Here is a 57,671-nt window from a genome sequence, read left to right on the forward strand (position 1 = left end):
GGCAATGAGCCAGTGGGCGTTTCCAAGTCGGTCACCTATACCATATCCAATACCGGCGGCGGTGGCCTGACGCTGATGACGGCTTCCGCTTCTGCCGCCAGCAACGTCACCATCGACTCCGTTTCGTCAATGGGCTCGGCCTCGGTTATTCCAGGGGGCACAACCAACTTCATTGTCCAATACACGCCGAGTGCACCCGGGGCCTTCTCGTTCGACCTGAGTTTTGTCAACAACGACGGGAATGAGAACCCATACAACTTCACGGTCAGCGGCACCGCGCCAGGGCCCGAGATAGAAGTGTCGTCTTCAGAGGGCGGAGCCTTGCCCGACAGTGGCACCGACGCACAGGGCATTGAACTGGCGGGCACTGCCAAGACGGTCACCTATACCATTGCCAATACCGGCGGCGGTGACCTGACGCTGGCGACAGCCATAGTTTCCTCCGCAAGTAATGTTGCCATCAGCTCCATCTCGGCACCGGGCTCGACCTTGGTGACTCCGGGGGGCACTACCAACTTTAATGTCACCTACACGCCGACTGCAGCCGGGGCCTTCTCGTTCGACCTGAGTTTTGTCAACAACGATGGGGATGAGAACCCATATAACTTCACGGTCAGCGGCACCGCCAACACGCTAGCACCCGAGATAGAGGTATCATCTTCGGAAGGTGGGACTGTAGCCAGTGGTGAAGCCGACGCGCAGGGTAATGAGCCAGCGGGCACTGCCAAGACGGTCACCTACACCGTGTCCAATACCGGCACCGATGATCTGACCATCGCGACGGCCACCACATCCGCTGCCAGCAACGTCACCATCGACTCCGTCTCGGCACCGGGCTCGACCACGGTTTCTGCCGGGGACAGTACTACTTTCACAGTCAGCTATACGCCTGATCTGGCGGGGCCTTTCTCATTTGAACTGAGTTTTGTCAACAACGACGCGGATGAGAGCCCTTACGCCTTCACTGTCAACGGGATCGCTACGGGTGCGACGGCTGCAAGCTTGCGAATTGTTTCAGGATCAGACCAGTCAACCGAAATCAACACACAATTCGACGATCCCCTGGTGGTGCAAGTGGTGGATGCCGCAGATAACGGGGTTGAGGGTGTGGCAGTCGCGTTTACCGCTCCAGCCAGCGGAGCATCGATAATTTTTGCGGCGAGCGGTACGAGGACTGAAATCGTAACGACAGGGCCTGATGGTACGGCGACCAGCTCGACGATGACTGCAAATGGAACCGCCTCTCAGTACAGTGGCGGAGGTCTGTTATCCTATTCTATTGAAGCAAGTGTCAACGACCTGGAAAGTATTTCCTTTTCCCTGACGAATGAAAGGAACGCAGCGGCGGACATCCGTAAAACACAAGAAGTCATCGCCTCCTTTGTGACCAATCGCGCCGATGTGATTGTTTCCAATCAACCTAAATTTGTGTCGCGTTTAAAACACAGATTCTCGGGTAACCAGGCCGGGGGAAATAGATTGAATTTGGGCGCGACGCCCAATGCTCAATCCGGCAGTTTCCAGTTCAGCCTGAGTGGATTTAAGGATTCCAGCAGCCGACCAATAAATTTACCTAAGTCCCGGGCCTCGGTTCAGCGTAACAGCGGCTCTGCGAAGGGTGTTCCATTGCCTCACCTTACGGGCGTTGCCAGTGGCACAACCTTGCCCGATGGCAAAGATATATCCGCGTCAATCGATGCGGATGAACAGGCAGGCATGTGGCAGAGCTCGCAGTCCGATTGGGATGTTTGGGCATCGGGCACATTCGCACTTAGTCAGAGCGACGATTTTGATTTAAGCTCTGGTCTATTCTTTTTGGGGGTAGATCATAGCTACAACGAAAATACGGTTTTTGGCTTGGTGGCCCAGCTGGATACTGCCGAGGAAGATAATAGCCGGGAAAACACCAGCGCGGATGGCATTGGCTGGATGGCTGGACCCTACGCTGTACTTCGCCTTGAAGAAAACTTCTATTTTGACGGGTCGGCTACCTATGGCAGATCGTATAATTCGGTCAACGCTCTAGGTCTGTTCGAGGACGATTTCCGTACCGAGCGCTACCTAGTGCAAGGTGGACCGACCGGCGATATCAAAATCGGTGATTTAACTACAATTAGCCCATTTGCGCGCTTCACTTATTATTTTGAGGAACAGGAAAGCTATACGGATTCGCTGGGGAGGGTCATTCCCTCTCAGGATTTTGATCTTGGGCGACTGGAGTTTGGCCCAAGGATATCCTGGAATCTCGCATCAAGCGGGGGCATGCTGTTTACGCCCTATCTATCCGCATCTGGAATTTATGATTTTGACAAGCTTCAGGATGCTGTACCGACGAATGCAATTTTGATATCCGCTGACGAAGATTTCCGCGCACGTCTGGAAATGGGTGGATTACTGATAATTCCGGACGGCAATACCCATATCTCGTTCAATGGCTTTTATGACGGTATTGGAGCTTCCGGTTTCGAATCGTACGGAGCTACGATCATACTAGACATTGCATTTTAAGGGTTTCGCCCGACATTCCCCCTATGACTGTCCGGTTCGACATCTGCTGTCCCGAATAGGGGGATTCGGGCTATATTTCAGGCGTGTAACAAGCTCGATTTTTTGAAGGAGGTTTGCGCAGAGGCAGCGCAAACCCGAGCTGACAAAAGCCACGGAGAAATTTTAAGCAGCCCACTTTTTTTAATTGTTCGTTCTGGTTTACCACATAAGATCGTCGGGAATCTTGAAGTCTGCGTAAGGGTCGTCTTTGTCGTCCGGAGCAGTGGCTTCCGCAGGCATCACCACGATATCACTATTGCGCTCGGCGATTTTATCGGCAATTACCCTGGGGACCAGGTCAAAGCGTTCTTCCATCGCGATAATTACCAGTCGACCGGCTATCAGGTGGTCGCGCAGGGCTTCTGTCACGTAAATCGTCTTAACTTTCTTGTCGAAGGTAAAATTGTAGGCAATTTCACCATTGCCCTGTGGTTGGCGGTTATTTTCCACCAATTGTTTGATTTGTGCGGCGATGGCTTTCTGCCGGGCTGCAGCATCGCGTTGAGCGTTTAGCGCGCGATCCCGTGCCACTTTATCGGCGCGGCTTTGCTGCACGGCCAACTTGGTTTCATCAATTGGTGTTTCTGCAGACTTTTTGGCAACTTTTTGCTGCTTGCGCTTTTCCTTGTTGATTTGCTTGCTTTTCTTTTTGTCCACAAGTCCGGCCTGGAGCAGTTGGTCTTGAAGTGAAGCCATGGTGCATTCCCTAAAATAACGTGTTGAAACAACTTGCCGCTGCCAAGCTCGACGGGACAGCAATCTGATCAAATTTTAACCAGGTTGTTGTTGGAAATCTAGCGCAGTGATTTTACCTGAATTCGGCCCGGGCTGCCCCATTGATTGCCTGTTCAGGGGGCGCCTGGGTTGGAGATGCGTAACCTGACGGACGAATGTACCGTTTGCCAACAGAGTAGAATAAACGAATTGCGCCAGAATGAAATCCTGACATTGTGTTCCTTATTAACCCGGCAATCTACTAAATACCCTCTCATTTATGGGGTTGCCGCCCTTGAATACTCACGCCTCGCGCAACGCCTTGCCAAGGGGCACTACAGGCCCCGCTGAGGTAATACTGAATGAAACAGGAGTTCCTTAACGCGTGGTCGGAAAAGCCGTACAATCCGTGCCGGGTATAAGAATTATCAAAAAGAACAGCAAATTTCTTTACGCATCTCCTCTAGAAGCTTCGCGAAATCACTGCTCTGAGCGGTGAGCTGGTTTGCCCAATAGTCATGTCAATATGGATTACCTATGGAAAGTGAACTGATTTCACTGCGCGCAGAACTGACTTTGCTGGAGCGTGACCACCGGCGCCGCCTGGAGACCTTTGAGCAGCGGTTGTCGGCCCTTGAAGCGCAACTAAAGGGGAAAGGGCAGGAAGGAACCATTCCCGGGGGGAGTGCCGATGAATTGCCCCTGGCTACAGGAGCGGATACTGGGGCTGGCGAGGGGGCTGGGCACACCCGGCCCGCAGCCACATCCGCAGTATCGGCATCGCCGGAACAGGAACCCCCGCAACCCGCAACTCCGCAAACAAAAGCGAGTGGAGCATCAGTAGCCTCACCGTGGTTACAGGAGGGTTTGTCTGGCTTTTTGGCGCCGACCCTGGAGCCGCTCAGTCGGCTATGGGAACCCCTTGCGGGTTTTTACCGTCACTACCAGCGGCAGGGCAGGGCGCCGGTATTCTTTATGACCGCAGTGGGCATACTGGCACTGATGTTTGGTTTTACGTATCTGCTGCAATTCTCATTCAATAACTATTTGGGGCCGGTGGGCAAAGTCACCCTGGGTTTCCTCGTCGCGGCGGCGACGACTTTTGGCGGTGTTACTTTCAGCCGGCGCATGCCCCATATGGCGGACTATGGTTCTGGCCTGATTGCGCTGGGAGTGATTCTTCTCTACCTGTGTGGTTACTTTGCCGGGTCCTACTATCAGCTGGTGCCAACGCCGGTGGCCCTGAGTCTGCTAGTGGCGATAACCGGGCTATCCTATGTGCTCGCCCTATTGTTTGAAACCCGGGTCGTGTCCATGGTGACGCTGCTTGGCGGCTCCACCATGCCTCTGGTAGCGGATCACTTGGACCCATCGGCAGTTATCTATCTCAGTTACTTACTGGCACTGTCACTCGCTATGCTGCATTTGTCCAGGCAGATACGCTGGCCACAACTCGCGATGGTGACCATGGCGCTGAGCGCCGGTATGTTTGAGTTCTCACTTTCAAACCTGGATGAAACAACACCAGTCTGGTGGCCGCTGCTGATAGTACACGGTTTCTTTTACGGCTTTGCCCACTATGCCTTGCGGGGGCTGAGTACTGAGGAACTGGAGGCCGGGCAGCTGGACCGAAGGCGCCTGGCCATTATCGCGGCGAATCTGCTGCTATTTATCCATATCAGCTGGTCCCTGGTGCCAAGTACCCATGCGCTGGGGATTGTATGGCTGCTGAATCTCCTGCCCTGGGTGGCGCTGGCCATTTTCTCCCGCAGGCTGTTTGGCTACGGAGCCGCCAGCAATTCCGCCCGCGTGGTGCACTATATGGCTTTGCTGCACGGTGGCTTGCTGGCGGGTCTGGCCATTTTGGCGTTGAGCAGCCCCGCTTTGCTGGGTATTGTATGGTGCCTTGAAGGTCTGCTGCTGGTTTTTCTGGGTGCCCGCTTTGGTTTTCTCAGCGTGCGCAGTGAGGGTTATATTGCCCTTGCAGCCGCGAGCCTGACCATGTTGTGGCAGGCTGTTACCTGGGTGGCCGGTGGAGTGGTTCCCGCTCCAATACTGCTGTCACTCAATGCAGATGCCGGCTGGGGAAACTGGCTGGCACTCTGCGGGGCAGCCTTCGCGCTCACCCGACTGTTGCAGCATTGGGCCCACCGAATCAACCCCGCAGAGCAATATATAGCTAGTCTGGTGGACAATGCCTTTGGCGTTTTTCTCTCGGCCAGTTTTCTTTTATCTGTGGCTATCCTCTGGCCTCAGGGCACCTGGTTGCTGGCCCTGTTGCCAATGGGCTTTTTGATCTGGCGAGGCCAGCGCAACGGCTCAGCATTTAGCGAATGGCTGGGGTTGGCCCACTACCCACTGCTGTTTATCCCGCTGTTGGCGAGCGCATGGATTGTGGGCAGCTTCCATTTCTATGACCAGGTACTTTATGGAAAAATCGCCAGTGTGGAAGCCTTCCTCAGCTTGTGGTTAATTGCAGCGCTTTATCAACGGCTGGAGGTGCGGTCCAGCGGTTTTTCCCTGGCGATGAATTTGCGCAAACTTTTTTATACCTTGCTACCGTTGTGCTTCCTGCCGACAGTCTTCTATAGGGCCAGTGATTATCTCCCGCTGGCTTTGTGGCTGTCCTGTGCTATTACCCTGCTGCTGTATAGCCGCCTGAGGCTGGAGTTGCTGCAGCGGGAGCTGCGGATTCTGATTGCAGGAGCGAGCCTAGTGGCAATTCTCGGTTGTGCCCTGCGGGAATTTGCCGACTGGCAGGGCATGGCCATGACCGGGCTGCTGTTGGGACTGGCCTCGCTGGTGGGGCTCCTGTGGCTTGGCCAGGGATTGCAGAGAAAACCCACAGGCCGGGATTGGCAGCGGGCGCTGCACAAGGCGCTCAACCCTGTTTTTCCATTGACCTTCTACTACATGGCGGCTGCGCTGTTTATTAGCAGCTACGCCCTCAGCCGGGATTTTGGCCTGGCCCTATTGTTGAGCCAGCTGTACTTCGCCGGCCTTTATATATTCAAACCCAGGCTTGCACCGTTGCGCAACCAACTAACGGCATTTTATATGCTGAGCCTGCGCCTGTTTGAGCTGCTCACCTTAACGCAGATTATCGCGGTGATTGCCGGCTCCAGCAAAGCGCCCCTGCTTGGAATCTATAATTTGGCGGCCCTGGGTATCGCCACTCTGCTGGTATATCAGCGATTCTTTGCCAATCGTGCTATATGGCGCGGGCGTCGCCTGTTTAACCTCTGGGCATTGCACCTGGCGGCCATTCCGGTTTACATCACCCTGCTGGCACAGGTACTGGAAACCATGTGGCTGCCGGCGGTATCTTTTGCCCTGGTGGTGCACGCAACGCTGTTGCTATTCCAGACCCTAAAACCTGCGACCAAGGAATTGCTGAAGCTATCATTGCTTTTGTATGCTGTAGCTGCATTAAAAATCCTGCTGTGGGATATGCAGGATTTTTCCTTATTGCAAAAGATCGTGGTCTGCATGTTAGTGGGTTTGTGTATGCTGGGAGCTGCATTTCAGTATCAGAAATTTCTGACGGCGAGAAAATAGCAAATGATTTCAGCCGGAAATAACCATTCAGGCATGAGTTACATAAGCAGTTCTCTTGCTCAGCCGTTAAACGTCGGTGTTCACCAAGGGATACACCACGTTTTCTGGCCGTCAAGGCTGACAGGCCCTCGGTCTCGAATCGTTTCACCCATCCGCTCATAGTCGCGGTGTGGTACCCGCTATCTCTGCAACCTTTTTCTGGGACATTCCCTGCTTCCAGAGCTTGATAGCGAGTTTTCGTTTTTCCTCTTGAGCCGAGGGAGACAGTTTGCGGGAAGCTTCATTATTCATATCCGCATTATGCTTCATTTACTTGATTGCCGGGTTAATAGAATGCAGTAGTCTCAATACCATGCGGTGTAAAAGGTTCAAGCCATTCAGTTTCTATTAGGTTGGTTCTGTAGTAGCGTGCTCCCCGCTTTCTACAGGGCACCTGGTACTCTTCTATCACTATGACTCTCCAACAAAACTTTGACCAAACTCGGACGCACCTGCTCGATCGACTGATGTTGGTCATGGCTGTCTGCTACATTCCGGGGATGGTGATTATGAGCGTCCGCGCCTATGAGATCGGGTGGGCCCCCAACAACACCGTCAGGCTCGTCTTATATTGCTTCTTTTTGCTGTTGATTTTCTATCGAAAACGTATTCCTTACCTTGCCCGGGCGATCCTCTTCGTGGGCCTGTGGTGGTTAGCTGCAGCTATCGGCTTCTTTCTCTCAGGCCCGCAAACTGACGCCAAGAGTGTACTCATTCTGATCACCATGATAGCCATGTTGTTGTTGCCGGTGCAGGTAGGGCTTTTTCTCATTGTGCTAACAGCACTGACCATTGGGGCAGTCGGTGTCGCTGTGGTTGGCTGGGGGTGGAGCTTCCCTATCGATTTTGAGACTTTTATCCGGCAACCGAGCACCTGGGTGCTGAGCGCCTATAACCTGAGCATACTCGCTGGCATCTCCGCCTACACCGTATGGAAGATGATCGACACTCTGCGCCGTACCCTGGAGCAAAGCCAGCAGCGGGCAGAACAGCTGCAAACTGCACGGGAGACGGCTGAAGCGGCAAACCAGGCTAAGAGTGTCTTCCTGGCGAACCTGAGTCACGAACTGCGTACTCCACTGAATGCCATTCTCGGTTTTTCGCAATTATTGACCGCCGCCCCCGATCTGCAACCGTGTTACCAACGCCATGCCAGGGCGATTCAAGAGGGGGGAGAACATCTGTTGGTACTGATCAATGACCTTCTCGACCTGGTGCGCATCGAAAACGGCCGCGTGGAGCTGGAATTGACGGCATGGAAACCCAGGCAGCTGTTTCCGGATTTAATCCGCCTGTTTCAGTTGCGCGCTGATAACAAGAAACTCTCCCTCAATCTGGTGATACCAACCACCCTGCCTGCAGCGCTCGTTTGTGATATTCGTCTGCTGCGCCAGGTGCTGATCAATCTGCTGGGAAATGCGATAAAGTTCACCGACCACGGCAGCGTGTCGCTGGAGGTAACTTATAGCGATGGCCTGCTTACCCTTTCGGTTACCGATACAGGGCCGGGGGTTGCCGCCAATGAATCTGAGAGAATCTTCGAGCGATTCCATCAGGTACACACTAAAGGCGGGGTGGAAAAGGGTCTGGGATTGGGCTTGAGTATCAGTCATCGACTGGTAGAGATAATGGGGGGAACACTCGGTGTGAAGAGCCGGGTCGGCGAGGGGAGTACCTTCCGGTTCAGTATTCCCGTCCAGCCGGAAGCACAGCACCAGAATATTAACCGCTCTGCCCCGGTTACCCCCGCTACTGGCAAGGTCCCCAGAATCCTGGTGGTGGACGACGTCAAACCCAATCGCACCTTATTGGCAGAGTTGCTCAGCCCCTTGGGGATTCTGGTGGATCAGGCTGAGAGCAGCGAGCGATGCCTGGAGCGGGTGGACAATCATCCGCCAGATCTGATCATCATGGATCAGCGCATGCCCGGGTTGGATGGTCTGGAGACGGTAGCCATTTTGAGAGGTAGAGGACTCCGGACACCCGTTGTTATGATCAGTGCCTCCAGCTTTGCAACCGACCGGGAGGCGAGTTTACAGGCTGGTTGCCAGGCTTTCCTACCCAAACCTTTCGAGCTGACTCAACTCTTGGAGATCCTGGTGGAGCTAGGTATCATGGTGGCCGAAGCTGAACCTTGTGTTGCTGTTACACAGAGCGAACAACTGCCCAACGTGGCGGATGCCGTCCCCCTGGTCGATCAGGCCCAACTTGACGGCCACTGTCACGCCCTGCCACCGTCAATCTTCAGAGCGGTACTGGAAGAATTTGAGCAACACAGTGCCACCTGTCATGTTGCTTTGGTCGAAGCCTTGAACCAAAACAGAGCAGAGGCGATAACGCACAGCGCTCATCGTCTCGCTGGCGTGGCGGCCATGCTGGGGCTGAAAGCCCTGTATCTTGCCTGCGACCGAATTGAGGCTTCAGCCACCACCATAAGCGAATCGCAAGCGCGACAGGCTGCGGTTGAGGTTTCTGAGCTGTACCAGACTACCATCCAGAGTTTGCGGGATTATGTGATCGATATCCCCGACGACATTGAGAAGCGTGATCATGCGGATACTATTGGTTGAGGATGAGCCGGTGTCCCGCTCGTTGATTGTTAAGTATCTCAACAGCCAGGAATATCAGGTCGATGCTGTGGGCACAGGTAAAGAAGCTCGGCAAATCTTTTTCTCGCGCAAGCCCGGCATCGTATTGTTGGATATTCTGCTACCGGATTGCGACGGACTCGCACTGATCGATACGTTCCGGCGGTCCAATCCCAGGATTGGTATCATCATGATCTCGAAAAAGTCTGCCCCCGTGGACCGCGTGGTTGGCCTGGAAATGGGGGCAGACGATTATCTGCCGAAACCCTTTGAGCTGCCGGAACTTTCAGCACGGATCAAGGCTTTAAAACGCAGAGATCGTCTGCTTTTGACTGAAGACAGCAGATACTACCAATTCAATCATGCCAGTCTGGATTTTGGGGCACGATCTATCCGCTACGCGGATGGAGCCAGTGTAGCCTTGAGTGACGGCGAGTATCGTGTGTTGGCGGCCTTAACCCGGGTATCCGGTAAAGTCGTACAGCGCGATCGTCTGCTCAACATCCTGCGGGCCGATGGTGAATCTGGCTCGACCCGCAGTCTGGATGTCATCATCAGCCGCCTGAGGACCAAGCTGAAGCATAAACAAGAGCAGCAGGTAATTATCACAGTGCACGGAGTTGGTTACCGCATTGTCGAAACAAACAGCGAGCCTTTGTTGGAAAATAGCTGATAGCGAAACGTCCTCTCTTGCAAGATCACTATTCAAAAAATATCGATTAGCTGGTCCACATCCGGCTAATCCATCCGCCGTCTTAATCAATCTCTAATCACCCTCTAATTACTCCCCGCAAAAAAGCACCCTGCAGAGAAAAAGCCGCTGAAAACCTTATAACACTGCGTAAGAAACCCGCTTATGCAACCAGTCATACACATTAACAATTCATTAAGAACTGAACGTAAGACTCGTTTAGGAGGAAACGTTAAAGTTCTGAACCATCGAATTTGAACCAGAAGCCAGACTCCAACTTTCCGGGCGTGTGCCTATGCCAACTTTGACGAAATCCGGATTTGGCAAGACGATGTCAGCGACCCGTTGAACGACATCGGCAGGGAGGCCTCCGATCCCGCACAGCTAATAATTCCGGTGTTTAACCTGGGGCGTTACATGAATGAATAAAAGTATAAAAGCATATACGGACATTTTTGATTTTGAGAAACAAACGGAAATACCCGCACAATGTGTCAGCAGGGAAGATAGTTGAGGTGCCTGGTTATCTTCATCCTGAAGTATTCAGAAAAGCCATTTTGGATTCGGGTGCAAATAAATTTTATGTCACCGATAGTGATGGAATGATAAACGACGAGGATGCCTGCGACGACAGTATCAATTTTCTGGCTGCACCTGATTTCATTCCTGTTTCCGCACAGCCTGAAAAAATACTCTGTGATATTACCGGGGATAAGAAGCGGCTCTGCGACACAAGAAAAATGTGGTTGATGGCCGGGGAACGGTTTGTCATCTGCGTCAGCGATTCCGATATCAGTGTGGCGCGAGCCCTGATCCGCTTCGTCGATAGCAACGTCATCAAAGGCGCTATCATTTTGCGCACGATCATGGCGGAAAATCTACAGTCGGGAATAAATAAAACCTCTTCGGAGAAAGCAGTTTCCTGCCTTCCCTATCGAGACATGCTCCATCTTCGTTTACTGCTTGAGGCGGTTCATCCGATCAATGCAGTTAAATTAACCAGTAGCTTGGGTTGCAGGAACATCGGCCAGGCAATAGCAATTGCCCCCGACACCTGTGTTACCACCTCGCTAGGCAGCTGATGCACCCGCACAGTTGCATTCTCAACATGACTAAAAAAGGAAAACAGAATGTCATATCAGGAATCATCTATATATCATCTCCCGGATACACCAAATGCAAATAACACAGGTGCAACTGCGGTATTTGACGGTAGCCTCTACTATCTGGGCAACATGAACGGTAATCATGCCATCTCTGAATCGAAGGGTACTTTGGCAGACCTGAAGTCCGGCGATTTCGACTCATTAACTCAATCGAGTGAATGGCAAATCAAGACAATAAAAACCGCAAAGGGCACCTCTTTTTACACGAGACATGCGATCTCAGCAGTTGTGTCAGAACTTTATCTGTATATGCTTTGGATTGACAATGCAGACAATCAGACTCTCAAGATTTCGCGAAAGTCGAGAGTGGAGGATGTCAAAGGGATTCAAAGCACAGGAGGCTGGTGCGAGCCGATACCATTTACCTATGAGGGAGACACACCAAATATGCTTCGGGCTTGCTGTATTACCAGGCTCCCGAACCAATCTTTACTGATTGGTTGGCAAGAGCAGGATGGAAAGACTATGCGGTTTTCCGAGGTGGACATCGAACAGCAATTGAAGGATGATGCTCAAGGGCTAACTTTGAGCAACCCTTATACGATGAAGGGCGGAGAAAATGAACAGAAATCAACGCTTGGGAGTCAAGTCACCGCATGTAGTTTCATTTGTCTCGGGAAAATCTATGTCGCTACCGGGCAGCATGAAGACAACGAAGCTTGGATCACTATTTTTGAGCACAAGGGTGAAGAGCTCTCTGATGGTGACTCTGCCGTTATCAATCTTGACGGAGGCTTGCGAGGCGTTTATGCAGCGTTAGACCCTATAGGAAACCCCAGATTCTATTATTGTCGCAGCAATGATAAAGATGTGGTATTTCGCAAGTTAATTCTGAATGATCCCGAAACTAATAGTGATCTAAGTAACATTGTCGGTACCTTGACACCTGAGACATTGGTGTGGAATAGCCCTCATTCCTCTGAAAAGATGCCTTTGGCTTCATTCATCGTCGGCAGTCCCTACAAAGAAGTTGATGGTAAGAGACAGAGTGTACCGGAAAATAGTCCGGCATTAGAAAGTTCAGATAAAAACGAATATTATTATGACATCTACGAGAACATCTTCTTGGTCGATGATCACATTAAGGGTAAGTACTCAAACTATGGATCGCTTCGCCGCACGGACGCTGCTGAAATCTATAATATCTCAGATACGACAGGAACCTATGGAAAAAGCCAATACAATACTTCTTCTTTAGTCGTTCGTGCACTCTTTGATTCCCCGATGCCATTTCCAGAGTCCAACACTACGGAAGCCCCTGGCTCCGACTATGCCCGTCGCTCTCACGGTTCCATTCATTACCTCAGTGAAAAAACCAGCTCTCGGGAAGTTCAACACGCGGTGATGGGAGAGTTTGGATACAATTATCTCGTTAAAGGGACGAAAGGCATCGCGCCATATTTTAACTTTCAGGCAGGCTTTGGGTTATCAGGTAAATGGTCAGAGGCGGTGAGCAATCAAGTGCTGGATGAAATCATCCACACGACCCAAACAGATGATGAAGGCGAAGTAGTTCCGGATGGCACGGTATTTTGCTATGGCACAGTGATGGTCCGAAACGACGTCCACATGCTTGATAATAATGGCAAGCTGGATACAAACTCGCCTTCGATTGTATCCCTTGTGCCGCGCTATACAGAGGCGGTCGATCTCGACTTTACGAGTTATTATGTGACACCTGGTGATCTAACCTCGTATACCGAGAGCGCGATCAATGAAACAATGAAACAGTTGGAAGATCAATTGAATGAGCGCATAGACGCGCGAAATCAGGCGATCGCAAATGGTGACTATGATCCCAACCAAAAAGGGGGGCCAATGGCTGGAATTCTACCTCCGGGTATGGATGAATGGCCATATGCACCATGGGGAAGTGACTATGTCGGAAAAGTTCTCCGACCTAACCAGGTGGCTCCGAAAGATGCCAACATCGCATGGACAGAAGCGTCTGAACAGGTGAAAACTTACACCGGCAAAACGACCAAGGGAACCGAATTTGGCTGGGATGTCTATGCCAAAATTACAGCTGGCGCGTCTGGAGGAGAAGGCATCGAGTTTTTTGGATTCGGCGAAGGTATCTATGGCGAGGAAACCCTGACGATCGGCGCCAAATATGAGGGCAGTATCAACACGGTCGATGTCAGAGGTCAGATTCTTCAGGTGGATCCACTTGACGTGCCAGCGCCGATAGAAGATGACGGTGTTAGTGAATACGGCTTTCAAGTCATGATGCTCAAGCCCAGCAAACAGTGGGTGGATGAATTGTGGGTTTTCTGCGATGACCCCGAACTCCAGGCGAAAATCAACACAAACTCTAAACCGTTTCGTGTCGCCTACCTGCTCTCCTATGGTAAGTGTAAAAATGGAATAAGCATCACTTAGTAAGGTAAATAGAGACCCTTCTCTCGGTTTCGCAGATCGGAGACGATGCGAAGGGTCTTAGGTTCCATTTAACAACCATATCAACTCAACTGAACTGTTCGCAAGAACAAAGGATATAACCCCATTTCTACAATATCAGCCAGGTAAGTTCTACCAGTACTGACCTGGCTCCAATCATTGTCAACCAACACAGGGTAAATTAGAACAGCAACCCCCTGTAATCTCCAATGCTGTACCGGTCACTTGCATAGCTTTGTGAGAGCTATACAAGCTTTTACTCTAAATGTGATCAGTGTCACAAAACTCCATATCGATTGTGCAAAAAGGTTAAAGTTTAAGGATTGGCTGGAAGGGGAGGCTTAGGTTAAAACCGAACAATAATGCAAATTTGTAATGGACTGTAATAACAGGCTTATTGAATGGTTACAAAGAGAAGGATTAAAATTCCGCCACGAATAATCCATAAATACAGAGGAAATTTATGACGCATCCAGTAGTTCCAAACCTACCCATCCTGGGTGGGGCGATGAATATTTTCGAAGGTGGTTTTTTAACCGATCCAGTCTGGTTGTCAAGTAATGTTACCGAGTCGTTATTTGAACCCTGGGATACCAGTGACAGCAACTGTAATATCGTTATTGACGATAAATACAAGTGCCCAAAACAAATCCAGGTTATTAACCTCCACTCCGCCAATAATACGGAAATCATATCGCGATCCCTGGAGGAGGTTTATACGGAAGTGACAGCTGGCCTGGGTATTGATGTAAAATACAAGGCTTTTCAGGGGGAAATGGAAGCGGCTTTTTCCACAAGCCACGGTTCAACCAGCAGCCGCTGGTTTTGTATTTTTCGTTATCAAAGAAGCTACTTTAGCCTGCGCCTGAGTGCCAATCTGGATGATCTTAAGTCACGCCTTACAGACCACGCCAGGCATGCGATTAATTCGGGTGACCCCTACGAACTATTCCGAAATCATGGTACGCACTTTATCCATGAATTAATTTATGGTGGCGCTCTGGCGATCGATATGTCCATCGACGATACATATACCGAAGATGTGACCGTTGCCACGGCGACAGTATACGGTGAGTTCGATGCAAAACTGGGACATGTGGCGATGAGTTCCAACATCGATGTTGAATCTTCAGAGGTAACCGAACACTTTGAATCGGTTTCCAATATAAAACAGTTTGGTGCAGCACCACCTTCGGTGAATGATGACAACAGTATCAATGCCTTTTCCAAGGGTTATTTTGATGCCGTTAAAGAGAACCCCGTGCCCATTCAACCTTCAAAAGACGGGCTAATGGGGATATGGGAGCTTGCCGACAGTGATGCACGGAAAGTTGAATTAAAAAACGCCTTTGAAAATTACGCGGAAAATAAAGATGCCGTGCTGGATTCTCCCGTTATTTATGGATTTTATACCATTTGTTATAAGGATCAAGCCGCGAAAAAACCGACAAATAAGACCTTTATAGTCCCCGAGGGTCTGGACTTTGGTGATCATAGAACTAAAACAAAGCTCGCCTATGGGCAGAGTAAAAACCCCATGAGCCACCCCAATCCACCCTGGGAATGGCCGGCTGCATCCTTGATGTTGTGCAGTAATAATATCACTGATTGGAATCGTGGCGTTTCAATTTTTGAATTTGAAGGCCAAAATTATCGATTGGTGGGAGGTCGGTGCGTTTCGGCAGGTGAAAATTATTATGAGTGGGGAAGCTCCAAAAACACATATGCACCGGCGATTACAATGTTCCGCTCAGCTAACCCCAAGGACTATTCGCATACCGTAGGGATGGCGGTGCATCTACATTTCCGTAAGTATGAGGATATGAATGAAGGGGATGAATATTTTGAGTTTCTGGGTGCGCTCGATGTCTCAGAAAATCACACTAGCCGAGTAGGCTCGGACAATGGACATCACCAATTGATATGTCACAACCACCTGACCTATTCCTCGTCCAAACATAAATTCGAGTATGGCGATCTGTATCTGACTTTAAGGAAAAAGAAATTCAAGTAATAGGCAGCCAGGTAGAGGAAGGCCCCCACTTATCAACGCGGTAACTAGGGCCTGTTCACACTAACTGAGATAGCCCTGCTGCTTCAGGTTTTGTGGCCTGCAAGGCAGGAATTGCGGAGTGTGGTGGGTCCACATAAGCAATTTCTAACGCCGCAGGGCGCGAAACCAGAGGCAGCCCCTCTGCTCAGAGCAGCAGATCGATGGCTGATATTTAAAAAATGCTTGTTAGTGTCAACAGGCCTTAAATAAACCGGTCTACTTCCGAGAAGGGGATATGATCCGAGATGTCTTTTGCCGTATAGATTTTGAGGACTTTGGCTTTTCCATCCAGCAGAATATCCGCTGGCAACTGGTTGCTGGTTACCAGGCCCCTTGTGCCGGTCAGTGACAGCCCCTGCAGTAATCGCGGCATTTGTAGCAATATAGCTTTTAGCTTGGCGCTAAAGGAGGATCGAAGGCTTAATCCGCGATAGATCGACGCATCCGGATCGGCTACGATCTGGAATGGCCTTGGTTGCTGTGCAATAAATTTTTTTGTATCGGAGCTGGAAGACTTGAAAATCGCAACTATGCGAATATCGCTTTTAAGAAAATATTCCGCTTTTTGGGTCATTTCATACACGCGTATATTACAAAATGGACAAGTTGCTTCGCGAAATATGGATAGCCAGATCTTGTTGCCATTTCCAATAGGAATTTTATTTCCCTCTATATCGGTTAGTTCCAGTTGGGATACATAATTTTCTATTGCGCTAATATTCATCATTTCCTCCTGCTTTTGCAGAGCGAGTAATGCCAAACAGCGGGCGAGGGATGCTGTATTGATTCCAAAAGGATCAATGAAACTCTCAATTTTTTTAAAAGTTGAACCGGCCTATGACACAATTCTGGTATGGCTGCGGCGGAATTCACCGGGCCTGATGCCATACTGTCGTTTAAAAACCTGGCTGAATGCCGCTTCCGAGCGGTAGCCAATATTCTCTGCGATATTGATCAATGGTTTGGAGGTTTCAATCAATAAGCGGCTTGCCAGTTGCAGGCGAACAAAGATAATGTATTGCAAAGGGCTCATTCCCACCAATTCCGCAAAGTGATTGGAAAAGGAGGAGCGGGACATATTGGCCATCTGACCCAGGCGTTCGACAGTCCAGTCCTCTGCCGGTTCCGCGTGGATCGCAGACAGTACCTTGCCAATACGGGAGCTGGTAAAGGCGGATAAAAAGGGCACAATTTCTTTGCTGGTGGCCAAATAGGTGCGTATCACCTGGATCAGGATAATCTCAGATAGCCTGCAAATAATGGCGTGAGCGCCCGGGTCCAGCTTGGCGGCCTCGTGTCCTATAAACCCTATAGCGCTATCCAGCCATTTGGCGTTGTAGCTGGTGTCGCCGGAGACGTACAGCTTGCCGGGTAAATTCTCCAGGAGGGGGTGCACACCCAGAGCGTCGAACGCCAATTCGCCACAGACCAGGGTGCAGCCAGCGCCGCCACCGCCATAGACCAGAGGTCCGGAGCCGGTAAAGCCGACCTCCTGCAAAACATCATCCAGGGGGCGTGCCTCCGTGGTCTTTTCGTTCACCAGTCGATGCGAAGTCCCGTGAGGCACAATGACCAGGTCGCCGTTTGCCATAGGTGTCCATTCCGTTTCGTCTCCAACCTGCAACCAGCAGTTTCCCCTTATCACGATATGGAAGCGTGCAACGGCCCCTTTTGCGGGCACCTCCACCCCCCAGGGGGCTGTAAGATTGGTACGAAAGTACAAGCTGCTGGACATGCGCAGTGTATTCAGTATATCGGTCAGTGCATCCATAGAATTTCAATCAGTTGCCGGTTAGTTACAAGTTGTAGAGACAGTGCACCGGAGAATATCAAATCCTCCACCTGGGATCATCGAAATGCCTGAAGATATGGAGGATTCAGTATGATTTTCTGTCGAATAAGTATGGGGGGTTAATTTCTATCCAATTATTTAATAAGTGTTATCAATTCGCTCAAGGTCGATCTAGCTGGCCACATAGTCTCTATAGCTTTAATGGTAGGTTGTTGAAACAATCCCCCTGGCTTTTCCCAGCCCCGATTTGGGGTGCCTATTTGCAATCCGAACTCCCCGGTTTGCAACAGCAGTCTGGTAATTGATGATGGTGCATTTGCCCCCGGACGGAGTGAATTTTATGACGTGAAGTTGAAAATCACTTTTGCTATTATAGATTTCCTGGGATTGGATTTGAACAATTCCGAATTGTTGAGAGGCGGGCTTGGTGGAGTCCCGCCTTCTCTTGTTTAATTCCAGAAGCCGTCTTCCAGATCCCTATCCTCATAGGACAGATTTTTGTCACGTCCTATTTCACATAGTTTGCAAAAGGTTCTGATCATTCCCTCATACTGCTGTAAAAAATACCAGTATCTACCTTTGGAATATCGGTAGATATTGCAGTTATTAATATTTCTTTCCTTCTCATTATCCTCCTTTTGCCAGAAGAATACTTCGTGGCCGACATCGTTGTCTCCCATGCAAAATGCTCTTTGGTTATCGTCTGCATTTCTTCCGGATATTTTGAATTGGAAGGAAAATTCTTCTTTCGGAATTGTTTTATATAGCGGATTAATTTCGTACTTCTTATCCTTATCTCTCTGCAGGGTATATATTTGCGCTATGCTCCCATATTCCCCTTCGAGATCTCTAGACTTATTGCCCACGTAATTTGTTCCCGCTGGTGTATAGGGTATAAAGCAGCGCTTGTGTATAAGGTAGTGCAATTTCCTTTCCAGTGTATCCAGATATGCTTCCTTGTTGGCGAGATCGTTGAATATCTGCTGTGTATATATGGAATACATGGGATCCGAGTTGTTGTTTCTTATAGAGTCAACTCTGGCAAGTACTTTTTTCAGCGCTATTATACAAAGCACGCCCATGGTATAGAACATGATCGCTGAATCATTCCCGTCATAGTCTGGCGCACTTATTTTATTGAGAAGATCCTCTACACCTTGCAGTCTGTCGATTAACATCTTCTGTAGAGTGTTGTACTTGTCATCCTGTAATATTTCAGGCATATAAGTGGCGACATCCCGGGTTAACAATCCCTTGGCACTGAGTATATTCCCATAGAGAGTATTTAGGGTATCCTCCTGTATTTCGTGCTTTACGATATCTTCCATATAATTCATTAGGAAGGTTAGTTGTGTGCCTCCACTGTCCGCAGGTCCTAAAAAGGTTTCCACCAGTTGAAAGGCTGTAGCTGCGCCGGCACCACCGGCCCAGGAGGCAGTTGCAGCCAGTTTCCACAGGGTTTTTTGAAAATCTATTCCATTACTGTTTCCGGAATCAACTCCAAGCGGACTGGCAAATTTATCCGGAGATACATAAAATTTCCACTGATTTTGGTTGTCGTAATAATTGTATTCCCTGGCGTTCGCGTCCGGTAAGGTAAAAGGATGCTTTAGGTGTTTTTCTGTATCTTTGTATATTTTCTCTATTAATTTGGTTTTCTCTGCCCACTGCTTTTTGTCTAAACTGTTCTGGGGTAGTTTGATACTCGACATGTTTCTTACTCCACATATTTTATTAACAGCATCATTCTGATGTGTCTTAAGCTAAGCCGTTCGCCGGATTCCGCTCTGAAGTCAAGCAGTTCAGGCAGGATAACTCGATAATTGGCGATGGGCTGATCTTTTATAATCGAAGCGATGTCACTGTAGTCTGATTCCGACAGGGTGTTGGTATAGGCATGGTCCAAAACAGCCAGCTGGCCCAACTGATAGTAGAGCTGCATGAATGGATTGCCAGTGTCACTGCAGGCGTCTTTCAGATGCTCGACAATCAAAGTGTATCTATCCATCGATATTGCTAATTTGGCATCCTTCTCATCTGCGTAGTTGTGTTTTAGATTTCGTTTGGAAGATTCAAAGGACTTGAGAATATCATCTAACAGCAAAAAGGCTAAAAGCCCCAGAACTATCTTGCCAGTTTTCACCAGTGGCTTAAAGGCTTCCTGCAACTTCTTTGTTGCATCTACTTTCACATTTTTAAAAAGTGATGCAGCCTCTTTCGGTGCTTTATCCAGAAATAGCACCAGTTTCTGTATTTGTTTTTTGGTCGATTCAGACGTTACAACCTTTTTCAGATAAAGCAAAGTATCTCTGGCGGCAAGCGTTGAGATGACTTCTGGTCGTATATTTTCCATTGCCTCTGCAAATTCCGGTGAAAGCTTCTCCATGGATTTTACAATAGCATCCATTTCTTTGTTTCTTTCCGCTTCGCTGAGACTTGAATCTGTCAATAATTTTTTAAATCTTTCGCCCAAACTCCTTACATTTTTAATATCTTCAACAAATTCACTTTTTAGCTTGCTCACCTCTGCAATGGCTTTCTGTGAAGATTCTTCCAGAGTTTCTAATTTTTCGTTTAGTGATTTCTGTAGCTCAGCTTTATGTGGGGAAGCTATTGCTTCTATGGCCTGCTCCGCCTGTTCCCTGTCGCGCTCTATCCTCTCGTGTATATTTTCTTGCAGGGAGGATTCTGCATCCTCTCGAGCTGTATCTGCATCCCTGGCATCCCTCTCCGCGTCCCCCTCATGCGCGGGTCCGCCGCCGACCTGGCTGACCTTGTTCAGTTTCTTTTCATCATCTGCAATGGTTGACTCCATAGGGTATCTACTCCTTTTGACGGGTATTGACTGTTGAATAAATAATAATGCTATTGACCTGATCAGTTATTTTCTTTGCATGGTCAATGTTAAATGAAAACCTGGTTTCCTGCGGGATTGTAGATCTATTTTATTGTAATTTTTGGGTGCGCAGGGCTGCCGCATATTGAATACATACTTTATGTTTTGCACTCCCGGTGCAGGATTTTTCTATTGGGGTAGAGTCTGCTTCCGCTCCTCATGTAATTATTCAGCTTGAAACTGGTGCCGGTTAACTTTCTTTATTGTGGGTCTTTGTGGGGAACTTAGTTTATGAGTAACAAGACGTCAAGATCAAGGGCTAATTAGTCCGCTGGTCCGATATTGCATATTGTGCCAGGGCACCAACTGTAAATTGCTTTGCCCGGGGGTCTCAACGGGGAACACGGTCGCATAAAGCCGGATTGAGGAAAGCCAGGGAAGGCTTTTTCAACAACCTGTTGGGTGTGCCGCAAAGCTGAGTGTGAAGAAGCTCCCCAGGCGTTGACCAGTAACCATTGAGGTTTTTTGTCGGGTCCACTCTGCTATGATAGTTCGGTCGAGTGGCGGTACGACCTTGGGGATTGGTGCTTGATGAGGGCGCTTTGTTTTAGTTTGGTTGGGAGTAATGGCACTACTGGCAGCTGTGGATTCGCAAAGCCTGAGGTTGCACCGAATTATTCAGAGGTTCCCTAGCCGCCAAATTACCCGGCGATACTGGAGTGGAGGAATTTTCACAGCTGTAATTCAGTTTAATGACTTGTAATGGCGCGTAAGGATATGCGATCAAAGCTTTTTATTGGGCCGGGGCCGGGGCCGGGGCCGGGGCCGGGTTGGGGCAAACCCCGCTTGAAAACTGGGTCCGCAAGCCATTTTTTTGGGGCGCTGCGGAGCTAACGGCTTGCTGACAAGCCTTCTATGGCTTTGTCTGGTACGGATTTGTGACGTATATGTGCGCGGGTTTCGCCACAGGGCAAGCGGATAGAGGCTTGATATAGGGCGCAAACAATTTTGTTCAGGGTAGCGGGTTGCTGGCCAAACCCTGTTCATCTGTCTGCGAATATTTACTTTTGAAAAACCAGAATGATAATCAAACACTGTTATGAATAAACACATCGATTATTTCTCCGATCGCCAGCATCTCAGTTTTCCCGGCAATCGCGCGCCCTACTCGGACCGCATGGCCTACCTGTTGGCACAGGTGAGCAGCCTCGCCTACAAACCCATAGAAGTGCCACAACTGGTGGCGGATTCGATCCGGGCCGGCGCGGAGGAGGCGTCAGTGAATTCGCTGCTGCAACTGCTGGCGAAGATTCAGGCCTGCTATGGCGCGGCGGACCCGGCTCAGCGGGAGGCATTGATAGGGGAGCTGGACAGGGGCGGCCTCTACCTGGTGGATAACCTGAAACACACTGACGGCAATTACACGGATACACAGGGTTTGGTTTTGACCACCAGGCCGCTGGACAATCCGGGTTACAAGAGTCCACTGCCACCGCTGGTGATAGTGGCTTTCCGCGGTACCGAGAAAAGCTGGGCGGATGTAAAGACAGACTTGCGGTTTAATATGGTTCCACCGGGGGAGTATCTGCGCGGGGTAACCTGGCCGCGGGGCGCTGTGGCACATGCGGGTTTTACCGAGGGGCTGGCCAGTGTTGTGGCGGGGCTGGAGGAACACCTCAAGCCCTATGCGGCGCGGGATTACCCGATATTTTTTACCGGCCACTCTCTCGGCGGCGCCCTGGCGAACCTGGCCTGTCTCCATTTTGAGCAGCTCTTTCGCAGCGAGATCGGCTGCAATCCCATTGCGGCCTGCTACACCTTTGGTGCCCCCCGACTGGGCAATGCGGCGCTCATGGGCCTGTGCAAAACCCCGGTTTACCGCTATGTGAACGCCGCGGACCCGGTTCCCAAACTGCCGCCGGAGGCCTATTGGATCAAGTTCGGGATGAGCCTGCTCAAGGGAATGGGCGTGCTGTTCAGTTTCCCCCGGTGGGTTCACTGGATCCAGCGCAAGGTACTGGGGTTGAGAAGCTACTGCCACCAGGGCAGTGTGCGTTTCCTGCTACCGGTACCCGACACCAGTTCGGTGGAGGAGATGAGTGCACACCTGAAAACGGCGCCGTCGCTGGTGGCGAACCCGAGTACGGGATTTCAGGTGACCTCACTGTGGAGCTATGTGTTGCGGCGCAGGAAAATGCGTTTTGTCAAAGATCACAGTATCGAGAACTATATTATCAAGCTGCACTGGTGGACCAAGAGGCAAAACGCGGACCAGGGGGATACTGTGAAGCAGGCGGACACGCGCAAGAACTGGAGGGAGTTGAACCCTGTGGCGGCGGCGGAAGCAGTGGAAGGGGCTCCGGTCGAGCCCTAACCCGGCAGCTTATTCAGTTGCCGGGTTAGGGCGCGTTGAAAAGGACCGGGAATGCCTTTTTCAACGCGGGTCAGTGGTCACACAGTGTGTCAGGCGTTGACTGCGGCCGGCAGGTCCGCTGTCTCCTCTACCCCGGTTTCCTCCGGGCCCTGCACCGACTGGCGGATCAGGTAATCGAAGGCACCCAGTGCGGCGGTGGCGCCGGCTCCCATGGAGATCACTATCTGCTTGTAGGGCACGGTGGTGGCATCGCCGGCGGCGTAGATACCGGGGGCTGAGGTGGCACCGCGCTCGTCGATAAGAATTTCCCCGCTGGGGCTCAGGGCCATATCGCTGTCCTGCAGCCATTCGGTGTTGGGAATCAGCCCTATCTGCACAAATACACCGGCCAGTGGGAGATCGATACTGTCGCCGCTGACGCGGTTGGTGTAGCGCAGGCCGGTGACCTTGTTGCCGTCGCCGAGAATCTCGGTGGTCTGGGCGCTGGTGATTATTTCCAAGTTTTCCAGGGAGCGGGCCTTGCGCTGCAGCACCTGGTCGGCTCTCAGGGTGTCGGCGAATTCGAGTACGGTGACCCGCTCGACGATACCGGCGAGATCGATGGCCGCTTCGATGCCGGAGTTGCCACCGCCGATCACGGCGACGTGTCTGCCTTTGAAAAAGGGACCGTCACAGTGGGGGCAATAGGCAACACCCCGGGTGCGGTACTCGGCCTCGCCGGGCACGCCCAGCGCTCTCCACCGCGCACCGGGGGCCAGCACCAGGGCGCGGCTTGCGAGGCTGGCACCGCTCTGCAGGTCCAATTGCAACTGTGCCTCGCGCCGGATAGCCGTGGCTCTCTGTCCGCTGATAATGTCAACGCCATATTCCCTGACGTGTTGTTCCAGGCTGGCGGCGAGTTTGGGACCCTCGGTATAGGGTACGGAAATAAAGTTCTCTATGCCGACGGTATCCATCACCTGGCCGCCGAAGCGCTCCGCAACCAGTCCGGTGCGAATGCCTTTGCGCGCGGCGTAGATGGCGGCGGCGGCGCCGGCCGGGCCGCCGCCCACTACCAGCAGGTCGTAGGGGGCGCGCTGGTTCAACTGCACTACGTTGCGCTGAGCCGCGCCCTGGTCCAGCTTGGCGACGATTTCCGCCAGGGACAGGCGCCCCTGGGCGAAATGCTCTCCGTTCAGGTAAACCGCGGGTACCGCCATGATATTGCGCTGTGTCACTTCGTCCTGAAACAGGGCGCCATCCACCATCTCGTGGGTGATGCGGGGGTTGAGGGTGGCCATGAGGTTCAGGGCTTGTACCACATCCGGGCAATTCTGGCAGGAGAGGGAGATATAGGTCGTAAAATGGTAGTCGCCGTCCAACTGGCGGATTTGCTCCAGCAAATCCGGGTCCTCTTTGGGGGGGTGGCCGCCGGCCTGCAGTATGGCCAATACCAGAGAGGTGAATTCATGGCCCAGGGGAATGCCGGCAAAGCTGACCCGGGGCTGCTCTGCGCGCGGGGCTATAGCCATACTCGGCGTGCGCTCGCCAACCCCCGGCGCGATGCCGATCTTGGGGGAGAGGGCGGCGATTTCCCCGGCCAGCTGTTCCAGTTCCCGTGACTTGGGGCTCTTGTCACCGGACACACGAATTTCGATCGGATTGACAAGTTTTTGCAGATAGGTTTCCAGCTGCTGCTTCAGGGTTGCATCCAACATCTGTGTATCCTGTGTAAAATCGATGTTGTAAAAAAGCCCGCCCGAAGGCGGGCCAACAGGGTGTTAGGCTCAGATCTTGCCAACCAGATCGAGGGACGGCGCCAGGGTTTCCTCGCCCTCTTTCCATTTTGCGGGGCAGACTTCACCCGGGTGCGCAGCTACGTATTGAGCGGCCTTGATCTTGCGCAGCAGGTCCTGGGCATCGCGGCCGATACCCCCAGCGGTGATTTCTACTATCTGGATGCGGCCGTCGGGATCGATGACGAAGGTGCCGCGGTCCGCAATGCCTTCCTCTTCAATCATCACGCCAAAGTTGCGGGTGATGGTGCCGGTGGGGTCACCGATCATCGGGAACTGCAGTTTGCCGATGGTTTCCGAGCTGTCGTGCCACGCTTTGTGGGTGAAGTGGGTATCGGTGGATACCGCGTAAATCTCCACACCCAGTTGCTGAAACTCTGCGTAGTTGTCCGCCAGGTCGCCGAGTTCGGTGGGGCAGACAAAAGTAAAGTCAGCGGGATAGAAGAAGACTACAGACCATTTGCCTTTCAGGTCGGCGTCGCTGACGTCGATGAAGTCTCCGGTCTGGTAGGCTTTGGCCCGAAAGGGTTTGATTTCGGACTGGATATAGCGGGACATGATTGCTCCTTCAGGTTGTTGGCTTGCCATCGCAAGTATTCATTTCGAGATTGATTCTATTGACTGCCCTGTATTAATAGAAATGATCAATATTTATAAGTTTGATAGTTTTTTATGATTAGTGCTCTTGAGCCAATAGCTCTTATCCGCTGCCCGGAACCCCCGGAGCCCGGGTCGCAAAAGGGGCCAGGCCGGTGACGCGGGAAGAGGGAGGGGCGATAGCCGGGCCTCCACAGGCGCCGCAGCGGTTGTTCGTTTTGCTGATGGGGTCACAACTGGCATTGCTGCTGCTGGCAGCGGCGGGCTTTTACCTGACTTCTCTACCGCTTCCCGAGACGGGCTCGTCGGTGCTCCGGGAGCTTGCGGTGGGGCTTGTGGGCGGGGGGCTGAGCTATCTGGCGGCGATGGCACTGACGCGCTCGGATACGGCGGTGGGGGCCACCCTGAGGCACCACTGCCGGCAGCTGAGCCGGCTGTTTTGTGGCTTTTCCTGGCCGCAGATTGTGTGCCTGGCCCTGGCGGCGGGTATCTGCGAGGAGCTGTTGTTTCGCGGCTTTTTACAGGGGTGGCTGGCAAGCCTCGGCGGGCCTGTTACGGGTATTGCGCTGGCGTCGCTGGTATTTGCACTGCTGCACGCGGTGTCGCCGATTTACTTTGCGGTAACGCTGGTTATGGGGCTTGTACTGGGGCTGGCCTATTGGCTCAGCGGCGACCTTCTGGGCGTTATGTTGTGGCACTCTGTATACGATCTTGTGGCGATCGGACTGTTGGTGAAATACCCCCACTGGCTGGGAGTACCGATGGGCCCAGGGCCTGTTGACACTAACTGAGTTGGCCCTGGCAGGCCGTAGAAAAAGTGTTTTTCAGCAGCCTGCTGTCCCGAACAGGGAGGTTCGGGCCACAAATCAAGCATGTAACTGCTTGATTTGTCGTGGAGGGTTTGAGGAAAGCCAGGGAGGACTTTCTCAACAACCTGCTAGGGCCTGTTCACACTAACGGAGTTGGCCCTGTTGTGACAGAAAAGGTGCCAATCGAGGCAAGAGGAGCGCGGTTTGGTTGTTCCAAATGAGCGACGAGCAACGAAGAGTGGCGCCTTTTCCGGCACAACCCGAAGGGCTGCCCCTGGTTTCGCGCCCTGCGGCGTTAGAAGTTGCTTATGTGGACCCACCACACTGCGCAATTCCTGCCTTGCAGGCCACAAAACCTGAAGCAGCAGGGCTATCTCAGTTAGTGTGAACAGGCCCTAGGTAAGGCTGAGCACTATGCTGGCCAGGGCCAGGACTGTGAGGGCAATGGCGATGGCCGCAACCAGGCCGTCGTGGGCGACCAGCGCCAGGCCGAAGGTTGTCAGGGCGATGCCGGCGATGGTGGCGGAGAGCGGCACCAACTCCATCACCGGCAGGGTCAGCGCTATGATCATGCAGATGAGTGCGATGAGGTTGGTACCGGCGCGCCCGGTTAAAAATTGCAGCCGCGGTCGCAGCCAGCGATCGATAAATCCCGCCGGTTTTTGCAGCCAGCCCAGGGCGCGCAGCATTTTTTGTTTGGACAGGGAGCGCCGCAACAGCCACTGTGGAAGCCAGAAGTGGTCGCGGCCCAGCAGCATCTGTACGGCGACCAGCGTGACCAGTACCGCCATGAGGGTGGGGATGCCGGGGATGCCGCTGAGGGGTGAAAACAGGATGATGCCAACCAGCAGCAACAGCGGCGCGAAGGAGCGGCGGCCGACCGCGCGCACAACCAGCGCCAGGGATACGCGCTTGCGGTGCTCGGCGGTATGCGAAATATGTTGCAGCAGCTGTTGCAGGCTGGTGAATTCAAACGGCATTTTTCGTTACTCGTCGCTCATTTGGAACAACCAAGCCTCGCTCCTCTTGCCTCGATTGGCGCTTTTTCTGTCACAACAGCCCCTACTCAGTTAGTGTAAACAGGCCCAGGGTTGTGCGGGAGAGAGTTTGCGCAGGATTAATCGGGCAATTGAATAAGCTGCCGGGTCAATGGGGTAAAAGGATGTGCCACCGCCGGGCGGAGGCCGGCGCAAGCTGTTGAAAAGCCAGCGATTCCGCGTGATTGCGCAGATCTTTAAAGGCAGCAGCCCAATAGATGGGGGATCAGCTGTCGAATTGCCGGCTAGCCAAATACGGATGGAGAGGCTGTGGCTGCTGGAGCCGCAGTGCAGGGATAGCGGTTGATTGTGAGATCGCTGCCGCGGCCAGCCTGTTGCTGTGCCAGCGGCGACAGCAAGTTTGTCACCAGGTCTGCATTTGATAACCCAGCTGCACTATCCGGTCTCCCTCCCGGTCGAAGGGCAGGCTGCCCTTGCCGAAGGTCAGTGCCAGGTTGTTGGGCAGATACAGCGCGATGGTGGAATAGGTGTACTGGTCCAGGTCCGCATCGCGGATCTGCATCGGTGCGTCCATTTCCCGGTATTCGTTGTAGGTCAGTTCAACCTTTTTTACTGTGCTGGTGGGGGCCAACCGCACTGAATATTCGATACGCATATGGACGCGGTCGAAGTCTTCCAGGGCATCGCCCAACAGCTGCTTGCGCTGTTCATCCCCGGACGGGTCCACGGAACCATAGGACAGCCTGAACACCAGGTCGTCTTTGGCAAGCAGGGTATTGGTATCCGCAAAGGCCATGGTGGCACCGTACACCGACTGGTTGTTGTCGAAACCCTCGTCCCCCTCTTCGCTGTAAAATGCGCCCACTTCATAGATGGCGGTTTCGCTCAGAAAGGACTGGACCTCTGCACCCAGATCCAGGGTGACATTGCTGAAATCCTGCGGGTTTTCGTCCACCAGCGCGACGCTGCCATTGGCCTCGAGTTTTGCCCGCGGCAACCACAACTGGGCCACGTCGTCTCCCCACTGGCGGTAATCACCGTTGATGCTGCGCTTGTAGGTGTACTCCAGGGCGAGGCCGCTGATATTTTCCGGTGACGAATTTGTGACGTTCAGATCCAGGGTCAGTCCTTTCAGCGGACTGAAGCGGGTTTCAGTTTCGGCTTCGGGGAGTACGGCGGTGTCAGTCTCGGTTTGGGCAAGAGCGAGGGCGCCCGGCTGCGCGGATAAAAGAAGACCGCTGATCAATAGAAATCTTTTATCCATTATTCTGAGTCCCCGTTATAAAACGCAGCGTGCACCACGCCGGCGATCGCCAGGAGCGTGGAGTCTTTGTTGGTAAATACTTCAGACAAACCCACAAAGGCTTGAGTATATTGCTGTCTGCTCAGCTTGCTGTCACTGAGGTACAGTTTGCGGAAGGCGTTCAGAAATGTCTTGGCATAGCTTTTGGCACGCAGCTCGGTTTCATGTCCACTGCCAAAAAACAGCAGTAAATGGCCGATGGTGGCCTCCCCGGCATCGGCGAAGGGCAATCCGTCCTCGTCAAAAGCGTCAAACAGTTTGTCGTTTTCGAGAATGCGATAGGTGGCGATACAGGCCGGACTTTCCTGCCATGCTGTTAAGCTCATTGTCTCTCTCCCCATTTCCATGAGATCTTTTGTTGGCATCCATAAACCGCAATGGACGCGGAATTAAAACATCAAACCATTGCGCCTGCAAAATCGTGTTTAAACAATGGATATCGATAAAATTTTTATTTTTTGCACGATGTACCGGCGCTACTAAGCTGTCTAACAGGCTGCTAAAAAGGTTTTGCAGGTGTTCGTCGCAACCCGGGCTGAAATAAAATCGGGCTAGGCTTTTGCAACCACCCGATAGTTTTGGAACGGGTGCTTCTACTGCGCCTGTGAAAATAGGGGCGCAGGTAATTGCCCCAGTTTGTTTCCCCGACAGACTGGGCATGGCGACTGAGTGCAGTGGGCGGTACTGGCGTACGAGTTGGCCAAACTGCCCTTGGCTGGCTGGAACCGGGGGGAGTAAATATGTTCCAATAAACCGGACCTTCTGGCTCTGTGACAACCCGACAAAAATAACACTATGGCAATCACTCGAAAGCACTTTATCGTTTTGGGGCCGGTACTGGCAGTAATTTTCTACGGCCTGCTGGACTATCTGGGAATGCCCTACCTGCCGGCGGTCACCGCCGCCATCACACTGCTGACGGTGATCTGGTGGGTGACGGAGGCGCTGCCCATACCGGCCACTTCGCTGGTGCCTTTTGTATTGCTGCCGCTGTTCGGGGTGGCGGACCACAAGCTGGTGGCCTCCGCGCTGGGCAGCCATGTCATTCTGTTGCTGATGGGCGCCTTTATGCTGTCGAAGGCGCTGGAGAACAGCGGTGCCCACGAGCGACTGGCGCTCTATATGCTGAAGCTGGTGGGCGTATCCAGCGGCCGGCGGCTGGTGCTGGGATTTATGCTTGCCTCGGGGCTGCTGAGCATGTGGATTTCCAATACCGCCACCACCCTGATGATGCTGCCTATCGCCCTGGCGATTCTGTCGCGGGTGGACAATCACCGCCTGACAGTGGCGCTGATTCTGGGTATCGCCTACGCGGCCAGTCTGGGGGGCGTGGGCACGCCCATCGGCACTCCCCCCAATGTGATTTTTATGGGTATTTACGAGGAGGTCACCGGGCGCGAGTTCAGCTTTGTGAACTGGCTTGGCATAGGCCTGCCGGTGGTGCTGGTGACACTGCCGCTGATGGCGCTGTGGCTGACCCGCAGTATCCGCCTGGACAAATCCATCGAGCCGCCGCAGGTGGGGGACTGGCGGCCGGAGGAGCGCCGTACCCTGGCGGTGTTTGCGCTCGCTATCCTGTGCTGGGTAACCCGCAAGGAACCCTTCGGCGGCTGGAGCGGCCTGTTCGGCGTTGAGGGCGCCGGCGACGGCACCGTGGCCCTGGGCGCGGTGGTGTTGATGTTTATGGTACCCAATGGCCGCGGTGGCCGATTGCTGGACTGGCAGAGTGCCGAGCGTGTGCCCTGGGGAATGCTGTTGTTGTTTGCCGGCGGTATCGCTATTGCCAAGGGGTTTCAGGCCTCGGGTCTGAGCGACATGATGGGCGCTGGCCTGGCGTTTCTTACCGCCATGCCCCTGTGGCTGATGCTGGTGCTGTTGTGCCTTTCGGTCACTTTTCTTACGGAGATCACCAGCAATACCGCTACCGCGACACTGCTGATGCCGATTCTCGCGGTAGCCGCCGAGTCCGCGGGCCTGGATCCGATGGTGCTGATGATTCCCGCCGCCATGTGCGCCAGCTGTGCCTTTATGCTGCCGGTGGCCACGGCACCCAACGCCATTGCCTACGGCACCGGCAAGGTGAAAATTCAGGAGATGGTCAGGGAGGGTGTGGTGCTCAGTGTGTTGGCGTCGCTGATCATCGCGGGAATGAGCGGGCTCTTGCTGGTGTAAAAATGCTCTGGCTCAACTGGCGGGATGCCCACCGGCATCAGTTGCCGGCCATTTTGTTGTCAAAGGGACAATTCCATCGGCGATCTTCGCGGATGGAATTGTTGTTCCCGGGCAGTCATATGAAACGCCGCAAGGGATTGCTGACAACCGCTTGCGGCAGCTGGGTCAGGGGGCTACGCAGACCAGACAGCGGACATAGAGAGCGCGGGGGTCGCGGTAGCTCTGCAGCTCGGCGATGGGTGCCAGAGCCGGTTCCAGGCTGCTGATCCAGGCCGCCAACGGCAGATTGGCCTCCAGGCGCGCTGCCAGCTGCGCGTCCACACCGTCTGCCAGGGCCCGCATCAGGCGTTCGCTCGGAGTGAGGGGGCGCTGTATCTCCACCAGCTGGTAGTCCTCCAGGTCCGCCAGCTTTGCCGCGGCGGCGACGGCTTCGTTGAGGTTACCCAGGTCATCCACCAGCCCCAGCTTCTGCGCCGCGCGCCCGGTCCAGACCTGGCCCTGGGCGATTTTGTTCACTTCCTCGGGGGTGCTGCCGCGGGATTCAGCCACCAGCTGCAGGAACCGGGCATAGGTATTCTCAACCCCCTGTTGCAGTACGCTGGCGGCCGCTTCCGGCAGGGCGCGGTCGATGCGCATGGCGCCCGCCAGATCGGAGGTGCCGACACCGTCGTTGTATATGCCCAGGTACTCGAGGGAGTCCTCGATGGTGGGGAAGGCGCCAAAAACACCGATGGAGCCGGTAATTGTGGAGGGCGAGGCCCAGATCTGGTCGCCCCCGGTGGCTATCCAATAGCCGCCGGACGCCGCCACACTGCCCATGGAAATTACCACCGGGATACCGGCCTGGCGGGTGGCCAGCAGTTCCTGGCGGATCGCCTCGGAGGCGAAAGCGGAGCCGCCGCCACTGTCGATGCGCAACACCAGGGCTTTTACCTTCTTCTCACGGGCAGTGGCGATCAGTTTGCCCAGAGTGGCGCTGCCGATCTGTCCCGCCGGGGCCTCGCCGTCAATGATGGTCCCGGATGCGGAGATCAGGGCGATTTTCGACGTTTTGCCGGTGGGGTTGGGGATATGGGTGAGCTTCTGGTGGCGCAGGTAGGGCAGGGCATCCACCGACAGGTAGCTCTGCTTGTCGTCGCTGAGTCCGATATCCTCCTGCAGTTTCTTGACCACCACTCGGCGGCTGGCCAGTTGGTCCACCAGCTTGTTGCCCAGGGCCGCTTCGGCCCAGCTGCCCTGGTGCTCAGCCAATTGCTGCGGCAGCTCATCGATAAAGATATCGATGGCGTCCGGCGGCAGGTCGCGCAGCCCGGTCACCTGTTCCGTATATTCCGTCCAGAGTTCGTGCAGCCAGCGCTGATTGTTCTCCCGCGAGGCGGGGGACATGTCGTCGCGGGTGTAGGGTTCTATGTAGTCCTTGTAGTCGCCCACGCGGAAAACATGGAAGTTGATCTTCAGCTTGTCCAGCGCGCTCTTGAAATAATTGCGGTAGGCGCCAAAGCCGGTCAGCAGCACCGACCCCATAGGATTGAGGTAGATTTCGTCGGCGTGGCTGGCGAGGAAGTATTGCGCCTGGGTGAAATTATCACCCACCGCATAGATGGGTTTGCCGGATGTCTTGAAGCGCTGCAGGGCTTCGCCGATTTCCTCCAGTTTGCTGAGGCTGCCGCCCACCAGATAATCCAGTTCCAGCACTACGGAAGAGATGCGTTTGTCCTTGGCGGCGTAATCGATAGCGTCGACCAGATCCTTCACGCGGGTTTCCACCGGCGCGCGCGATCCCTCCAGCAGGCCCGGCAGGCCGCCGGTGGATGAAAGCTCATCGACCAGGAACCCGGCGGGCGCCAGCCGCAGGGCCGCGCCCTGGGGAATGGTGAGCCGCTCTTCCTTGCCCACGATCAGGACGACGATAAACAGCAGTATCAACAGGAATAACACATTGGCGACCAGATGCCGCAACCAGGTAATGATGGCGCCGATGGCGCCGAAAAAGCGGCGGATAAACCCCTTGCGATGGACTGATTCTGTCAAACCTCAATACTCCTCGTTACTCTGGCAGGCGGATGCCCACCAACACTGCCCCCAGAGGGGTTGTGCCGTTGCGGTTTGCACCGCGGGGACCGGCTGTATTACTGGCTGGGCTGCCAGCGGCTGGTCATCATGGCGCTAAAAAACAGGGTAAGGCTTAGGGCCAGGAGTGCGCCATGCTGCCAGTCGCGCCCAGGCATCACTACGTCGACGGTGCTGGCGCAGATGTAGATCAACAGGATAAAACACAGCCACAGATAACTTTTCCTGCGCCGCTGGATCAGCCCCGGCAGCACCAGCAGCAGCGGCACCGTCTGCAGTATCCAAAGCCCCACCGAACCACTTGGAAGCGCCAGGTTCCACACTGTGAACAGCAGTATCATGCCCAGGTAGCAGACCCAGTTGAGGGACTGTGCAAAGCGCAGTTTTGCGCTGCTGGAACCGCTCACTTCCGCTCACCCAGCTGGCGCGCCAGTTTGCCAACCCGCGCGCCCAGGGCCCGGCACAGGGACTTCTCCTCGTCGCTCAGGTCGGCGCCGTCGGTCCCGGACCAGTGGGAGGCACCGTATGGGGTGCCGCCGGTTTTGGTGTGCATCAGCTCGGCTTCCGAGTAGGGAATCCCGGCGATCAGCATGCCGTGGTGCAGCAGGGGCAGCATCATGGAAATCAGAGTGCTCTCCTGGCCGCCGTGCAGGCTGCCGGTGGAAGTAAAGACGGCGGCGGGTTTTCCCGCCAGACTGCCGTCCAGCCACATATCTCCAGTTTGGTCGAGAAAGTGGCGCAGCGGTGCCGCCATATTGCCAAAACGGGTCGGGCTGCCCAGCAGCAGGCCGGCGCAGTGGCGCAGTTCGTCGGTATGGCAATAGGGGGCGCCGGAGTCCGGCACAGGTGGCAAACTGGCCTCGGTATCCGCGGATACCGGCGGCACGGTGCGCAGTCGCGCGGGGATGCCGGCGGACTCCACCCCCCAGGCCAGTTCGGTGGCCATTTTGGCGGTGGAACCGTTGCGGCTGTAGTAGAGGACGAGAATATAGGGGTCGGAGTCCTGGCTGGTATCCCTCACAGCAGTTCCAGCACCTTTTCCGGGGGCCGCGCCACTACCGCCTTGTCGCCATTGACGACGATGGGGCGCTGGATCAGTCGGGGATGCTGCGCCATGGCGTCGATCAGCTGCGCCTCGCTGAGGCCGGCTTCCCCCAGTTGCAGCGCCTTGTATTCCTCCTCACCGGTGCGCAACAGGTCTCGGGCGGTGATACCCAGTTGGCGCAGCAGTTCGGCCAGGGTTGTGGCGGACGGCGGCGTTTCCAGGTAGAGGACTGTGTTCGGTTCAATGCCACGATCCTGCAGCAGCTGCATGGTTTGGCGGGATTTTGAACAGCGCGGGTTATGGTAAATCGTCCACATTGGCACAGGATCCTGTTAAGGTTTGGCGTATTCTAACAGGCTGACCAGATCCGTCCTATGTTGTAACAGGACCTTTAGAGCGGCCGGACAATCTAAAGAGTGGAATTCACCATGACGGAACTGGTGCATCGCTGGCGTCGCTTTCTCACTTCCCTGTGGGTGTTGTTCAACGATAAAAACTGCCGCCAGAACGCCGCGGCGCTCACCTATATGACACTGTTCGCCATTGTGCCGCTGGTGACGGTCAGCTACGCGATGCTGTCCCTGTTTCCGGATTTCGCCGGTCTGGAAAAGCGCCTGCAGGAACAGATTTTTACCCACTTTGTGCCGGAGAGCGGCCGCGAAGTACAGGAGTACATCAGCAGCTTCTCCTCCCAGGCGCAGCGGCTCACCGGTGCCGGTATTGCGATCCTGCTGGTGACTTCCGGCTTTATGCTGCGCAATATCGAAGCTACTTTTAACGCTATCTGGGATATTCCCCGGGGCCGTAAAGGTGTCTCCAGTTTCCTGTTGTACTGGGCGGTGTTGAGCCTGGGTCCTATTTTGCTGGGCGCCGGTCTGGCGGCCACCACTTATCTGATGTCGCAGCGCTTTTTCCTGTCCGAAAGCGATACTCTGGGGGTGGTGCCGATAATTTTGAGCTGGTTGCCGGGGGTTTTCACCACTCTCGCATTTACCCTGTTGTTTATTGCGGTCCCAAATTGTCGGGTGCGGTTTCGCTACGGTCTGGTGGGGGGGGTGATCACCGCCTTTGCGTTTGAGGTGGCGAAAAATCTGTTTGGGTTGGTGGTGGCACGCAGTTCCGTGCAGGCCATCTACGGCGCCTTTGCGTTTGTGCCCCTGTTTCTGCTTTGGATTTACCTCATCTGGGTGATAGTCCTGGCGGGCTGTGTACTGGTGCGAACCCTGTCGGTCTACCACGCCGCGGCACAGGGGCGCCAATACACGGATATTGCCGCCGCGCTGGTACTCTTGTGGGAACTGTTCAAACGATACCAGCAGGGATTGTCGCTCAGGGAGCAGGATATATCCCGCGCGGGCATCAAGCCCTTCCAGTGGGCGCGCATTCGCCAAACCCTCGAAAAGCACAAGCTGCTGGCACAGACGGAACGCGGCGACTATCTGATGCAGCGGGATCTGGATTCGGTTACGGTGATGCAGTTGGTGGACTGGCTCAATCCGGCGGCGATACCCAGTTACCGGCACGGTGAACTCGGCAGCCAGCCCTGGTACCGGGAGGTGGAGCAGAAGTTTACCGATACGCAGGAGTTCGCCGCCCAGCAACTGGAGTTCAGCCTCGGCGCGCTGTTTCGCGCGACCCTGGAAAGGGAAGAGGCGGCGAAGGCAAGTGGCGGTAAGGCACAGCGGGGAAATAATGAAGCTGAAAGTAGTAAAGCCAACACTAAATCCGGCAGCGATTCTGTGGGCGGTGTTTCTGTTATCGGTCGCCGGAATAAGCGGGTGTAACCGGGGCGGCGACGGGCTGCAGACAATCGGTGGCGAGCCCGTTCCCACCAGCGGTCGGGTACTGCTGGTGAATTACTGGGCGGAGTGGTGCAAGCCCTGTCGCGAGGAGATCCCGGAACTCAACCACTTCGCCCGCGAGATGGATGGGGTGCAGGTGGTCGGGGTCAATTACGACCAGCTGCCCGCGGAGACTGTCGCGCGGCAGGCGCGGCAGTTGGGTATCGAGTTTCCCCTGCTGGCCGACGACCCGGCGTGGAGATGGGACCGCCCCCGGCCCAGTGTGCTGCCGAGCACTTTGATTATCGGTCCCGATGGCCGCTGGCGTGTAACATTGGTGGGGCCACAGACGACGGATACCCTGCGCGAGGCGGTGGCGGTGCTGCTGGGGCAGGACGCCGACGCGGTGGAATGACGACTGGAATAACCGCCCTGTGCGGATCGGGATAAACAATCATGCAAATGAGTACACTGTTGCTGCTCGGACTGTTTCTGGTGCTGCTGTGGTCTCTGAATCGCTGGCACCGCAGTCGCGAATCACTGGCCCCGGCCGTCTTCGCGGGGCTGGTACTGGGCGCTGTCTACGCCGGCTTTTTGCAGCTGGCGCGCCAGTGGGCGGCGGCACCGACACAGGAGGTACTGGCCTGGGTCGACCTGCTCGGCGACGGCTACGTGAACCTGCTGCACCTGCTGGTGATGCCGCTGGTGCTGGTGTCCATCCTCGGTGCGGTTGTCCGGATCAGCAGCACCCGCTCCCTGGGCAAGATCAGCCTGTCGGTCCTGGCGGTACTGCTGGGTACTACCGCCATAGCGGCGTTGGTGGGGGTGTTGATGGCACAGCTGTTCGGCCTCACCGCCAGCGGTCTGGTGGAAGGCGCCCGCGAGGTTGCGCGGGCAGAAGTGCTGGACCAGCGCCTTGGGCGGGTGGAGGGACTGTCCATCCCGGCGATGCTGCTGTCGTTTATCCCCAAGAATATTTTTTACGATTTGACCGGTGCCCGCGATACTTCCGTAATCGCGGTGGTTGTATTTGCCATTTTGCTGGGGCTGGCGGCACTGGCGGTGCGCCGAGACAACCCGGAGCAGGGTGCGCTGATCGAACAGTTTGTCGGTGTCGCCCAGAGCTGGATCATGAAGCTGGTGCGCCTGGTGATGGCGTTCACACCCTACGGGGTTATGGCTCTGGTGGCGGGTCTGGTGGCCAGATCCAGCTGGGCGGACATACTCAATCTGTTCAGCTTTGTGTTGGCCTCATTTGTGGCCATAGCGCTGATGTTTGTGGTCCACGGGCTCCTGCTGATGGCGAATGGCGTGTCCCCGCGGCGCTATTTCGCCAAGGTCTGGCCGGTACTGGTATTCGCGTTCAGCTCGCGCTCCAGTGCGGCGACCATTCCCCTCAATGTGGAAACGCAGATCGGCGGCCTGGGCAACGCCCCGGCGATCGCCAATTTTTCCGCGTCTTTTGGCGCGACCATCGGCCAGAACGGTTGCGCCGGTATCTACCCCGCCATGCTGGCGGTCATGGTGGCGGTGCCCATGGGCATCAATGTCCTGGATCCGCTCTGGCTGACCACCCTGGTGGCGGTGGTGGTGATCAGCTCCTTCGGTATCGCCGGTGTTGGCGGGGGCGCCACATTTGCCGCTCTGGTGGTATTGCCGGCCATGGGGCTGCCGGTGACCATTGCCGCGCTGCTGATTTCGGTGGAACCGCTGATCGATATGGCGCGCACGGCCCTCAACGTCAACGGTGCCATGACCGCCGGTACCCTCACCCAGCGCTGGTTGGGTGACGCATCGGCGGCGGCACCGGAGCTGGCGCGCCCCTGATCCCCCTGTTGCAGCGACCCCCGGCCGCCACCGGCTATCGGGTTCAGCCTCGATTCAGCGACGCGGTACTAGAGTGCTCCCATCATTGCCAGATGAGAGCTTGAGTCATGACGTCGTATAAACACATTTTGTTTGCCGCGCTGGTAGTCGGCTTGGTGGGTGTCAGTGCCGGGGTAAGGGCCGGCGGCTACCATTCCGGTGGCTATTCCGGTGGGGATTACGATTTTGCCCGGGTGGTGGACGTGGCGCCGGTGTATACGGACGTCCAGGTGCGGACCCCGCGCACCCAGTGTTGGGATGAGCAGGTGGCCTACCCGGGGCGGGCCAATCCCGCGGGCACGCTTCTCGGTGGTCTGATCGGCGCGGCGGTGGGCAATCAATTGGATCACCGCAGTCGCGGCCGCAAGGCGCGCACTGTGGCCGGTGCCGCGGTGGGTGCGGCCATAGGGCACAGCATCAGCAGTCAGCGCCACTCCCGCTATGTCACCGAGCAGCGCTGCCGGACTGTGGACGAATTCACCACCCGCCGCGAGCTGGTCGGATACGATGTGCGCTACGACTACAATGGCCGGGAGTATTTGACTCGCACGGAACGGCATCCGGGCGATAGAATCAGGGTCCGCGTCGATGTGTCTCCGGCCTGGTAGTTGGGGGCACTGTGAATAGGGGCGCGTCTAACCGGTGTTTACAGGAGCGAAACAGTGAAATTTCCCGGCGTCTGGCTGTCCCCGTACCTGGCGGCGGCTGTGCTCGCGGGCCTAATGGCCCCGCCTTTACAGGCGCGTACGGTCGACTACAGCGGTATAAAGGAGCCGCTGTTTACCCTGGTGCAGCAATCGGGAGTCTCCCGCAGTGAGGCAGCGGAGATCGTCAAGCGTCGATATGGCGGCAAGATTCTGGCCATATCGGTGGTCAAAAGAGATGGTCGCCGCATGTATCGGGTCAAGGGGCTTTCGGATCAAAGTCAGGTCTATGTGGTCTATGTGGACAAGAAGACCGGCCGGATTTCATCCTGAGCCGCGGACCAGGGTTAGCGCTGAATCAGCGGGGGAATTGCCATGCGCGCATTGCTAGTGGAAGACGAGGAGTTGTTGCGCCTGCAGCTGGCGGACTCCCTGCGCACTGCCGGCTATACGGTGGACGAAGCGCCGGACGGACGGGAGGCCCTGTACCTGGGACGCGAATACTCCTACGACGTGGGGGTGATGGATCTGGGCCTGCCGGAAATAGATGGCATCCAGGTTATTCAGACCCTGCGGGACGAAGATAAACACTTTCCCATCCTGATTCTCACCGCCCGGGGGCACTGGCAGGAGCGTGTCGCCGGACTCGAAGCGGGCGGCGATGATTACCTGGTGAAGCCCTTTCACACCGAAGAGTTGCTGGCCCGCCTGAACGCACTGGTGCGCCGCTCCGCGGGATTTTCCTCGCCCACCATCAAGGCCGGGTCCATTGCCCTGGACACCAGCGCCCAGAGGGTGACGGTGGATGGTGCAGAGCTGGAACTGACTTCGTTCGAGTACAAGGTACTCGAATACCTGATGCTGCACCCGGACCAGGTGGTTTCGAAAACCGTGTTGACGGAGCATATCTACGAGCAGGACTGCGACCGGGACAGCAATGTGATCGAGGTTTTTATCGGCCGGCTGCGCAGGAAGTTCGAAACGGTAGCGCAGCTGAAGCCGATCGAGACATTGCGCGGGCGCGGCTATCGATTTGTCGCGCCGGATGAATCCCGCTAGACGGGCCCTTGTCCGTGCGCGCTAGCTGGCTCAATTCCCTCAAGGGGCGTCTGTCTCTGGTCACCGCGGCGGTGCTGGTGATCTTCGTACTGTTTATTTCCGGTGCGCTGGAGCACGCCTATCGCATATCGCTGGCGGAGGCGAAACAGCGCGAGCTGCAACTGCATGTCTACACCCTGCTGGCGGTGGCGGAACCGGATGGGGAGCGGCTCTATTTTCCCCCGGTACTGCCGGAGCAGCGCTTCAACCAGCCGGATTCCGGCCTGATTGGTATGGTGATTGATGGGAGCGGCAAACTCATCTGGCGTTCGGCGTCGGCCATATCACCCCGCCAGATACAACTCCGCCCACTGCCCCAGGGGGACCAGGCCTTCACCCAGATTGTCATGCCCGACGCCGCCGATGGTGACGCGGAGGGACGGCGCTATTCCAGTTTTCGCCAGGGCGTCGCCTGGGGGCTGGACAACCAGCAGCAGTTTACCTTTGCGGTATTGGAGGACGCTGCACCCCTGCGCGCCCAGGTTGCACAATTCCGCTCCACGCTTTGGCGCTGGCTGGGGTTCGGTGCCGTGCTGCTGGTGCTGGTCCAGTGGCTGGTGTTGCGCTGGGGCCTGGCGCCGCTGAATACAGTCGCCCGGGCGCTGCAGAAAATGCAGCGTGGTGGCAGCGATACGCTACAGGGCAATTTTCCGCGGGAATTGCAACCCCTCACCGACAACCTCAATCTGCTGATAGAGAATGAACGCCGCCAGCGGGAGAAAACCCGCAACACCCTCGCGGATCTGGCCCACAGTATGAAAACGCCACTGGCGGTACTCAAGGGATTGAATTTCTCCGCCGACCCGCGCACTGCCTACAACAATCTCATTGAACAGGTGCAGCGCATGGACGCTATTGTCAGCTACCAGTTGCAGCGCGCCGTGGCAACTACTCCCAAGTCGATTCTGCGCGGTGTCGAAGTGGCGCCGCTGGCGCAAAAGATTGTTGCAGCGCTGGAAAAAGTCTACCGGGAGACACCTGCCGAGGTCAGTTTACACTGCCCGGAAGACACCCTGTTTTACGGTGATGAAGGTGATTTGATGGAGCTGTTGGGCAACCTGCTGGACAACGCCTATAAATACGGCGCCGGGCGCATCGAGGCCGCCATCAAAAATCACGACAGTGATCGGGGACTGCACATCAGCGTTGCGGATAACGGCCCCGGTATCAGCGAAGACCAGTGGCGCAAAGTGACCCAGCGGGGTGTGCGCGCGGACGAGCGACAGCCGGGGCAGGGCATAGGTCTCGCGATTGTGATCGATATAGTACACAGCTATGGCGGTGATATCGCCGTGGCGCCGTCGGCGATGGGAGGCGCGGAGATCTCCATCGACCTCAAATAAGCCGGCGCGTCCACAGCGCAAATCTCACAGGCCATAGTCCGCCGCCACCTGCAGCGCAGCGTTGCCCCGCTCGCTCCCACCGGGTGTCACCTGTCGCCAGAGGCTGTCCGCCAGCGCCTGCACCGGCACTTTGCGACCCTCGGCCAGCCAGAGGGCGATACTGGCGGCCACATCCGGCCACTGGATACACACGCCGGTGGGATCGGTGGCCAGCCAGCTGCCGATACTGTCGGCATCCAGGTTTTTCACCACCTGTGCCAACTGCAGCATCGAGAGCGCCCGGGCGTTGGCTTCCTGTTCGAACTGTCCCGCCAGGGGGCGGCTGAGGATGGGCTTGCCCAGTGCCAGCGTCTCCGCGATCAGCTCGAAGCCGCTGTTGCAGATGACCGCCTGCGCGGAGGCCAGGTCCCGCTGGAAGCCGCCCACCGAGGGGGGGCGCAGAAGCAGATTCTGTGCCGCGGCGAGGTCGGTGGGCACACCGTAGACGATAAACCGCTGGGGTAGTTTGGCCAGTTCCCGCAACAGGGTTTCGTGGTGCTCGAACGGCAGGTAGACGAGGATATGATCACCGTCGCTGGCGTCCCCGCTGTGGGTTTGGGCAATGGGCGGCAGAATAGGGTTGCCGAAGTGATACCAGTGGTTGCCGAGGCCGGTCTTTGTGGGTGCGAACAGCCGCAGTATGGCGCGGGCCAGCCAGTTGTGGCGCGGCGCCGGTATTGGATAGGCAAAGGCGTACTGGTGCCCCAGGCCGAGGCTGTCTCTGCCGCGATACCTGGCCGCCCAGGCGGACACAGGTTCGAAATCGCTGATCACCAGATCGTAGTCGCGCACCGGCAGCGCGCGGATGTCCCTGAACAGCCGGCCGGGGTGCAGTTGCCTGGCGGTCGCCAATTGGTCGATCCTGCCCTTGCGGTGCACAAAAGTCAGCCCTTCACGCCACCAGAAGTCCCCAAACGCGTCCATGCTGAACAGTTTGTCGCGGGGGCGGCCAGTAAACAGCCACTGCACTTCCAAGTGCGGGTGGTTTTGCAGCGCCTTGGCCATGGCCCGGGCGCGGGAAATATGTCCATTGCCCGTACCCTGTACCCCATAGAGTATTTTCACAGCACAACTCCGCCCAGTGCCAGGCCGACACCGGTGCCCAGCGCCGCGCCGGCACACACATCGGTGGGGAAGTGTACACCCAGGCCGACACGCGAGGTGCCCACGCCCGCGGCCCAGCAGTAGCCCAGGGCGCACAGGGGGCTCAATAGCTGGGACGACAGGGTGACGAACAGGAAGGCGCCGGAGGTGTGCCCGGAAGGCAGGCTGAAACGGTCACTCGCGACAATGATCGAGCGCATGCCGGGAATCGCCTGCGGCGGGCGCAGCCGCCGGGTGGTGTTTTTGATGGTCCAGTAGAGGGATCGCTCCACGGCGAAGGCGGCGCCACAGATGTATAAAAACTTGATCGCAGCGGCGGTGCCGCTGACCAGTGCCACTGCCAGGGGCGAGAGCAGATAGAGCCAACCGTCCGCGGACCTGGACAGCCACAGATAGCTTTTGCAGGACGAGGGTCTCGAAGCGCGCTGCACCATACGCAGGGCCAGTGACACGTCGAAACTTTTGATAGTGACGGCTAGGTTTCGCATGGGAGCCAACTTAGGCGGCACAGATTGCGCAGTGTTGACAGATTTATGTCAGGAAAATGAAATTTGGAGGGGTGGGCTCCGGAAACCTCTGATACATTGATTACTACCCCAGCGAAGCCTGTGGCACCGCTTGGCGAAGGTCAGGGCTGCTTGTCCTTGAGGAGCCAACACGTTCAATTGACGCCACAGGCCCTGGGTAAGGGCTTGCCGGCCGCAAATCACGCGTTACAGGCCTGATTTGCGGCCCCAACCTTCCTGCCTATATAGCAGGTGCTGGCATATCTTTTTCCGCAGCCTATTGGCTACCGGGTCGGGCGTAAAGTTTTACTCTTCATCTATAACTTCCCAATGGGTTCCATTGAATTCATAGGCCCGATCTTCCCCTGTTCTAATTACCTCTCTAAGCCCGTCATGGTAGATAGAAGACGAGTAGGTGGCCTTATGAGTAAAACTCACGATTTTACCTTTTTGGACGTTGTCACTTGGAAGATAAAACTCTCCAGCCCAGGCCCCATCTGCTGTACTGACGTAAATAATATCGTACTCGGACAGCAAGCCTGCAATATTATCATTAAATTTGCCCAGTGCTAACTTCGTGTTTATTTCAACTGTGAAATCCAGTGCGACGGTTGACATTTGCGGCGATTTGTCCGTAAAAAATGACAGGTACACGCCAGCCACTGGTGTATCTACAAATTTTAGTTTTACTTGATTGGTATTATTTTGGGTAACTTCGATGCGTAGGTCATCCGTTGATAAAAGCCTTAAACTTAATTGCTCAACATCAAATTTATCGCTGTAAAGCTCAAAAATATACTCATCGCTGGTTTTATCGTAACGTCGCATTGTAACGATGTCGGATGGAATATACTGGGTTCCGATATTAACCAGATAGTCATCGACTACTTTTTTACCAAACAAATCATCGATTCCATTTGCTGATGGCCATCCGTCCGCATGACCAAATCCATGATTATGATAATACTCATGTATTAACGCCTGCCAACCCTCTATCTGCTTGCTGTAGGTTCCCGTTGCCATATAACCCATCAGTGTGGGATGCATCCAGATTACGTGACTGTTCTCTGACATGGAGGTTGCAATAAAGCTTAACGCTGATGCAGTCGCCAAACCCCATACATCGTTATCAATCCACAAGTCAGTATTTACAGCAGATACTGACTTGGCAAAATAAGTATCTATTGCATAGTTTTCAGCGGTATCTCCGTAGTTTTTACAGGTGGAATTATCGTTGCAAATAAGCTTTAAGTGTTCAGTCACTTCATTTAAACTTTCCGGAGAGTTCATCATAAAGCGATCATAAATTTGAGCTTTTTCAGAGTTCGAGCGCTCCACGTTATTCAAATAACGCGAATTGGAAGTCTGAACGTGTATCCTTTGTGCCTGATAGTTAATGACTGAATTCGATATTGATTCAGAGTTGATAACTGTGGCACCAGTCCATTCAGTGGCAATATTTGCCTTTGAGTAAGCCGGCAGTGAAGGTTCCAAGGTTACCTTGAATACATTGTTATTCAATGCCAGATTTAATTTGTTTAATGTATAAGGCGTATTGTTTGTCAGCGTATTGTCTGTTATGGAAATGTTGCTTAGGTCGACTTTTGCAGGCTTGTTGAGTTCAAGTATATGGCTTAATAATAATTGTGAGGATTTGGCTGCCTTGGTTTGTGTTTTATCCAGCTTGATTCTAATTAATCTGTTGTTTTGGTATTCTACAGTTTCGCCTTGCTGGTTGGTCTCCTGTTTTATCCGATAGTCAAATTGTGTGCTGGCATCTTTTGCCCAAATTCGGTTTCTATAGCTGGATTGAAGCGGTGCAATAAGATTTGTATCTGAACTTTTTTCACCGATCTTGACAGTATCCGTCATACCGTTAACACATTTTCCAAGCTGATAAGGCCACTGGTAATTCAGTAACCAGCCCGCTGGAATGCTGCATTCAAAATCAAGTGAATCTGAAGGATTATTTATCTGAACAATAAATACGGTATTTTCTTCTAGCGCATTTTTCGTATTTATTTGACCAATATCATATTGGTAAGCGCTGTCACCTCCCAACGCTTCTGGCTTTAAAGTCACAGTCACGCGGTCCGCAGCTGTCTCTACTCCATCGCTTACCTTTACTTCAAAGATATACTGGGCCTCGGTTTCCAAGCTCACAACGGAAAAATAAGGAAGCGCAGTCATACTATTGTGGAGTAAAACCTGGGGGCCTGAAATCTGTGTCCAGTGATAGGTCAGGTTATCGCCGTCTGCATCCGTTGAAGCCGATGCATTTAGACTGATATTTTGCTTCGGTAACTGAACGGTGAAGTCAGCGCCTGCATTGGCTACCGGTGCATGATTGTCAGCTACAGATGCCCGGGCATCAATGATAATACTTCTGCTCGCTGTGGATGTGCCATCCGATACAGCTACTTCAAAGATAAAACTTGTATCTTCGGATAGGCTTGGAAGGTCAATGGTTGCTTTTGCCTGACCTGCATTCGCTATAGGTAGCGTCAGGCCTTGTATTTGGGTCCATTGATACGTTAAGGCATCTGACTGTTCGTCATAAGAGCCACTGGCATCAAGGGTAACTGCTGTAGGCGTTTGTACTGTTATTTCTGGCTCCAATACTACAATAGGTGCTGTATTGACCGTAGTATCTTCACCTCCACATTCCACTGCATTCAACTCAATCAGTAACCATGCCTCTTGACCCCAGTTAGGGTCAGCTACCGATGTTGGAGCGTCCGGTGACGGTTTGTCAGAGGAGCCGGCCCACCATTTGGCTTCGTATAAGTTGCCATCAAGGCAGACTTGATTGCCCCCTGAGTAATTTTTACTCTGCCATTCCTCGGCGGAGAAGGCTAAGCCCGGCAGAAATATCGATCCCGCCAGGAAAATTCTTATTAGAGCTCTCATGTGTATAGATCCTTTGTACTTATTAGTAGTGCGTAACTTTTTTACCTGCCAGTGCAGTATAAAAAATACTTATATTTACAACTGCCTATCACGTCTCAGATTATTTGTGCCAAATTATCAGGCCGCTGATAAATTGATCCCTCCTGGAGTTGGTATGTAAAAGGCTCGCCGGGACTTTATATGTCCAGGCTGGTGGCGCTTGTGCGCTGACTCTCTATCGAAACTCAACCGGTTACACGCATGATTTGCAGTCCGGGTATTTTTGTTTGGAATAGCAACCTGCTGGCGAAATTTTTTCCATTAATTTTCTGGGGAAGTGTCCTTGATCCAGTAGTAAAATAAATTGTGGAGTTACTGCGTACTGGTTGTGGAGTCTCTGATTAATTCGGTGCAACCTCAGGCTTTGCGTCGAGTCCGCGAGTAAGGTGCAGTCGCGCAGGAATGCCGGTTGTCTTTCAAGCGGCAGCAACGTATTGGGTGGGCTCGACGCAAAGCCCCACAGGTTCCGCTGTATTGGCGAGCGGATTCACGAGCAGGTGCCCGATGGTGGCTACTATGTGCGCCCTGCGATTGTGCGCATTGCGCACGATGCGGAAATCGTACAGGCGGAGACCTTTGCGCCGGCCCTTTATGTCATGACCTACCGTGATCTAGCAGGCTGTTGAAATTCGAAGAATTTCGACGCCTGCTACCGGAATATGGATGTTCCGGCAAAATCGGCGACGCCTAGGTCGTTGATTTTGAGAGAAAAGTGAAAATCACATTTTTCGCTTTTCGTGTTTTGAAAAAGGCAGGATGCCTTTTTCAACAACCTGCTAGGGGAAGCCATCAATATTCAAAACGGTGTCCCGCAGGGCCTGTCTTCGGCGATTTTCACCGAGAGTATGCGCAAAGCGGAGTTGTTCCTGGCATCGGTGGGTTCTGACTGCGGTATAGCGAACGTGAATATCGGTACTGCCGGGGCGGAAATCGGCGGTGCCTTTGAGGGCGAAAAGGATACCGGTGGCGGACGTGAATCCGGTTCTGACGCCTGGAAACACTATATGCGCCGCACCACCAATACCATCAGCTATGGTGGTGAATTACCCCTGGCTCAGGGAATCGTTTTTGAATAAGGTGTGATAACGTCGGGTGCCTGTTACCTATTCCAGTGGCAATCTCTGGCAGCGGGCCACTGAATGAAGATGTATTCGCCTTGAGGCCGCGGTGATTTATGACTAGATGCAAAATAAAATCCCATAATGAGCGCTACTACCCCGCTGACACCCTTGGACTGGAAGCCGAAGAGATGCGGCGACTTGGCCACAAAGTGGTGGATCTGGTTGTCGACCGCCTGGTGCACAGGCATGTTGAAGATGCCGTGCTTACGGGTTCGTCTGCCGACTTGATGGCGGCCCTTGGCGCTCCCTTGCCGGACGCGCCGATGGATCCGGACGAGTCACTGGCATTGCTCGCCGAAGTCGCCTTGCAGCATCAGCAAAGAGGCGACCACCCCCGTTATTTTGCCAGGGTGCCCGGCCCCAGTTCGTTTGCCGCGATTCTCGGTGAATGGCTGGGGACCGGGTTCAACACCATCGCCGCGTCCTGGGCCGGCGGTTCGGGTCCGGCGACACTTGAGCTCATCGTTATTGAATGGTTGCGGCAGTTAATGGGCTTTCCCGAAGGAAGCGAAGGTATCCTGGTCAGCGGCGGGTCCCACGCCAGCCTGACAGCTTTTTCCGTGGCCCGCTCGGTTTGCGGCAAGGGCGTCGTTTACCTGACCGACCAGACGCACTCGTCACTGGTCCGCAACCTGAAAGAAATGGGGTGGCCGGAGCAGCATATCCGCGTGCTGGAGAGTGACGAGAACTACAAAATGTCGATGGAGCGCCTGACGCGCGCCATCGGGGAAGACAGGGCTGCAGGCAGACGCCCTTCGATGGTCATTGGAACCGCCGGCACCACCAACGCGGGAACTGTCGACCCACTGCATGAAATCGCGGATATGTGTCACCGGGAAGATCTGTGGTTTCATATCGATGGCGCCTACGGGGGGCCGGCCGCCATTACCCAAAAGGGGCGTCAGTACCTATCCGGGATCGAGCGGGCCGATTCACTGGTCCTCGATCCCCATAAATGGCTGTTTCAACCCTATGACGTTGGCTGTGTTCTGGTTCGTCGTCCCGGTGCACTTGAGCGTTGTTTCAATATGAATCCGGAGTATCTGAAGGACGTTGAAGCCGGCGCGGGCGAAGTGGATTTTCGAAACCGCAGTTTGGAGCTTACACGTCGATCACGCGCGGTAAAGCTCTGGATGAGTTTGCGCACTTATGGTGTCGGGCGGTTTCGGACGGCGATTGATCAGGGCATCAAACTGGCAGAATTTGCCGAAACCCATTTGCGCTCCAGACCGGATACCTGGGAGGTGGTCACGCCTGCCCAAATCGGCGTTGTCTGTTTCTCCCTTAAAAATACCAATCCCCGGCAGCATGCCGCCAGGGCAAAGTTCCTGTCGGAAAGCGGTTACGCCTGCGTATCCTCCACCAGTCTCAAAGGCCGCAGTGTGCTTCGGCTTTGCACAATCAACCCACTGACCACCGAGGATGATATTGTGGGCACCATTGACCGCCTGGAGAAAGCCTGCACGGAAAAATTGCCCAGGCCCACGGCTCCATGCCGGAGCGAATAGAGCCTCAATTGCCGGTCGCCCCTGGCCCTGGCGGTCAGCACCCAGTGTGTCCTCGAAAAAATACCCGGCCTCTCGGCCACCGCCCCCAGCGTCTTGTGTAGCTCTACCGCAGCGGATCGATCCTGCCCCTGCTCGAAGCGGCACAGGGTGGCAGTACTGGTGAGTGTCTTCATATGCCACAGGGCGCGAGACCAGTGGCATCCTTTCGGGTTGTACCGGAAAAGGCGCCACTCTTGTTGCTCGTCGCTTATTTTGGGGCAACCAAATCTCACTCCTCGAGCTTCGATTGGCACCTGAGCAACAGAATACCAGTCGATGGCTACTGGGAGCTGAACGGGTATTTGTGCTCCATTCCAGACCCCAAAGCCAGTCTTGAACGCATCCCGAGCGCCCCGGAGATATACGGCCATACTTTGATGTGCTTGAGCGCCTTGTCCAGTACCTCGCAGAAGCCTGACGGGCTTGCGCCCAGGCGAAAGAGGAGAACGTCGTCAACCGAATCAAGCCAGTCGACGCCTGAGCGAATTGAGCAAGTGCTTTTTGTAGGAGATTGTTCCTATTAAAGCTAAGAAGATAAAACAGCATGCTCTTCAGGAATGGGTGAATATAGTGGCGGTGAAGGCACCACAGAGAACTGAAGCTGCTTTTTAGATGCTGGCTGGGACCAACTGGCGATGCCCCAATTGGGCGTTGGTGACAATAGCGAAAACCTGCCTATCCTGCTTTAGATTTAAATTGTGATATTCGTCGCATAACAATAGCTACTAATCGCACGGCGATATCTCATCTTGGCTGGCGGGCATATTATCTGTGCGGTGTACAACATCTGCACAGAATTTAAGCAGTAGAGGTCCCTTCATGCACAAGTTACTCATTCCTCTGGCCATCGCCAGCATCTTCGCTGGTTGTTCCAAGTCAGAGGCCGCTGACACCAGCGCCCGAATGGCGGACAACACCAAGAGCACCGCGGTACAGCAGGCAAGCCTCGGGTCCGGTATCGATCTCGGAGCCATGGACACCAGTGTGCGCCCCCAGGACGACTTCTTTGCCTATGTGAACGGCAATTGGATGAAGAACACTGAGATCCCCGCGGACAAATCCCGCTGGGGTGGTTTCAGCATCTTGCGTGATCAGAGTATCGAACGGGTCAAGGCATTGATCGTGGAGGCGAGCGAAAAGGCCAACAGCGCTGACGACCGGCAGATTGGTGCCCTGTACAACAGCTTTATGGACGAAAAGGAAATTGAAGCGAAGGGGCTGGCGGCGCTGACCGCGGAATTGCAAAAAGTTGATGATATCGACAGTCGCAAGGATCTGACCGATTACTTCGCCTATGCCGATACTGTGGGCTACAACGTTCCACTCTCGGTGTTCATCAACCAGGGTTTCGAGGATGTGGAGAATTACATAGCCTTTTTTTGGCAGAGTGGCCTGGGCCTGCCGGATCGCGACTACTACTTTGACGAATCCGAAAAAGGCCAAAAATTACAACAGGCCTATATGGACTATCTGGTGAAGGTGCAGGATATCGCCGACCTCAAGGATTCCAGTGCATTTGCCGACAAAATTTACGCACTGGAGAAAAGCCTGGCGAAACACCAGCGCACCCGTGTCGATAACCGCGATCCGGAAAAGTACTTCAACAAGAAACCCACAGCCGAACTGGCCAACCTGATGCCGGCCGTCGATTGGCACAGCTACCTGTCCAAGGCGATGCTGGACAAAGCCGACTATGTTGCGGTGGGCCAGCCGGAATATCTGCAGGCAGCCAGCAAGATTATCGATGAAACTGATATGGACACCTGGCGCCGCTACCTAAAGGTCAAGGTTCTGACCGCCATGGCGCCCTACATGAATTCCGAGCTGGCTCAAGCCCATTTCGATTTCTATAGCACTGCTGTGCACGGCACCAAGGAAATGGAACCGCGCTGGAAGCGCGCGGTGCAGTTCGTCAATAGCTCCGTGGGCGAACTGGTGGGCAAAAGATATGTGGAAAAGTATTTCCCGCCCGAGGCCAAGGCGCGCATGGTGGAACTGGTGGATAACCTCCTGGCAGCTTACCGGGATTCCATCGAAGACCTGACCTGGATGAGCGAAGAGACCAAGCACCAGGCGTTGGACAAGCTGGATAACTTCACCACCAAGATCGGCTATCCGGACAAGTGGCGCGACTACAGCGGCCTGAAAGTCAGTGCCAATGACCTGGCTGGCAATGTACTGGCGGCGAACCTGTTCGAAACCCAGTACAAACGCGGCAAACTGGGCCAGCCCATCAACCGGGGCGAATGGTTGATGTCACCACAGACCATCAATGCCTATTACAATCCGACGATGAACGAGATTGTCTTCCCGGCCGCCATACTGCAGCCACCTTTCTTTAACATGCAGGCGGACGATGCGGTCAACTACGGGGCTATCGGCGCGGTAATCGGCCACGAGATAGGTCATGGTTTCGACGACAAGGGCAGCAAGTTTGACGGCAAAGGCTCTCTGAACAATTGGTGGACCGACTCCGACCGGGACAACTTCGAGCACCTGACCGGCAAGCTGGTGGCTCAGTACAATAGCTTTGAGCCTCTCGAAGGAAAACACATCAACGGTGAACTGACACTGGGCGAAAATATCGGCGACCTGTCCGGTCTCGGCATTGCCTACAAGGCCTACAAGATGTCCCTTCATGGCAAAGAGGCGCCGGTGATCGACGGCTTTACCGGCGACCAGCGCCTGTTTATGGGCTGGGCTCAGGTCTGGCGCAGCAAGATCCGTGACGAGACATTGAGCGAGCGCCTGACAACCGATCCTCATTCACCGGCAAAATACCGAGTCCAGGGCGTGCTGCCGAATATCTCAGCCTTCTACACCGCCTTTGACGTCAAGAAGGGGGATGGCATGTACCTGCCAAAAGAGGAGCGCGTGGTCATCTGGTAAGCAGCCCCGTGCACCCAAATCCAACAAGCCCCGCATTTTGCGGGGCTTTTTTTGTCCGATTGCCGTCCGTTGATACGACGATCTTGTCAGAGGTTCCCTAGCAGGTTGTTGAAAAGGCATCCTGCCTGTTTCAAAACACGAAAAGCGAAAAATGTGATTTTCACTTTTCTTCCAAAATCAACGACTTAGGCGTCGTCGATTTTGCCGGAACATCCATATTCCGGTACCAGGTGTCGAAATCCTGCGAATTTCAACAGCCTGCTAGTACGCAGTGCTCGGTGTTGGTAGCTATTTTGGAAATACTACCGGTCAATCGATACTGAACTTGATCTGGCTGGAGCCGGGCAGCTTCTCCACCAGCTGGTAACCGCAGAGCTTGGCCGGCGTGAAATAGCCGCCTTGGCCCCGATAGTCCAGCAGAAACTCCATCACCGCCAGGGAACCGCTCACGGTGACGTCATAGCCGTTGGCGGTTACCAGGCGGCCGATACGGCGCTCACCCCGGCGGTCGTTGCGGATCTCCCCCCATACCCAGGTTTGCTGTTCGGCCCGCGCCGCCTCATCGGGGCCCGTCAGCGACTTGTCCACTTTACCCTTCAGCCACTTCTGCACCCACTGTGTGCGCAGCAGCCAGCGGAAGTGGTTCAGCCTTCGCAGCTTCCCCGCGCGGCGTGGACTCATGGGAATGTATACCTCGATATTGCGGATGCCGGTGGTGTAATAGGCGGTGGCCACGTCCCCCCAGGGGATGGCCACGGCGAACTTGTCCCCGCGGCCGAAATTGATCGTCCGTGTCAGCTCGCCGTGGTCGATGATTTTAACCTCCCCGTTGCTGCGCACTGCGCCCCCCACACCCAGGCTCTCTATGGAGGTTTTGGCGGTACCGCGACTGAGGGCCGAGTCCGAATCGAAGCCCAGTGTCAGATGGGTGGCGGTTGCCATTTCCCCTTGTAGCGCAGCGGCCAGGCAGTCGGTGGGAATGACGTCAAAGCCGGTGCCCGGGCACAGCACTATGCCCGCTGCCCTGGCTTCGTCGTGCAGTGCGTGGGCCCGCTGGAACACCGACATCTCGCCGGTGATGTCCTGGTAGTGGGTGCCCGCCGCGATGCAGGCCCGCAGCATGGGTTCCGCGGTGCTGGAGAAGGGGCCGGCGCAGTGGATCAGCACATCGACGTCCCGCAGCACACGTTCCAGTGTCTCCGTATCGTCGAGACTGACGGCCACCGCCGACAGTTGCAACTCCTCCGCCAGAGGGCGCAGTTTTTCTGCGCTGCGCCCCGCCAGGATCGGCTGATGGCCGCGCGCCGCCGCCGCGCGCGCGATGAGGGCACCGGTATAACCGTTGGCACCGTAGATCATTATTTTTTTACTGTTCAACGGGAATCCTTAGCTAGTCGGGTCAGAGGGGTGAATTGGGTGACGCAACATTAAAGGCGGCATCGGCGGCTAGTCAAATCCGGGCAATATTTCCCGGAGCCGCCCGTCATTGGTGACCCACAGTTAACACAAAATTCATCCATCGGTGGTGGAGTGCCCCATGCGCCGCCGGCCTTCAGACCATCTGGTGCGGGGACAGCTGCATCTGGGTGATCCGCCGGCCGTGCAGAACCGCCACCCCGGAGTAGCGGCGCTCGCCGGTGGAGGCGAACTCGAACTCATAGCTGCGTTGCAGGCGCAGCTGCCCGCGGCTGTCGCGCTTCAGGCGCGTTCGCACCAGTGCCACTGTGTCGTCCAGCAACTGCACGCCCAGCCGCGCACAGTGACTGGTGGCGGCCTGCCGCACCTGTTCCTTGGCCGCCATTCCGGCCCAGAGATACCAGCCGCCCAGCGCGAACAGGAATACCCACAGGAGATCGTTCAGAGAGAGATACATGGCCACTTGCTGGTTGTGATGGTCGCGCAAGGATAACACGACCGGGGCCAGCCGCCCGGTTCTGCAGTGGTTCCGTTGCGCGGTTGCCGTTGGGGCCGGATATTGCCTCTGAAGGGCAGGCCGGAGCGAGACCCGGAACCCGCCTCTTTGCCCCGGTCACTCTCGACCCCGATTGGTGCGTGTCGAGCGCTGGAGGAGTACCAGATAGCCCCCTATAATGCCGCCGGAGACCTTCCGAGACTTTGCGACTGTGTGTGACCAATTGGTCAGTTTATGCCTGATCAGTGGATTGGCGACACGGCCGGCAAAACCTCCCCGGGATGAGCCCACAGCATCTCCGAGACCGTATTGCCCAACTGGTCGAAAGCCTCTTTTGCTCCTCGTCAGTCCAAAAGGCTGTGTTGTATCTGGCAGGGGCAATACAAGCTCAGTGGATTCGGGGAATGGTCGCCCGATTGCGGGGTCTTCACTTTCACCGGAGTGGCGCTAAAGGTGTCGCTCAGGTATTACAGAATTAATCAAAAGTTCCCGAGGGTAATAAAACCCCAAGCCCGAACGACTGAGGATTAGGAGCCAGGACCCGCGCAGGTCACGGTACTCCCCTCAAAGCGTTCAGGGAAATTAGATCCCGGCCAGCAGGCCGGTTACCTGATGCAGGAGAGACCCGTGAAACTAGAAGCGGCGCAGGGCGACAGTAGTGGCACAGCGGACGCGAACACCGCCTCACTGACAGACCCCAAGTATCTGGAGGAACTGCGGGCGCAAATGCAGCATTTCGCCACCTTGCAGCTGGCGGACTCGCATCTGGCCGAGGATGCGGTGCAGGAGGCGCTGATGGGTGCGCTGAAGAGCGCGCGCTCCTTTGGCGGCCGCGCGGCCCTCAAGACCTGGGTATTCGCAATCCTCAAAAACAAGATTGCCGATCTGTTGCGCCAGCGAAGCCGCTATATAGACGCCGACAGCCTGTTGCGCACCGACGCCGAGGATGGCGGCTTCGAGGAGCTGTTCGACCAGCGGGGCCACTGGCGGCCGGAGGAGCGTCCGCTCAAATGGGCGGATCCGCATTCCGCCGTCGATGACCGGGATTTTTGGAGTGTCTTCGAGACATGCCTCAATCATCTGCCCGGGCGACAGGCGAGGATATTTATGATGCGGGAGTTTATCGAGCTGGAGAGCAGGGAAATCTGCGCAGCGGCGGACATCACCGTAAGCAATTTGAACGTCACTCTGCACCGGGCGCGGCTGCGTCTGCGGGAGTGTCTGGAAAACAACTGGTTTGCCGAGCGGGCCTAAAGCGATTCAAGGAAAATCATGAAAAGTTGCCGTGAAGTTACCCGGCTGCTGTCGGAAGCACAGGAGCGACCGCTGGATCTCTCTGAACGCGCCAGCGTCAAATTGCATTTGATGATATGTCGTGGCTGCCGCAACTTTTCCAGCCAGATGGACAACCTGCGCACCATCGCCCGGGCCTATGTCAGCGGCAAGCGGGATGCGGCGGAGAGTGATGCCGAAAAAACCGATGGAGAGCGGGATAAAGATGCCGGCAAATCTGGTGAGGAGCGGGATAAGGGCGAATAGCCGCGCCATCATCATCCAGGGCCAACTCATTGAGTGTGGACAGGCCCTAACAGGTTGTTGAAAAAGGCATCCTGCCTGTTTCAAAACACGAAAAGCGAAAAATGTGATTTTCACTTTTCTCCCAAAATCAACGACTTAGGCGTCGTTGATTTTGCCGGAACATCCATATTCCGGTACCAGGCGTCGAAATTCTTCGAATTTCAACAGCCTGCTAAATCTATTCCGGGGTCGGCAGTGTGCGCCGGCCTTCGATCAATTCTTCCTTCCAGCTTCTGGGCCACTTCTTCAGCCTGGCTTCCAGTCGTAATGCCAAGGATTTATCCGCCACCCTGCAGTGGAACTCCAGTGTCAGGGGACCGCGCCCCCGCAGCGCTTTGGCCCCGCGCACGCCGCCATTCCGGTGTTCCGCCAGACGGCGTTCCACATCGGTGGTGATACCCGTATAGAGTGTGCCCCGCCCGGTGCGGAGCATATAGACAAACCAGTCGTTCAACCGCTGCGGCCCCTGCAGATAATATTATTTTCTGTGCTGGATTAATCCCGCCGCTGATCGGGTCGCCCGGTAAATGGTATCAGCCCCAGTTCAGGACCACTTTACCGGATTCACCCGATGCCATGATATCGAAACCCTGCTGGAAGTCGTCGATATCGAAGTGGTGCGTGATAATAGGGGTCAGGTCCAGGCCCGACTGGATCAGGCTCGCCATCTTGTACCAGGTTTCAAACATCTCGCGGCCGTAGATACCCTTCAGCACCAGGCCCTTGAAAATCACCTGGTTCCAATCGATCGCCATGTCGTTGGCGGGAATGCCGAGCATGGCGATTTTCCCACCGTGATTCATCGCCGTGAGCATATCCCGAAACGCCTCCGCCACACCGGACATCTCCAGCCCCACGTCGAAGCCCTCGGTCATGCCAATTTCCCCCATCACATCCGGCAGCTTCTCCCGGCTGACATTGACGGTGCGGGTAGCGCCCATTTTTTTTGCCAGATCCAGCCGGTAATCGTTGATGTCGGTAATGACCACATGTCGCGCGCCCACATGCCGTGCCACCGCTGCAGCCATCACGCCGATAGGGCCGGCGCCGGTGATCAGCACATCCTCGCCCACCAGGTCGAACGACAGGGCCGTGTGCACCGCGTTGCCGAAGGGGTCGAAAATGGAGGCGATATCATCGGGGATATTGTCCGGGATCTTAAATGCGTTCATCGCCGGGATCACCAGGTACTCCGCGAAAGCCCCCTGGCGGTTGACGCCGACGCCGTAGGTGTTGCGGCACAGGTGGCGGCGGCCGGCGCGGCAGTTGCGACAGTGGCCACAGGTGATATGCCCCTCGCCGGAAACCCGGTCGCCGATATCGAAACCAACCACTTCCTCGCCCAGGCCAACCACCTCGCCCACATATTCGTGGCCCACCACCATAGGGACGGGAATGGTGTTCTGGGACCACTGGTCCCAGTGATAGATATGCATATCCGTACCGCAGATGGCGGTCTTGCGAATCTTGATCAGCAGATCATTGTGGCCCGGTTGCGGTACTTCCACATCGGTCATCCAGATGCCGGGAGTGGATTTCAACTTGGACAGTGCTTTCATGGTGTAGGTGATTCCTGCTTGCGGCCCCCGGCTTGGGGGCCGGCGGAGCAGCGCGGCCGGGGAGGCCGCACCGCGAGCATTGCTCGGTTAAACAATTCCCAGTTCTGTGCCCACCGCGGTAAATGCGTCGATACAGCGGTCCAGTTGTTCCCTGGTGTGGGCGGCGGACATCTGGGTGCGGATGCGCGCCTGGCCCTGGGGCACCACCGGATAGAAAAACCCGACCACATAAATGTCGCGCGCCAGCATCCGGTCGGCAATCTTTTGCGCCAGGGCGGCATCGCCGACCATTACCGGGATAATCGGGTGATCCGCGCCCGCCAGGGTGAAACCGGCCTCGGTCATACGGCTGCGAAAATAGGCGGAATTCTCCCGCAACCGGTCCCGCAGTTCGCCGCCCTCAACCAGCAGGTCGAGGACTTTCAACGAGGCGGCCACAATCGCCGGCGCCACCGAATTGGAAAACAGATAGGGTCGCGAGCGCTGCCGCAGCAGCTCGATGATTTCCCGCCGCCCGGAAGTAAAACCGCCGGAGGCGCCACCCAGGGCCTTGCCCAGGGTGCCGGTGATGATATCCACCCGGTCGACCACATCGCAGTACTCGTGGGTACCGCGCCCGTGCTCGCCGAGAAAGCCCACCGCGTGGGAGTCGTCCACCATCACCAGGGCGTCGTACTTGTCGGCGAGGTCGCAAATGGATTTCAGGTTGGCGATGACGCCGTCCATGGAGAAGACGCCATCGGTGGCGATCAGTTTGGTCCGCGCCCCTGCGGCGTCCGCCTTCTGCAGCTGGGTTTCCAGGTCCGCCATATCATTGTTGGCGTAGCGGAAACGCTTTGCCTTGCACAGGCGCACCCCGTCGATGATGGACGCATGGTTGAGGGCGTCCGAGATAATCGCATCCTCCGGGCCGAGCAGTGTTTCGAACAGACCGCCATTGGCGTCGAAACAGGAGGTGTAGAGAATAGTGTCGTCGGTGCCTAGAAAATCCGACAGGCGCGATTCCAGCGCCTTGTGAATATCCTGGGTGCCGCAGATAAAGCGCACCGAGGCCATGCCGAAGCCGTATTGGTCGAGGCCCTCTTTGGCGGCCTGGATCAGGTCCGGGTGATTGGCCAGGCCCAGATAGTTGTTGGCACAGAAGTTGAGAACCTGGGTGTCATTGTTGACCTGGATTTCGGCTGCCTGCTGCGAAGTGATAATGCGCTCGCGTTTGTACAGGCCATCCGCTTCTATTTGCTGCAATTGGTTGCGCAGGTGCTGGAAGAATTGCTCGGACTTGGACATGGTATTGTTATCGGCTCCTCAAACGGTCAAGAGTGACGCTGGTTCCAGTGGGTCCGGGCCGGGTTGGCGCCGGCCGAATCCAGTTCTGCAGCGCCCGCCGCCCCTGTCAGCGGGCCAGCTCGCAGGCGCCGCCCCTGTCAGCGGGCCAGCTCGCAGGCTTTGTGGGCCGTGACTGGCTGCTCACTGGCGCGGCAATGGGTGGCGAATTCTAACGCGTCTTCGGCGCTGTCGAACAGCAGTTGCCACAGCAGTTGCCTGTCGCTCCGTCGCACGGCGCGCACAGCGGTGCGGCGGCGCTTGCTGGTGATCTGGATTTCGACAATTTGCGAGCAGGATGGCGCTGGTTCTGACATGGTCCCTCCAAAAGACTAACTTGAAGGGCTGACGCGGAAGCGGTGCAAATAAATTCGCGATCCGGTTGGATTGCTCTCTCGAGCCCCATCTCTCCCGCAGTTCGCGGTGAGAAAACCACCTTGCCCCGGTCGGCAGGTTGGCGTTGGCGTCAGCCACTCTCTTGATGTGGGAGTAAAGATAGCGGCAGGGGGGAGGCCAGTCAACAGCGCCACGCCGGCCCGGCCCGGCGTGGCGCGGCAGACTTACGCCGGCAACTGTACGGATTTCAGCTCGACAAACTCGTCCAGACCCGCCTCGCCGAACTCGCGCCCGTTACCGGAGCGCTTGTAGCCGCCGAACGGCGCATCGTAATTGAACTCGCCGCCGTTCACGAAGCAGAGGCCCGCCTCGATGCGCTTCACCACCGGTAGCGCAGACTCCACATCCCCGGCCCAGACGCCGCTGGAGAGGCCGTATTCGGTGTCGTTGGCAATAGCGACCGCCTCGTCCATGTCCCGGTAGGGGATCAGGCAGGTGACCGGGCCGAAGATCTCCTCCCGGGCGATGGCCATATCGTTGCTGACATCC

General features: G+C 55.2%; 48 protein-coding genes and 1 riboswitch (2 of these 49 cut by a window edge). Of the genes, 23 read left to right on the forward strand and 25 right to left on the reverse strand.

From position 1 onward, the window contains the following. Positions 1-2,508, forward strand: partial view of a choice-of-anchor D domain-containing protein gene (locus tag ABVT36_RS10835; RefSeq protein ID WP_368456590.1) — the 3' portion only. Its footprint begins 837 nt before the window's first position; only the last 2,508 of its 3,345 coding nucleotides appear in the window; the start codon falls outside the window, past its left edge; the stop codon is at positions 2,506-2,508. A gap of 198 nt (positions 2,509-2,706) precedes the next feature. Here ABVT36_RS10835 and ABVT36_RS10840 read toward each other — a convergent pair whose 3' ends face one another. After that, complete coding sequence (locus tag ABVT36_RS10840) at positions 2,707-3,243, reverse strand: DUF2058 domain-containing protein (RefSeq protein ID WP_367151712.1); 537 nt, start codon at positions 3,241-3,243, stop codon at positions 2,707-2,709. A 555-nt stretch (positions 3,244-3,798) separates the two neighbouring features. Between ABVT36_RS10840 and ABVT36_RS10845 the strand changes: the two genes are divergently transcribed. Beyond that, positions 3,799-6,819 carry a DUF2339 domain-containing protein gene (locus ABVT36_RS10845; RefSeq protein WP_368456591.1) on the forward strand — a complete coding sequence of 1,007 codons (3,021 nt, stop codon included), beginning with the start codon at positions 3,799-3,801 and terminating at the stop codon, positions 6,817-6,819. A gap of 156 nt (positions 6,820-6,975) precedes the next feature. On the opposite strand, the gene ABVT36_RS10850 is transcribed toward ABVT36_RS10845, so the two are convergent. Continuing rightward, positions 6,976-7,128 (reverse strand): hypothetical protein, encoded by a 153-nt coding sequence (locus ABVT36_RS10850; RefSeq protein WP_368456592.1) that lies wholly within the window; start codon positions 7,126-7,128, stop codon positions 6,976-6,978. Positions 7,129-7,334: 206 nt separating this feature from the next. On the opposite strand from ABVT36_RS10850, the gene ABVT36_RS10855 reads away from it, so the two are divergent. The 5 genes from ABVT36_RS10855 to ABVT36_RS10875 all read left to right on the forward strand — a co-directional run bounded on the left by ABVT36_RS10855 (position 7,335) and on the right by ABVT36_RS10875 (position 15,717). Beyond that, positions 7,335-9,428: an ATP-binding protein gene (locus ABVT36_RS10855; protein ID WP_368456593.1), complete on the forward strand. Its 2,094-nt coding sequence runs from the start codon at positions 7,335-7,337 to the stop codon at positions 9,426-9,428. Beyond that, a complete protein-coding gene (locus ABVT36_RS10860) occupies positions 9,409-10,119 on the forward strand; it encodes a response regulator transcription factor (RefSeq protein WP_368456594.1) in 711 nt (236 codons plus the stop codon). The genes ABVT36_RS10855 and ABVT36_RS10860 overlap by 20 nt, the downstream gene beginning before the upstream one ends. A 479-nt stretch (positions 10,120-10,598) precedes the next feature. Beyond that, on the forward strand, positions 10,599-11,219 hold the full coding sequence (locus tag ABVT36_RS10865) for a hypothetical protein (RefSeq protein WP_368456595.1): 621 nt from the start codon (positions 10,599-10,601) through the stop codon (positions 11,217-11,219). Positions 11,220-11,267: 48 nt separating this feature from the next. Then, positions 11,268-13,685, forward strand: coding sequence for a hypothetical protein (locus ABVT36_RS10870; protein WP_368456596.1), 2,418 nt, complete (start codon positions 11,268-11,270; stop codon positions 13,683-13,685). A 481-nt stretch (positions 13,686-14,166) separates the two neighbouring features. Further along, positions 14,167-15,717 carry an MAC/perforin domain-containing protein gene (locus ABVT36_RS10875; RefSeq protein WP_368456597.1) on the forward strand — a complete coding sequence of 517 codons (1,551 nt, stop codon included), beginning with the start codon at positions 14,167-14,169 and terminating at the stop codon, positions 15,715-15,717. Between the two features lie 241 nt (positions 15,718-15,958). Here the strand turns inward: ABVT36_RS10875 and ABVT36_RS10880 are convergent, their stop codons facing one another. The 4 genes from ABVT36_RS10880 to ABVT36_RS10895 form a co-directional block, all read right to left on the reverse strand. Beyond that, the gene (locus tag ABVT36_RS10880) at positions 15,959-16,483 is read right to left on the reverse strand and encodes a redoxin domain-containing protein (RefSeq protein WP_368456598.1); all 525 of its coding nucleotides are present in this window, start codon (positions 16,481-16,483) and stop codon (positions 15,959-15,961) included. Between the two features lie 108 nt (positions 16,484-16,591). Continuing rightward, entirely contained in the window at positions 16,592-17,527 is a 936-nt protein-coding gene (locus tag ABVT36_RS10885) for an AraC family transcriptional regulator (RefSeq protein ID WP_368456599.1), read from the reverse strand. 470 nt (positions 17,528-17,997) lie between these two features. Beyond that, on the reverse strand, positions 17,998-19,260 hold the full coding sequence (locus tag ABVT36_RS10890; RefSeq protein WP_368456600.1) for a hypothetical protein: 1,263 nt from the start codon (positions 19,258-19,260) through the stop codon (positions 17,998-18,000). 5 nt (positions 19,261-19,265) lie between these two features. After that, a complete protein-coding gene (locus ABVT36_RS10895; RefSeq protein WP_368456601.1) occupies positions 19,266-20,363 on the reverse strand; it encodes a hypothetical protein in 1,098 nt (365 codons plus the stop codon). A gap of 1,120 nt (positions 20,364-21,483) precedes the next feature. Here ABVT36_RS10895 and ABVT36_RS10900 point away from each other — a divergent pair. Continuing rightward, a complete protein-coding gene (locus tag ABVT36_RS10900) occupies positions 21,484-22,758 on the forward strand; it encodes a hypothetical protein (RefSeq protein ID WP_368456602.1) in 1,275 nt (424 codons plus the stop codon). Positions 22,759-22,847: 89 nt separating this feature from the next. On the opposite strand, the gene ahpF is transcribed toward ABVT36_RS10900, so the two are convergent. Further along, positions 22,848-24,455 carry an alkyl hydroperoxide reductase subunit F gene (ahpF, locus tag ABVT36_RS10905; protein ID WP_368456603.1) on the reverse strand — a complete coding sequence of 536 codons (1,608 nt, stop codon included), beginning with the start codon at positions 24,453-24,455 and terminating at the stop codon, positions 22,848-22,850. 69 nt (positions 24,456-24,524) lie between these two features. Beyond that, the gene (gene ahpC / locus ABVT36_RS10910) at positions 24,525-25,091 is read right to left on the reverse strand and encodes an alkyl hydroperoxide reductase subunit C (protein ID WP_367151111.1); all 567 of its coding nucleotides are present in this window, start codon (positions 25,089-25,091) and stop codon (positions 24,525-24,527) included. Between the two features lie 194 nt (positions 25,092-25,285). Between ahpC and ABVT36_RS10915 the strand changes: the two genes are divergently transcribed. Beyond that, positions 25,286-25,921 carry a lysostaphin resistance A-like protein gene (locus ABVT36_RS10915; RefSeq protein WP_368456604.1) on the forward strand — a complete coding sequence of 212 codons (636 nt, stop codon included), beginning with the start codon at positions 25,286-25,288 and terminating at the stop codon, positions 25,919-25,921. 413 nt (positions 25,922-26,334) lie between these two features. Here ABVT36_RS10915 and ABVT36_RS10920 read toward each other — a convergent pair whose 3' ends face one another. The 3 genes from ABVT36_RS10920 to ABVT36_RS10930 form a co-directional block, all read right to left on the reverse strand. Continuing rightward, positions 26,335-26,919 carry an exopolysaccharide biosynthesis protein gene (locus ABVT36_RS10920; protein ID WP_368456605.1) on the reverse strand — a complete coding sequence of 195 codons (585 nt, stop codon included), beginning with the start codon at positions 26,917-26,919 and terminating at the stop codon, positions 26,335-26,337. Positions 26,920-27,340: 421 nt separating this feature from the next. Next, positions 27,341-28,201: a hypothetical protein gene (locus tag ABVT36_RS10925; protein WP_368456606.1), complete on the reverse strand. Its 861-nt coding sequence runs from the start codon at positions 28,199-28,201 to the stop codon at positions 27,341-27,343. Beyond that, positions 28,201-28,566: a hypothetical protein gene (locus ABVT36_RS10930; RefSeq protein ID WP_368456607.1), complete on the reverse strand. Its 366-nt coding sequence runs from the start codon at positions 28,564-28,566 to the stop codon at positions 28,201-28,203. Before ABVT36_RS10930 ends, ABVT36_RS10925 begins: the two co-directional genes overlap by 1 nt. 469 nt (positions 28,567-29,035) lie before the next feature. Between ABVT36_RS10930 and ABVT36_RS10935 the strand changes: the two genes are divergently transcribed. Beyond that, a complete protein-coding gene (locus ABVT36_RS10935) occupies positions 29,036-30,412 on the forward strand; it encodes a DASS family sodium-coupled anion symporter (protein WP_368456608.1) in 1,377 nt (458 codons plus the stop codon). 165 nt (positions 30,413-30,577) lie between these two features. On the opposite strand, the gene sppA is transcribed toward ABVT36_RS10935, so the two are convergent. From sppA to arsC, 4 genes are all read right to left on the reverse strand, one after another. Continuing rightward, positions 30,578-32,443: a signal peptide peptidase SppA gene (sppA, locus tag ABVT36_RS10940; protein ID WP_368456609.1), complete on the reverse strand. Its 1,866-nt coding sequence runs from the start codon at positions 32,441-32,443 to the stop codon at positions 30,578-30,580. Positions 32,444-32,541: 98 nt separating this feature from the next. Beyond that, positions 32,542-32,889 (reverse strand): DUF2069 domain-containing protein, encoded by a 348-nt coding sequence (locus ABVT36_RS10945; protein WP_368456610.1) that lies wholly within the window; start codon positions 32,887-32,889, stop codon positions 32,542-32,544. Further along, the gene (gene wrbA, locus ABVT36_RS10950) at positions 32,886-33,503 is read right to left on the reverse strand and encodes an NAD(P)H:quinone oxidoreductase (RefSeq protein ID WP_368456611.1); all 618 of its coding nucleotides are present in this window, start codon (positions 33,501-33,503) and stop codon (positions 32,886-32,888) included. Before wrbA ends, ABVT36_RS10945 begins: the two co-directional genes overlap by 4 nt. Next, positions 33,500-33,844: an arsenate reductase (glutaredoxin) gene (gene arsC / locus ABVT36_RS10955; RefSeq protein ID WP_368456612.1), complete on the reverse strand. Its 345-nt coding sequence runs from the start codon at positions 33,842-33,844 to the stop codon at positions 33,500-33,502. Before arsC ends, wrbA begins: the two co-directional genes overlap by 4 nt. A 111-nt stretch (positions 33,845-33,955) precedes the next feature. Here arsC and ABVT36_RS10960 point away from each other — a divergent pair, with 111 nt between their 5' ends. The 7 genes from ABVT36_RS10960 (at position 33,956) to ABVT36_RS10990 (ending at position 40,259) form a co-directional block, all read left to right on the forward strand. Then, the gene (locus ABVT36_RS10960; protein ID WP_368456613.1) at positions 33,956-35,311 is read left to right on the forward strand and encodes a YihY family inner membrane protein; all 1,356 of its coding nucleotides are present in this window, start codon (positions 33,956-33,958) and stop codon (positions 35,309-35,311) included. Continuing rightward, entirely contained in the window at positions 35,274-35,723 is a 450-nt protein-coding gene (locus tag ABVT36_RS10965) for a TlpA family protein disulfide reductase (RefSeq protein ID WP_368456614.1), read from the forward strand. The genes ABVT36_RS10960 and ABVT36_RS10965 overlap by 38 nt, the downstream gene beginning before the upstream one ends. 41 nt (positions 35,724-35,764) lie before the next feature. Then, entirely contained in the window at positions 35,765-37,135 is a 1,371-nt protein-coding gene (locus ABVT36_RS10970; RefSeq protein ID WP_368456615.1) for an L-cystine transporter, read from the forward strand. Positions 37,136-37,242: 107 nt separating this feature from the next. Then, on the forward strand, positions 37,243-37,782 hold the full coding sequence (locus ABVT36_RS10975) for a glycine zipper 2TM domain-containing protein (protein WP_368456616.1): 540 nt from the start codon (positions 37,243-37,245) through the stop codon (positions 37,780-37,782). A gap of 54 nt (positions 37,783-37,836) precedes the next feature. Continuing rightward, complete coding sequence (locus ABVT36_RS10980; RefSeq protein WP_368456617.1) at positions 37,837-38,151, forward strand: PepSY domain-containing protein; 315 nt, start codon at positions 37,837-37,839, stop codon at positions 38,149-38,151. 42 nt (positions 38,152-38,193) lie between these two features. After that, on the forward strand, positions 38,194-38,877 hold the full coding sequence (locus ABVT36_RS10985; protein WP_368456618.1) for a response regulator transcription factor: 684 nt from the start codon (positions 38,194-38,196) through the stop codon (positions 38,875-38,877). A gap of 14 nt (positions 38,878-38,891) precedes the next feature. Continuing rightward, positions 38,892-40,259, forward strand: coding sequence for an ATP-binding protein (locus tag ABVT36_RS10990; protein ID WP_368456640.1), 1,368 nt, complete (start codon positions 38,892-38,894; stop codon positions 40,257-40,259). A 24-nt stretch (positions 40,260-40,283) separates the two neighbouring features. On the opposite strand, the gene ABVT36_RS10995 is transcribed toward ABVT36_RS10990, so the two are convergent. The 3 genes from ABVT36_RS10995 to ABVT36_RS11005 all read right to left on the reverse strand — a co-directional run bounded on the left by ABVT36_RS10995 (position 40,284) and on the right by ABVT36_RS11005 (position 44,818). Then, the gene (locus tag ABVT36_RS10995) at positions 40,284-41,363 is read right to left on the reverse strand and encodes an MJ1255/VC2487 family glycosyltransferase (RefSeq protein WP_368456619.1); all 1,080 of its coding nucleotides are present in this window, start codon (positions 41,361-41,363) and stop codon (positions 40,284-40,286) included. Continuing rightward, entirely contained in the window at positions 41,360-41,890 is a 531-nt protein-coding gene (locus ABVT36_RS11000; RefSeq protein ID WP_368456620.1) for a phosphatase PAP2 family protein, read from the reverse strand. Before ABVT36_RS11000 ends, ABVT36_RS10995 begins: the two co-directional genes overlap by 4 nt. A gap of 324 nt (positions 41,891-42,214) precedes the next feature. Then, entirely contained in the window at positions 42,215-44,818 is a 2,604-nt protein-coding gene (locus ABVT36_RS11005) for a hypothetical protein (RefSeq protein ID WP_368456621.1), read from the reverse strand. A 425-nt stretch (positions 44,819-45,243) separates the two neighbouring features. Here ABVT36_RS11005 and ABVT36_RS11010 point away from each other — a divergent pair, with 425 nt between their 5' ends. The 4 genes from ABVT36_RS11010 (at position 45,244) to ABVT36_RS11025 (ending at position 50,414) form a co-directional block, all read left to right on the forward strand. Further along, complete coding sequence (locus ABVT36_RS11010) at positions 45,244-45,483, forward strand: aldehyde dehydrogenase family protein (protein ID WP_368456622.1); 240 nt, start codon at positions 45,244-45,246, stop codon at positions 45,481-45,483. Between the two features lie 162 nt (positions 45,484-45,645). Beyond that, a complete protein-coding gene (locus tag ABVT36_RS11015; RefSeq protein WP_368456641.1) occupies positions 45,646-45,933 on the forward strand; it encodes an aldehyde dehydrogenase family protein in 288 nt (95 codons plus the stop codon). Between the two features lie 98 nt (positions 45,934-46,031). Continuing rightward, entirely contained in the window at positions 46,032-47,486 is a 1,455-nt protein-coding gene (locus tag ABVT36_RS11020) for an aspartate aminotransferase family protein (protein WP_368456623.1), read from the forward strand. A gap of 858 nt (positions 47,487-48,344) precedes the next feature. Continuing rightward, entirely contained in the window at positions 48,345-50,414 is a 2,070-nt protein-coding gene (locus ABVT36_RS11025) for a M13 family metallopeptidase (RefSeq protein ID WP_368456624.1), read from the forward strand. Positions 50,415-50,723: 309 nt separating this feature from the next. Here ABVT36_RS11025 and ABVT36_RS11030 read toward each other — a convergent pair whose 3' ends face one another. Both ABVT36_RS11030 and ABVT36_RS11035 read right to left on the reverse strand, forming a co-directional pair. Then, a complete protein-coding gene (locus ABVT36_RS11030; RefSeq protein ID WP_368456625.1) occupies positions 50,724-51,791 on the reverse strand; it encodes a trans-acting enoyl reductase family protein in 1,068 nt (355 codons plus the stop codon). Between the two features lie 175 nt (positions 51,792-51,966). Continuing rightward, positions 51,967-52,287 (reverse strand): DUF3301 domain-containing protein, encoded by a 321-nt coding sequence (locus ABVT36_RS11035; RefSeq protein ID WP_368456626.1) that lies wholly within the window; start codon positions 52,285-52,287, stop codon positions 51,967-51,969. Between the two features lie 666 nt (positions 52,288-52,953). Here ABVT36_RS11035 and ABVT36_RS11040 point away from each other — a divergent pair. Both ABVT36_RS11040 and ABVT36_RS11045 read left to right on the forward strand, forming a co-directional pair. Further along, the gene (locus ABVT36_RS11040) at positions 52,954-53,580 is read left to right on the forward strand and encodes an RNA polymerase factor sigma-70 (protein WP_367151135.1); all 627 of its coding nucleotides are present in this window, start codon (positions 52,954-52,956) and stop codon (positions 53,578-53,580) included. Between the two features lie 18 nt (positions 53,581-53,598). Beyond that, positions 53,599-53,865, forward strand: a complete 267-nt coding sequence (locus tag ABVT36_RS11045) for a zf-HC2 domain-containing protein (protein WP_368456627.1) — start codon at positions 53,599-53,601, stop codon at positions 53,863-53,865. 217 nt (positions 53,866-54,082) lie between these two features. On the opposite strand, the gene ABVT36_RS11050 is transcribed toward ABVT36_RS11045, so the two are convergent. The 5 genes from ABVT36_RS11050 to ABVT36_RS11070 form a co-directional block, all read right to left on the reverse strand. Further along, a complete protein-coding gene (locus ABVT36_RS11050; protein ID WP_368456628.1) occupies positions 54,083-54,358 on the reverse strand; it encodes a GIY-YIG nuclease family protein in 276 nt (91 codons plus the stop codon). Between the two features lie 79 nt (positions 54,359-54,437). Beyond that, positions 54,438-55,463: an L-threonine 3-dehydrogenase gene (gene tdh, locus ABVT36_RS11055; RefSeq protein ID WP_368456629.1), complete on the reverse strand. Its 1,026-nt coding sequence runs from the start codon at positions 55,461-55,463 to the stop codon at positions 54,438-54,440. Between the two features lie 87 nt (positions 55,464-55,550). After that, positions 55,551-56,750, reverse strand: coding sequence for a glycine C-acetyltransferase (locus tag ABVT36_RS11060; protein WP_368456630.1), 1,200 nt, complete (start codon positions 56,748-56,750; stop codon positions 55,551-55,553). 137 nt (positions 56,751-56,887) lie between these two features. Continuing rightward, positions 56,888-57,103, reverse strand: coding sequence for a hypothetical protein (locus ABVT36_RS11065; protein ID WP_368456631.1), 216 nt, complete (start codon positions 57,101-57,103; stop codon positions 56,888-56,890). A 56-nt stretch (positions 57,104-57,159) separates the two neighbouring features. Next, positions 57,160-57,276: riboswitch (SAM-I-IV-variant riboswitch) on the reverse strand. A gap of 70 nt (positions 57,277-57,346) precedes the next feature. Then, positions 57,347-57,671: the end of an aldehyde dehydrogenase family protein gene (locus tag ABVT36_RS11070; protein ID WP_368456632.1), read on the reverse strand. The gene runs 1,109 nt beyond the window's last position; the window shows 325 of its 1,434 coding nt (coding positions 1,110-1,434); its start codon lies beyond the right edge, outside the window — the gene reads right to left on this strand; the stop codon is at positions 57,347-57,349.

Source organism: Microbulbifer sp. TYP-18, assembly GCF_040932045.1.
Taxonomy (GTDB): Bacteria; Pseudomonadota; Gammaproteobacteria; order Pseudomonadales; family Cellvibrionaceae; genus Microbulbifer.

What these genes read in the sequence shown, in the direction of transcription:
- ABVT36_RS10840 (WP_367151712.1), bottom strand. Translation starts at nt 3,243, where the DNA reads ATGGCTTCACTTCAAGACCAACTGCTCCAGGCCGGACTTGTGGACAAA.
- ABVT36_RS10845 (WP_368456591.1), top strand. Translation starts at nt 3,799, where the DNA reads ATGGAAAGTGAACTGATTTCACTGCGCGCAGAACTGACTTTGCTGGAG.
- ABVT36_RS10850 (WP_368456592.1), bottom strand. Translation starts at nt 7,128, where the DNA reads ATGAAGCATAATGCGGATATGAATAATGAAGCTTCCCGCAAACTGTCT.
- ABVT36_RS10855 (WP_368456593.1), top strand. Translation starts at nt 7,335, where the DNA reads ATGGCTGTCTGCTACATTCCGGGGATGGTGATTATGAGCGTCCGCGCC.
- ABVT36_RS10860 (WP_368456594.1), top strand. Translation starts at nt 9,409, where the DNA reads ATGCGGATACTATTGGTTGAGGATGAGCCGGTGTCCCGCTCGTTGATT.
- ABVT36_RS10870 (WP_368456596.1), top strand. Translation starts at nt 11,268, where the DNA reads ATGTCATATCAGGAATCATCTATATATCATCTCCCGGATACACCAAAT.
- ABVT36_RS10875 (WP_368456597.1), top strand. Translation starts at nt 14,167, where the DNA reads ATGACGCATCCAGTAGTTCCAAACCTACCCATCCTGGGTGGGGCGATG.
- ABVT36_RS10880 (WP_368456598.1), bottom strand. Translation starts at nt 16,483, where the DNA reads ATGATGAATATTAGCGCAATAGAAAATTATGTATCCCAACTGGAACTA.
- ABVT36_RS10885 (WP_368456599.1), bottom strand. Translation starts at nt 17,527, where the DNA reads ATGGATGCACTGACCGATATACTGAATACACTGCGCATGTCCAGCAGC.
- ABVT36_RS10890 (WP_368456600.1), bottom strand. Translation starts at nt 19,260, where the DNA reads ATGTCGAGTATCAAACTACCCCAGAACAGTTTAGACAAAAAGCAGTGG.
- ABVT36_RS10895 (WP_368456601.1), bottom strand. Translation starts at nt 20,363, where the DNA reads ATGGAGTCAACCATTGCAGATGATGAAAAGAAACTGAACAAGGTCAGC.
- ABVT36_RS10900 (WP_368456602.1), top strand. Translation starts at nt 21,484, where the DNA reads ATGAATAAACACATCGATTATTTCTCCGATCGCCAGCATCTCAGTTTT.
- ahpF (WP_368456603.1), bottom strand. Translation starts at nt 24,455, where the DNA reads ATGTTGGATGCAACCCTGAAGCAGCAGCTGGAAACCTATCTGCAAAAA.
- ahpC (WP_367151111.1), bottom strand. Translation starts at nt 25,091, where the DNA reads ATGTCCCGCTATATCCAGTCCGAAATCAAACCCTTTCGGGCCAAAGCC.
- ABVT36_RS10920 (WP_368456605.1), bottom strand. Translation starts at nt 26,919, where the DNA reads ATGCCGTTTGAATTCACCAGCCTGCAACAGCTGCTGCAACATATTTCG.
- ABVT36_RS10925 (WP_368456606.1), bottom strand. Translation starts at nt 28,201, where the DNA reads ATGGATAAAAGATTTCTATTGATCAGCGGTCTTCTTTTATCCGCGCAG.
- ABVT36_RS10930 (WP_368456607.1), bottom strand. Translation starts at nt 28,566, where the DNA reads ATGAGCTTAACAGCATGGCAGGAAAGTCCGGCCTGTATCGCCACCTAT.
- ABVT36_RS10935 (WP_368456608.1), top strand. Translation starts at nt 29,036, where the DNA reads ATGGCAATCACTCGAAAGCACTTTATCGTTTTGGGGCCGGTACTGGCA.
- arsC (WP_368456612.1), bottom strand. Translation starts at nt 33,844, where the DNA reads ATGTGGACGATTTACCATAACCCGCGCTGTTCAAAATCCCGCCAAACC.
- ABVT36_RS10960 (WP_368456613.1), top strand. Translation starts at nt 33,956, where the DNA reads ATGACGGAACTGGTGCATCGCTGGCGTCGCTTTCTCACTTCCCTGTGG.
- ABVT36_RS10970 (WP_368456615.1), top strand. Translation starts at nt 35,765, where the DNA reads ATGCAAATGAGTACACTGTTGCTGCTCGGACTGTTTCTGGTGCTGCTG.
- ABVT36_RS10975 (WP_368456616.1), top strand. Translation starts at nt 37,243, where the DNA reads ATGACGTCGTATAAACACATTTTGTTTGCCGCGCTGGTAGTCGGCTTG.
- ABVT36_RS10985 (WP_368456618.1), top strand. Translation starts at nt 38,194, where the DNA reads ATGCGCGCATTGCTAGTGGAAGACGAGGAGTTGTTGCGCCTGCAGCTG.
- ABVT36_RS11000 (WP_368456620.1), bottom strand. Translation starts at nt 41,890, where the DNA reads ATGCGAAACCTAGCCGTCACTATCAAAAGTTTCGACGTGTCACTGGCC.
- ABVT36_RS11005 (WP_368456621.1), bottom strand. Translation starts at nt 44,818, where the DNA reads ATGAGAGCTCTAATAAGAATTTTCCTGGCGGGATCGATATTTCTGCCG.
- ABVT36_RS11020 (WP_368456623.1), top strand. Translation starts at nt 46,032, where the DNA reads ATGACTAGATGCAAAATAAAATCCCATAATGAGCGCTACTACCCCGCT.
- ABVT36_RS11025 (WP_368456624.1), top strand. Translation starts at nt 48,345, where the DNA reads ATGCACAAGTTACTCATTCCTCTGGCCATCGCCAGCATCTTCGCTGGT.
- ABVT36_RS11035 (WP_368456626.1), bottom strand. Translation starts at nt 52,287, where the DNA reads ATGTATCTCTCTCTGAACGATCTCCTGTGGGTATTCCTGTTCGCGCTG.
- ABVT36_RS11045 (WP_368456627.1), top strand. Translation starts at nt 53,599, where the DNA reads ATGAAAAGTTGCCGTGAAGTTACCCGGCTGCTGTCGGAAGCACAGGAG.
- tdh (WP_368456629.1), bottom strand. Translation starts at nt 55,463, where the DNA reads ATGAAAGCACTGTCCAAGTTGAAATCCACTCCCGGCATCTGGATGACC.
- ABVT36_RS11060 (WP_368456630.1), bottom strand. Translation starts at nt 56,750, where the DNA reads ATGTCCAAGTCCGAGCAATTCTTCCAGCACCTGCGCAACCAATTGCAG.
- ABVT36_RS11065 (WP_368456631.1), bottom strand. Translation starts at nt 57,103, where the DNA reads ATGTCAGAACCAGCGCCATCCTGCTCGCAAATTGTCGAAATCCAGATC.